51 protein-coding genes and 2 riboswitches (1 of these 53 only partly in view) are annotated in these 56,610 nt (G+C 71.6%); of the genes, 25 read left to right on the forward strand and 26 right to left on the reverse strand.

Annotated features, from left to right (window positions below):
* On the reverse strand, nt 1–1,375 hold a 1,375-nt coding region (locus AB0K37_RS00745), incomplete at its 3' end, for an SseB family protein (protein WP_363972659.1).
* Between the two features lie 111 nt (nt 1,376–1,486).
* A complete protein-coding gene (locus tag AB0K37_RS00750; protein WP_363972662.1) occupies nt 1,487–2,746 on the reverse strand; it encodes an aminotransferase class V-fold PLP-dependent enzyme in 1,260 nt (419 codons plus the stop codon).
* Nucleotides 2,747–2,788: 42 nt separating this feature from the next.
* Nucleotides 2,789–2,904, reverse strand: a riboswitch (SAM riboswitch).
* Between the two features lie 49 nt (nt 2,905–2,953).
* Between AB0K37_RS00750 and AB0K37_RS00755 the strand changes: the two genes are divergently transcribed.
* Nucleotides 2,954–3,328: a hypothetical protein gene (locus tag AB0K37_RS00755; protein WP_363972665.1), complete on the forward strand. Its 375-nt coding sequence runs from the start codon at nt 2,954–2,956 to the stop codon at nt 3,326–3,328.
* A 13-nt stretch (nt 3,329–3,341) separates the two neighbouring features.
* On the opposite strand, the gene AB0K37_RS00760 is transcribed toward AB0K37_RS00755, so the two are convergent.
* From AB0K37_RS00760 to AB0K37_RS00770, 3 genes are all read right to left on the reverse strand, one after another.
* Entirely contained in the window at nt 3,342–6,227 is a 2,886-nt protein-coding gene (locus AB0K37_RS00760; protein ID WP_363972668.1) for a transglycosylase domain-containing protein, read from the reverse strand.
* Nucleotides 6,228–6,442: 215 nt separating this feature from the next.
* Nucleotides 6,443–7,591 (reverse strand): FKBP-type peptidyl-prolyl cis-trans isomerase, encoded by a 1,149-nt coding sequence (locus AB0K37_RS00765; protein ID WP_363972671.1) that lies wholly within the window; start codon nt 7,589–7,591, stop codon nt 6,443–6,445.
* 220 nt (nt 7,592–7,811) lie between these two features.
* Entirely contained in the window at nt 7,812–8,417 is a 606-nt protein-coding gene (locus AB0K37_RS00770) for a hypothetical protein (RefSeq protein WP_363972673.1), read from the reverse strand.
* Nucleotides 8,418–8,732: 315 nt separating this feature from the next.
* On the opposite strand from AB0K37_RS00770, the gene AB0K37_RS00775 reads away from it, so the two are divergent.
* The 3 genes from AB0K37_RS00775 to AB0K37_RS00785 all read left to right on the forward strand — a co-directional run bounded on the left by AB0K37_RS00775 (nt 8,733) and on the right by AB0K37_RS00785 (nt 10,636).
* Complete coding sequence (locus AB0K37_RS00775) at nt 8,733–9,092, forward strand: hypothetical protein (protein ID WP_363972676.1); 360 nt, start codon at nt 8,733–8,735, stop codon at nt 9,090–9,092.
* A 68-nt stretch (nt 9,093–9,160) separates the two neighbouring features.
* Nucleotides 9,161–9,694 (forward strand): hypothetical protein, encoded by a 534-nt coding sequence (locus AB0K37_RS00780; protein ID WP_363972679.1) that lies wholly within the window; start codon nt 9,161–9,163, stop codon nt 9,692–9,694.
* 108 nt (nt 9,695–9,802) lie between these two features.
* Entirely contained in the window at nt 9,803–10,636 is an 834-nt protein-coding gene (locus AB0K37_RS00785) for an exodeoxyribonuclease III (RefSeq protein WP_363972682.1), read from the forward strand.
* A gap of 204 nt (nt 10,637–10,840) precedes the next feature.
* Here the strand turns inward: AB0K37_RS00785 and AB0K37_RS00790 are convergent, their stop codons facing one another.
* From AB0K37_RS00790 to AB0K37_RS00825, 8 genes are all read right to left on the reverse strand, one after another.
* Nucleotides 10,841–11,422, reverse strand: coding sequence for a class I SAM-dependent methyltransferase (locus tag AB0K37_RS00790; protein WP_363972685.1), 582 nt, complete (start codon nt 11,420–11,422; stop codon nt 10,841–10,843).
* 9 nt (nt 11,423–11,431) lie between these two features.
* Nucleotides 11,432–12,193, reverse strand: a complete 762-nt coding sequence (locus AB0K37_RS00795; RefSeq protein ID WP_363972688.1) for a class I SAM-dependent methyltransferase — start codon at nt 12,191–12,193, stop codon at nt 11,432–11,434.
* A 26-nt stretch (nt 12,194–12,219) separates the two neighbouring features.
* Nucleotides 12,220–13,206 (reverse strand): hypothetical protein, encoded by a 987-nt coding sequence (locus tag AB0K37_RS00800; protein ID WP_363972691.1) that lies wholly within the window; start codon nt 13,204–13,206, stop codon nt 12,220–12,222.
* 172 nt (nt 13,207–13,378) lie between these two features.
* Complete coding sequence (locus AB0K37_RS00805) at nt 13,379–14,215, reverse strand: SAM-dependent methyltransferase (RefSeq protein WP_363972694.1); 837 nt, start codon at nt 14,213–14,215, stop codon at nt 13,379–13,381.
* Nucleotides 14,200–14,724 (reverse strand): ATP-binding protein, encoded by a 525-nt coding sequence (locus AB0K37_RS00810; RefSeq protein ID WP_363972697.1) that lies wholly within the window; start codon nt 14,722–14,724, stop codon nt 14,200–14,202. Before AB0K37_RS00810 ends, AB0K37_RS00805 begins: the two co-directional genes overlap by 16 nt.
* 204 nt (nt 14,725–14,928) lie before the next feature.
* Nucleotides 14,929–15,732, reverse strand: coding sequence for a methyltransferase domain-containing protein (locus AB0K37_RS00815; protein WP_363972700.1), 804 nt, complete (start codon nt 15,730–15,732; stop codon nt 14,929–14,931).
* 37 nt (nt 15,733–15,769) lie between these two features.
* Nucleotides 15,770–16,807, reverse strand: coding sequence for a restriction endonuclease subunit S (locus AB0K37_RS00820; protein WP_363972703.1), 1,038 nt, complete (start codon nt 16,805–16,807; stop codon nt 15,770–15,772).
* Nucleotides 16,804–18,279, reverse strand: coding sequence for a class I SAM-dependent DNA methyltransferase (locus AB0K37_RS00825; RefSeq protein WP_363972706.1), 1,476 nt, complete (start codon nt 18,277–18,279; stop codon nt 16,804–16,806). The genes AB0K37_RS00820 and AB0K37_RS00825 overlap by 4 nt, the downstream gene beginning before the upstream one ends.
* Nucleotides 18,280–18,326: 47 nt before the next feature.
* On the opposite strand from AB0K37_RS00825, the gene AB0K37_RS00830 reads away from it, so the two are divergent.
* From AB0K37_RS00830 to AB0K37_RS00840, 3 genes are all read left to right on the forward strand, one after another.
* On the forward strand, nt 18,327–19,589 hold the full coding sequence (locus tag AB0K37_RS00830) for a glycosyltransferase (RefSeq protein ID WP_363972708.1): 1,263 nt from the start codon (nt 18,327–18,329) through the stop codon (nt 19,587–19,589).
* A gap of 84 nt (nt 19,590–19,673) precedes the next feature.
* A complete protein-coding gene (locus AB0K37_RS00835; protein WP_363972710.1) occupies nt 19,674–20,927 on the forward strand; it encodes a lipase family protein in 1,254 nt (417 codons plus the stop codon).
* Between the two features lie 73 nt (nt 20,928–21,000).
* The gene (locus AB0K37_RS00840; protein ID WP_363972713.1) at nt 21,001–21,384 is read left to right on the forward strand and encodes a DUF6221 family protein; all 384 of its coding nucleotides are present in this window, start codon (nt 21,001–21,003) and stop codon (nt 21,382–21,384) included.
* Here AB0K37_RS00840 and AB0K37_RS00845 read toward each other — a convergent pair.
* Nucleotides 21,381–22,010, reverse strand: coding sequence for a uridine kinase (locus AB0K37_RS00845; protein ID WP_363972716.1), 630 nt, complete (start codon nt 22,008–22,010; stop codon nt 21,381–21,383). The two genes, AB0K37_RS00840 and AB0K37_RS00845, sit on opposite strands and share 4 nt — an antisense overlap.
* A gap of 67 nt (nt 22,011–22,077) precedes the next feature.
* Nucleotides 22,078–22,158: riboswitch (S-adenosyl-L-homocysteine riboswitch) on the forward strand.
* Between the two features lie 23 nt (nt 22,159–22,181).
* Between AB0K37_RS00845 and metH the strand changes: the two genes are divergently transcribed.
* From metH to AB0K37_RS00890, 9 genes are all read left to right on the forward strand, one after another.
* Complete coding sequence (metH, locus tag AB0K37_RS00850; RefSeq protein ID WP_363972719.1) at nt 22,182–25,787, forward strand: methionine synthase; 3,606 nt, start codon at nt 22,182–22,184, stop codon at nt 25,785–25,787.
* Nucleotides 25,788–25,860: 73 nt separating this feature from the next.
* Nucleotides 25,861–27,177, forward strand: a complete 1,317-nt coding sequence (locus tag AB0K37_RS00855) for a HEAT repeat domain-containing protein (protein WP_363972722.1) — start codon at nt 25,861–25,863, stop codon at nt 27,175–27,177.
* A 30-nt stretch (nt 27,178–27,207) separates the two neighbouring features.
* A complete protein-coding gene (locus AB0K37_RS00860) occupies nt 27,208–27,870 on the forward strand; it encodes a formylglycine-generating enzyme family protein (RefSeq protein ID WP_363972725.1) in 663 nt (220 codons plus the stop codon).
* A 162-nt stretch (nt 27,871–28,032) separates the two neighbouring features.
* Nucleotides 28,033–29,091, forward strand: coding sequence for an SRPBCC family protein (locus tag AB0K37_RS00865; RefSeq protein WP_363972728.1), 1,059 nt, complete (start codon nt 28,033–28,035; stop codon nt 29,089–29,091).
* A gap of 75 nt (nt 29,092–29,166) precedes the next feature.
* Nucleotides 29,167–30,699, forward strand: a complete 1,533-nt coding sequence (locus tag AB0K37_RS00870; RefSeq protein WP_363972731.1) for a hypothetical protein — start codon at nt 29,167–29,169, stop codon at nt 30,697–30,699.
* Complete coding sequence (locus tag AB0K37_RS00875) at nt 30,696–30,950, forward strand: hypothetical protein (RefSeq protein WP_363972734.1); 255 nt, start codon at nt 30,696–30,698, stop codon at nt 30,948–30,950. The genes AB0K37_RS00870 and AB0K37_RS00875 overlap by 4 nt, the downstream gene beginning before the upstream one ends.
* A 205-nt stretch (nt 30,951–31,155) precedes the next feature.
* Nucleotides 31,156–32,091 (forward strand): class A beta-lactamase, encoded by a 936-nt coding sequence (gene bla / locus AB0K37_RS00880; RefSeq protein ID WP_363972737.1) that lies wholly within the window; start codon nt 31,156–31,158, stop codon nt 32,089–32,091.
* Nucleotides 32,092–32,119: 28 nt separating this feature from the next.
* Nucleotides 32,120–33,487, forward strand: coding sequence for an MFS transporter (locus AB0K37_RS00885; protein ID WP_363972740.1), 1,368 nt, complete (start codon nt 32,120–32,122; stop codon nt 33,485–33,487).
* Between the two features lie 74 nt (nt 33,488–33,561).
* A complete protein-coding gene (locus tag AB0K37_RS00890; RefSeq protein ID WP_363972743.1) occupies nt 33,562–34,362 on the forward strand; it encodes an NUDIX domain-containing protein in 801 nt (266 codons plus the stop codon).
* 1 nt (nt 34,363) lies between these two features.
* Here the strand turns inward: AB0K37_RS00890 and AB0K37_RS00895 are convergent, their stop codons facing one another.
* Both AB0K37_RS00895 and AB0K37_RS00900 read right to left on the reverse strand, forming a co-directional pair.
* Nucleotides 34,364–35,092 carry a hypothetical protein gene (locus AB0K37_RS00895; protein WP_363972746.1) on the reverse strand — a complete coding sequence of 243 codons (729 nt, stop codon included), beginning with the start codon at nt 35,090–35,092 and terminating at the stop codon, nt 34,364–34,366.
* A 642-nt stretch (nt 35,093–35,734) separates the two neighbouring features.
* Nucleotides 35,735–36,313, reverse strand: a complete 579-nt coding sequence (locus AB0K37_RS00900) for a hypothetical protein (protein WP_363972749.1) — start codon at nt 36,311–36,313, stop codon at nt 35,735–35,737.
* 255 nt (nt 36,314–36,568) lie between these two features.
* Here AB0K37_RS00900 and AB0K37_RS00905 point away from each other — a divergent pair, with 255 nt between their 5' ends.
* Entirely contained in the window at nt 36,569–37,567 is a 999-nt protein-coding gene (locus tag AB0K37_RS00905; RefSeq protein ID WP_363972752.1) for an RNA polymerase subunit sigma-70, read from the forward strand.
* Nucleotides 37,568–37,572: 5 nt separating this feature from the next.
* Nucleotides 37,573–38,307 carry a DUF6069 family protein gene (locus tag AB0K37_RS00910; protein WP_363972755.1) on the forward strand — a complete coding sequence of 245 codons (735 nt, stop codon included), beginning with the start codon at nt 37,573–37,575 and terminating at the stop codon, nt 38,305–38,307.
* A 130-nt stretch (nt 38,308–38,437) separates the two neighbouring features.
* Here the strand turns inward: AB0K37_RS00910 and AB0K37_RS00915 are convergent, their stop codons facing one another.
* Together AB0K37_RS00915 and AB0K37_RS00920 are read right to left on the reverse strand one after the other, a co-directional pair.
* The gene (locus AB0K37_RS00915; protein WP_363972758.1) at nt 38,438–38,944 is read right to left on the reverse strand and encodes a hypothetical protein; all 507 of its coding nucleotides are present in this window, start codon (nt 38,942–38,944) and stop codon (nt 38,438–38,440) included.
* Between the two features lie 233 nt (nt 38,945–39,177).
* Entirely contained in the window at nt 39,178–39,606 is a 429-nt protein-coding gene (locus AB0K37_RS00920; RefSeq protein WP_363972954.1) for an ATP-binding protein, read from the reverse strand.
* A gap of 99 nt (nt 39,607–39,705) precedes the next feature.
* Between AB0K37_RS00920 and AB0K37_RS00925 the strand changes: the two genes are divergently transcribed.
* Both AB0K37_RS00925 and AB0K37_RS00930 read left to right on the forward strand, forming a co-directional pair.
* On the forward strand, nt 39,706–40,521 hold the full coding sequence (locus tag AB0K37_RS00925; RefSeq protein WP_363972761.1) for a helix-turn-helix transcriptional regulator: 816 nt from the start codon (nt 39,706–39,708) through the stop codon (nt 40,519–40,521).
* Nucleotides 40,518–40,712 (forward strand): DUF397 domain-containing protein, encoded by a 195-nt coding sequence (locus AB0K37_RS00930; RefSeq protein ID WP_363972764.1) that lies wholly within the window; start codon nt 40,518–40,520, stop codon nt 40,710–40,712. Before AB0K37_RS00925 ends, AB0K37_RS00930 begins: the two co-directional genes overlap by 4 nt.
* Nucleotides 40,713–40,854: 142 nt before the next feature.
* On the opposite strand, the gene AB0K37_RS00935 is transcribed toward AB0K37_RS00930, so the two are convergent.
* The 4 genes from AB0K37_RS00935 to AB0K37_RS00950 form a co-directional block, all read right to left on the reverse strand.
* Nucleotides 40,855–41,328: a hypothetical protein gene (locus AB0K37_RS00935; protein WP_363972767.1), complete on the reverse strand. Its 474-nt coding sequence runs from the start codon at nt 41,326–41,328 to the stop codon at nt 40,855–40,857.
* Between the two features lie 160 nt (nt 41,329–41,488).
* On the reverse strand, nt 41,489–41,863 hold the full coding sequence (locus AB0K37_RS00940) for a hypothetical protein (RefSeq protein WP_363972770.1): 375 nt from the start codon (nt 41,861–41,863) through the stop codon (nt 41,489–41,491).
* Between the two features lie 266 nt (nt 41,864–42,129).
* A complete protein-coding gene (locus AB0K37_RS00945) occupies nt 42,130–45,702 on the reverse strand; it encodes an NACHT domain-containing protein (protein ID WP_363972773.1) in 3,573 nt (1,190 codons plus the stop codon).
* 177 nt (nt 45,703–45,879) lie between these two features.
* Nucleotides 45,880–46,260 (reverse strand): nuclear transport factor 2 family protein, encoded by a 381-nt coding sequence (locus AB0K37_RS00950; protein ID WP_363972776.1) that lies wholly within the window; start codon nt 46,258–46,260, stop codon nt 45,880–45,882.
* A 166-nt stretch (nt 46,261–46,426) separates the two neighbouring features.
* Between AB0K37_RS00950 and AB0K37_RS00955 the strand changes: the two genes are divergently transcribed.
* Both AB0K37_RS00955 and AB0K37_RS00960 read left to right on the forward strand, forming a co-directional pair.
* Nucleotides 46,427–46,789, forward strand: coding sequence for a metalloregulator ArsR/SmtB family transcription factor (locus AB0K37_RS00955; RefSeq protein WP_363972779.1), 363 nt, complete (start codon nt 46,427–46,429; stop codon nt 46,787–46,789).
* On the forward strand, nt 46,786–47,295 hold the full coding sequence (locus AB0K37_RS00960) for an SRPBCC family protein (protein ID WP_363972782.1): 510 nt from the start codon (nt 46,786–46,788) through the stop codon (nt 47,293–47,295). Before AB0K37_RS00955 ends, AB0K37_RS00960 begins: the two co-directional genes overlap by 4 nt.
* A 111-nt stretch (nt 47,296–47,406) precedes the next feature.
* Here AB0K37_RS00960 and AB0K37_RS00965 read toward each other — a convergent pair whose 3' ends face one another.
* Nucleotides 47,407–47,910, reverse strand: coding sequence for a hypothetical protein (locus AB0K37_RS00965; RefSeq protein ID WP_363972785.1), 504 nt, complete (start codon nt 47,908–47,910; stop codon nt 47,407–47,409).
* Between the two features lie 212 nt (nt 47,911–48,122).
* Between AB0K37_RS00965 and AB0K37_RS00970 the strand changes: the two genes are divergently transcribed.
* Together AB0K37_RS00970 and AB0K37_RS00975 are read left to right on the forward strand one after the other, a co-directional pair.
* Nucleotides 48,123–48,773 (forward strand): helix-turn-helix domain-containing protein, encoded by a 651-nt coding sequence (locus AB0K37_RS00970; protein ID WP_363972788.1) that lies wholly within the window; start codon nt 48,123–48,125, stop codon nt 48,771–48,773.
* Nucleotides 48,774–49,396: 623 nt separating this feature from the next.
* Entirely contained in the window at nt 49,397–50,365 is a 969-nt protein-coding gene (locus AB0K37_RS00975; RefSeq protein WP_363972791.1) for a suppressor of fused domain protein, read from the forward strand.
* Here the strand turns inward: AB0K37_RS00975 and AB0K37_RS00980 are convergent.
* On the reverse strand, nt 50,362–52,314 hold the full coding sequence (locus tag AB0K37_RS00980) for a SpoIIE family protein phosphatase (protein ID WP_363972794.1): 1,953 nt from the start codon (nt 52,312–52,314) through the stop codon (nt 50,362–50,364). The two genes, AB0K37_RS00975 and AB0K37_RS00980, sit on opposite strands and share 4 nt — an antisense overlap.
* 273 nt (nt 52,315–52,587) lie before the next feature.
* Here AB0K37_RS00980 and AB0K37_RS00985 point away from each other — a divergent pair, with 273 nt between their 5' ends.
* Nucleotides 52,588–54,012 (forward strand): MFS transporter, encoded by a 1,425-nt coding sequence (locus AB0K37_RS00985; protein ID WP_363972796.1) that lies wholly within the window; start codon nt 52,588–52,590, stop codon nt 54,010–54,012.
* Between the two features lie 196 nt (nt 54,013–54,208).
* Here AB0K37_RS00985 and AB0K37_RS00990 read toward each other — a convergent pair whose 3' ends face one another.
* Nucleotides 54,209–56,365, reverse strand: coding sequence for a TerD family protein (locus AB0K37_RS00990; protein ID WP_363972799.1), 2,157 nt, complete (start codon nt 56,363–56,365; stop codon nt 54,209–54,211).
* A 53-nt stretch (nt 56,366–56,418) separates the two neighbouring features.
* Nucleotides 56,419–56,610, reverse strand: partial view of an acyltransferase gene (locus tag AB0K37_RS00995; RefSeq protein ID WP_363972801.1) — the final stretch only. 1,080 nt of this gene lie beyond the right edge of the window; only the last 192 of its 1,272 coding nucleotides appear in the window; its start codon lies off the right edge, out of view; it ends in the stop codon at nt 56,419–56,421.

Raw genomic sequence — 56,610 nt, forward strand, 5'->3', positions numbered from 1 at the left:
CGGCCGGGACGGCGGGGGCGACCGGCACCGAGGGCGCGGCCGGAGGCGGCGGCGTCGCGGCGGACGGGGGAGCGGGCGGACCGCTGAGGGTGCGGACCTGCTCGCCCGGCATGGACGCGTCGATGGGCGTGCCCGGGTTGAGGACGAGCGTCCACGAGGCGTCCGGCCAGGCGGTGACCATCTCCAGCAGGCTCGGCATGATGAAGCGCGACGTGCCGATCGCCTCGTTCATCCACTTCAGCGACGTGAAGATCTGGATCGACGTGCGGCCGTGGACGCGGACGGGGCGCCACGGGAATTCGGGGTCGCCGGGAACGATGCCCCACGGGGTTTCGGCGTCCACGGGGACCAGCACCTGGGCGCCGAGAATGATCTTGAAGAAGGCCTCGGTGTCGCGGCGGCGGGCGGCGTCGAAGAGGCGCTGCTCGATGTCGTTCTGGGGCTCGAAGCGGTCCGTCATCCGCTGGGCGGCGCGCTGGTCGGCCCAGGTGGCGAGGCCGGGGAGCTGCTGCGCGAGGACGGTGCCGCCCGCGGGCGAGCCGGAGTTGATGGCGAGGAGCCAGTCGGCGTCCGGCCAGTAGCGCAGCACGACGGTGAACGGCAGCGCGATGTGCTCGGTGCCGGGCCCGGACGCCTCGGCCAGCCGCTCCGGCGAGGTGAAGACCGGGACGACGGTGGAGCCGTCGACCTCGCGGGTCTGCCACGGGAAGCCGGGGCGGCCCGGACGCAGCGAGAAGTCCATGTCGTCCGGGACGGGCAGCAGAACGTCGGTGGCCGCCAGCGTCTGCAGGAACAGGTCGTGGTCGTTGTTCGCGGCGGCCCGCAGCAGCTCGCGCTCGACGTCGTTGGCCGGCTGGAACTCCGGGCGCGGCGCCTCGCGGGGCAGGTCGCGGTGCTGGTCGCGCAGCTCCTCCCACGGCGGGGACGCGCGGCCGACCTGCGGGGGGCGGCCGTCGCCGTCGGCGACCTGCCGGACGAACCAGGCCGGCAGCCGCGCCTCGATCGGCAGCGCGGCGGGGACGCCGCGCGCGGGAACGTCGACGGCGAGCCACCAGCGGTCGTCCGGCCAGCCCTCGGCGATGTCGCCGAACCGCACGGTCATGAAGTGCTGGTACGACGGCCCGAGGCACGCCCGCATCGCCGCCGCCGACGTGTAGGCCAGGACGTGGACCCGGCCGTCCTCCTCCTGGGTGGGCCACGACGGCTGCGCCTCCCCCGCGAGGACGCCGTCCACCAGGTCGGGCGGGACGGGAACGACGAGGTCGGCGTCCCCGAGGAGGCGGAAGTAGCTCTCCTGGTCGCCGGCCCGTACGGTCTCCTGCAGTCGGTGCTCCAGTTCCGACGTGGGTCGCCACGCGTCGGCCACGGTCGCCACCCCCTGTTTCTAGCGTGCTCGTCCCCGCGCGACTGCCTACGCTACATGGGCGAACAGGACCAAAGAGCATAATCATCTGACTGCGCGCGAGAGATCGCAGGTCAGAGGCTGTCAGCGTGCAGTCAACGCGGCGAGGGCGGCGAGGAGCCGGTCGATGTGCTCCTCCTCCGTCCCGATGCCGATGCTCGCACGGACGGCGCTCCGGTCCTCGCCCAGCAGGTGCCGGACGAAGGGGTGGGCGCAGAACTTCCCGTCGCGGACGCCGATGCCATGCTCGTCGGACAGCGTAAGCGCCACGTCCCGCGCGTTCCAGCCGTCCACGGTGAACGACACGATCCCGACGCGCGGCGCCCGCTCCCCCCACAGCGTCAGCTCCCTGACGTGGGGGAGCGCCGCGAGTCCCGACCGCAGCCGTTCCACCAGCGCCTCTTCCCGGACGGCCAGGTCGTCCCAGGCCGGGGACAGCGTCTCGCACGCGGCGGCCAGCGCGAGGGCGCCGAGGACGTTCGGGGAGCCCGCCTCGTGCCGCTGCTCGGCGGAGGCCGCCCACCGGGTCGTCTCCCCGACCGAGGCGCTGGCGCCGCCGCCCTTGAGGTAGGGCTCGGCGGCGCGCAGCCAGTCGGCGCGTCCGGCGAGCACGCCCGCACCGAACGGCGCGTACAGCTTGTGCCCTGAGAACGCGACGTAGTCGAGGCCGAGCGCGGTCATGTCCAGAGGGCGGTGCGGGACGAGCTGCGCCGCGTCGACCGCGATGCGGGCGCCGTTGCGGTGCGCGACGTGCGCGAGCTCCTCGATCGGCCACAGCTCGCCGGTGACGTTGGACGCGGCGGTGACGACGAGCAGCCGCGACCCGATCGGGCACGAGCGCAGCGCGCGGTCGGCGGCCGACAGCGCCTCGGCCGGGGTGGCGGGCGCCGGGAGGCGCACGGCGCGCTTCCACGGCAGCAGCGACGCGTGGTGCTCGCTCTCGAAGACGACGACGCTCGTCCCGGCCGGGACGGCGTGCGCGAGCAGGTTCATCGAGTCGGTGGTGTTGCGCGTGAACACCACGGCCGAGCGCCGCCACGCGCCGAGGAACGACCGCACGGTCTCCCGCGCGTCCTCGTAGGCGGACGTCGTGACCTGCGACGCGTATCCCGCGCCGCGATGGACGCTGCTGTAGTACGGCAGCGCGCGGGTGACGGCCTCGTGCACCGCCTCCAGACAGGGCGCGCTGGCCGCGTAGTCGAAGTTGGCGTAGGGGACGCGGCGGCCGTCCCGCACAGGGACCGGGACGTCCGCTCCGATGACGCGGGGAATCGGGCGAACCCGGACCCCCTCCGTGCGCGTCACAGCAGGCGTGATGGGGGAGCGGGCGAGCAGCGTGGGCATGCCTGGACCTTCCGGGGTCAGGGACCCCGGGATGCCGGCCGGGATCCGCGCTTGCCGGAACGCGGTGCGCGTCCGGCCAGGTCCTCACCCGGGGCACCCCATCGCGGACGAAGGGTTGCCGGCCAGCAAGCCGGGGCTTTGCGCTGGCGCTCATGACCTCATGCGGAAGTATATGCGGAGCCGATCGGGGATCAAGGGGAGGGTGCGATGCGGTACCGGGTGGTTCGGACGCTGGCCGGCGGCGCGCTGGTGCTCGGCGCCCTCAGCGGGTGCGGAGCGCTGGGCGGCGGCAACTCCGCCCAGGTGTGCACCGACACGAAGAAGGCGTTCCAGCAGTACGTCACCCAGGTGCGGAGCGTTCCGGCGGCCGAGCCCGCGCAGTGGCGGCAGGCCACCGAGCAGCTCGCCGGACGCGTCGACGGCCTCGCGAAGCAGGCCGACGACGCCGACCTGGGCAAGGCGCTGAAGGCGGAGGCGAGCAGGCTCCGCGACGCCGCGCCCGGGGTCGGCGACGGCGACGTCTCCCGGCTCGACAGCGTGATCAGGGAGACGCCGGCCGTCATCGGCAAGGCCTGCGACTGAGGGGCCGCCGGGGCTACCCGCCGGTTCCGCCCAGCGGTCCGCCACCGGTTCCGCCACCGGGGTCGCCCCCCGTTCCGCCTCCCGGATCGCCGCCCGTTCCGCCACCGGGGTCGCCACCACCGGGCTCCTGCGGCGGGATGATGGTCGGCAGGTCGGTAGGGGGCGCCGGGATGTCGGGCTGCTCCGTGGACGGCGGCGGCTCGACCGGCCCGCGGGTTTCCGGCGGCTGCGGGCCGCTCGGGGGAGTGTCCTGCGTCGGGCCGCCGAAGCCGCTGCCGGGCGTCATCGACGGCTCCCCGAAGGAGTCGGGCTCGTAGCCCTTGATGTTCACCGCGTCCGACATGTACGAGCGCCAGATCTGGGCGGGCAGCTGCCCGCCGTACGCGCCGTACCCGGGGATGTTCAGCGGCTTGCCGTCGCTGCGGAACATCGCGACCGTCGTCGCCATCTGCGGGATGAACCCGTTGAACCAGATCGCGCGGCCCTTGTCGGTGGTGCCCGTCTTGCCGGCGACGTCGCGTCCGTCGGGCAGCTGCGCGCCGGTGCCGGTGCCGCCCTGCACGACCTTCTGCATGGCGTAGGTGGCGTCACGGGCGACCTGCTGGCTGAACGCCCGCTCGCCCTTCTCGGTGAACGTGCGCTTGTGGTTCTCGTTGTCGGTGACCGACTTCACCACGAACGGCGTCCGGTGCACGCCCTCGGAGGCGAACGTCGAGTACACGCTGGCCTGCTCGACGGGGTGCAGCGACACGATGCCGAGCGGGAACGTGGCGGCGCTCCGCTGGTCGGCGTTCATCCGCGCCGCGGGGATGCCCATCTTCTCGGCCATCGCGGCGATCTTCTTGTTGCCGATGTCCTGGCCGAGGTTGACGTAGGCCGTGTTGATCGAGTGCTCGGTGGCGGTGACGAGGTTGACCGTCCCGAAGTTCTCGTTGCTGTCGTTGCGGATGGGCGCGCCGTGGAAGTACTGCGGGGAGCTGCCGTCGTAACTGGTGGACAGCGTCTTCCCGTCGTCCAGCGCGGCCGCCAGCGCGATCGGCTTGAACCCCGACCCGGCCTGCGCCCAGTCGCCGAAGGCGCTGCTCAGCGCCTCCTCCAGGTAGCCGCGGCCGCCGTAGAAGGCGACCACCTGCCCGGTCTTCGGGTCGACCGACACCGCGCCGGTGCGGATCTTCTTGCTCATCCCGTTCGGGGCGTTGTTCGCGACGGCCTGCTTCATCGCGTCCATCAGCCGCTTGTCGAACGTCGTGGTGATCTTCAGCCCGCTGCGGTTGATCTCGTCCTCGCTGTAGCCGCGGCGCTCGGTGAGCTCCTTCTTGGCCACGTTCACCATGTAGCCGCGCTGGCCCTTGAGGACGTCGGTGATCTTCTCCTTGCCGGGGGCCGGGAAGGTCAGCGAGGCCGCCTCGGACGAGGTGAGCGCCCCGTCCCGGACCATGTTGCCGAGGATCGCGCGCCAGCGCTGCTCGGAGTAGGCGCGGCGGGGGCCGGTCGGGTCGGCGAAGTTGCTCGGCTGCTGGATCGCGGCGGCGAGGTAGGCGCCCTCCGCGGGCGTCAGCTTCGAGACGTCCTTGTCGTAGTAGGCGTGCGCGGCGGCCTGCACGCCGTAGGCGTCGCGGCCGAAGTAGATGGTGTTGAGGTACTGCTCGAGGATCCAGTCCTTGTCCTTCTCCCGGCCCACCTTCAGGGAGACCATGATCTCCTTGAGCTTGCGGGTGACCGAGCGGTCCTTGCCGATGCCGCCGTAGTAGTTGCGGACCATCTGCTGCGTGATCGTCGAGCCGCCCTGCAGCTGCTTGCCGGTGGCGGTGGACCACAGCGCCCGCGCCGTGCCCTGGACCGACACCCCGGGGTCGTCGTAGAAGCTGCGGTTCTCCGCGGCGATCACCGCGGCCCGGGTGCTCTCGGGGATCCTGTCGAGCTTGACCGCGTCCCGGTTCATCCCGGTCTTGGCGATCTGCGTCTTGCCGTCGGAGTAGTAGAACGTCGGCCCCTGCGCGATCGCCTGCTCCTGCGCCGACGGCACCGGCGTGAACAGGTAGGCGACGCCGAACGCGGCGATGCAGAATCCGATGAAGCCGAGGATCAGGAACAGCGCCCGGCGCAGGAACCGGGACCCGCGGCTGCGCGGCTTGCCGGGCCCCTTGCCCCCGCCGCCCTTGCCGCGCCCGGGCCCGGACCCGGGCGGCGGGCCCCCGGCCTGGGAGCCGCGCGGGGTCGAGTCGCGCTTCGAGGCGGCGGACATGCTCTTTGTATCTCCGGTGACGGCCCCGTCGACACCATCAACCGCGGTGGCATCACCAGACGCGGCGACACCGTCGGTCACAACCGCCTCATCGGACGCGACGGCCTCAACGGAGGCGGTCACCTCGTGAGACGCGGTCACCTCGCCGGACGCGGTCACCTCGTGGGATGCGGTGACGTCGCCGGGCGCGGTGGCGTCGTCGGGCGCCGCGACCCCGTCGGACGCGCCGCCGTCTACGGGCGCGCTCACCTCGTGGGACGCGGTCACGTCATCGGGCGCGGTGGCCTGGTCGGGACCGGCGTCGTCGTCGGGGGCGGCCTCCGCGGGGCCGGTCGGCGCCTCGGTGGCGGGTTCGGCAGCGCCGGGAGCGGAATCGGCGGAGGCCGTGGCGTTATCGGCGGGAGGGGAATCGGGTCCCTCGCTCGCGCCGGCGGCCTCTTCGGGCTCCTTATCGCCGTTTCGAGATATGTCGCCCTCGCCGACGAATTCGGCGTCACCGGCGGTTTCTCCGGTGGCGGCTTCGGTGTCCGCGGTCAGCGTGGCGGTCGCGGGACCGTCCGCGCCGGCCGGTGCCCCGGCCTCGCTTTCGTGCCGGTCCGCCTGGCCCGTCCCGGAGCGTTCCTCGCGCTCCGGGATCTTCTCGCTGTCGCTCACAAGCCCCCCGTGTTTAATGCGTTACAGACGATACCTGAGGGAATCCGTGCGTCGGCCGCCAATGCGCATCCGCGCTCTCCCAAAGGAGGACGGGCAATCCGCCTCGCCGGTTGTCGTGACGGATGTCGCAGCGTGCGGCCTTTCGCGAAAAGCCGAGCGGCGGGGACCCGACCGGGTGCCCCGCCGCTCCCGCGCACGGCCGCGCCTCGGTCAGCTCACTTGTAGACCTTCGCGAGGATGTCGACCACGAAGACCAGGGTGTCGTCTCCCTTGATCTTGGGCGGGCTGCCCTTCTTGCCGTAGCCCTCGTCCGGAGGCAGGACGAGCAGCACGCGGCTGCCGACCTTCGCGCCGGTGAGCCCCTTGTCGAAGCCGGGGATGGTCTGCCCCATGCCGATCGGGAACGTCGCGGGCTGCTTGTTGTCCCAGCTGGAGTCGAACTTGTCGCCGGACTTCCAGATCTTGCCGGTGTAGTTGACGACCGCCTCGTCGCCCTTGGCCAGGGCGGGCCCGTTGCCCGCGACGAGGGTCTTGGCCTGGAGCTTCTTGGGCGCGTCCGCGTCCGGGACCGTCACCTTGGGCTCCTTGCCGGCGCCCTTGTCCTCGACCTTGGGCAGCGACTTGTCGTCCAGCTTCTGCGCGGTGCCCTGCGGCTGCTGGCTCTTCGGGACGACCGCCTGGACGTCCATGATGAACAGGATCGCGTCCTTGTCGGTGATCTGCTGCGGGCTCAGCTGGGTGAGCTCCTTGGACGGCGGGAGCTGCATGACGAGCCGGCTGCCGGCGGACTTGCCGACGAGGCTCTTGTCGATGTCCTTGAGCCCGCTCTTGCCGATGACGAGGTGCATCGGGCCGCCGCCGCCCTGCTGCTGGCCCTCCTCGTAGGACGAGCGGACCTTCTCGCTGGTGCTCTTCACCCGCGAGTTCTCCTCGTCCTTGTCCTTCGCCCACTTGTAGGTCGCGAACTGGACGTAGACGGTGTCGCCCTCGGCGGCGACGGGGCCACTGCCCTTGATCGGCGTGCTCACCTTGAGCGTCTTGGTCGGCTCCAGCTTCGTCGGGATCTCGACCTTGGGCTCGGCGGCGAACTTGCCGGTCACCTCGACCTTCGGGCCGGGGCGGCTGACCCACCAGTACACCCCGCCGGAGACCGCGAGCGCGACGACCACGATCCCGGCGATCATCATCAGCCGGCGCTTCTTCGCCTCCTTGGCGGTCAGCGCGGACGGCCGGTTCAGCCCGCTGCCGCGGCCCGCGCTGATGCCGTGCGGGGTGAACTCGGGGCTGCGGATGCTCTGGGCGTTCGGGATCTTCGCCTTCGCCTTGACCGCCGGCTTGCCCCGGGGCTTGTCATCCTCGGACATGTTTCCTCACTTGCTCCGGGTTCGACGACACCACAACCGTGACCACCCTTCCAGGGCCGGGCTAAGCACAGCGTGAAAACCGGGTAAAGGAGGCCGACCCGCAATCTACCGGTCACACAAGGAGCGGTGTCATCTGGCAGGGGACAGGGGAAGGCGTCAGGATATCCCCGCCGGAGGGGTGACACACGCCTCCACACCGCCGGGAACGGCGGACGGACGTTCAAATCCACCCGCGGCGCTGAGCGATGATCGCGGCTTGGAAACGGCTCGTGGCGCCGAGAAGGGTGAGCAGTTCGCTGACCCGGCGGGCGTAGGTGCGCGCCGACAGGCCAAGACGTGCGGCGGCGGCGTGGTCGGGCAGGCCGTCCCGCATGGTGACCAAGACCGGGACCAGGTGGGCCGGCGGCTGGTCCGGGTCGCGGTCGATGGCGAGGTCGTCGCCGGACATCCAGGAGCTGTGGTGCATCCGGGTCAACGCCGTGACCACCGCGGGGTCGCGGATGATGAGCATGCCGTTGTAGAAGACGTCCAAATCGAGCGGGACGACGGCCGTCGTGCGGTCGAACACGGCCAGGCGGAAGGGGACCTGCTCGACGAGGCGTGCCTTGCCGCCGTTGCGCCACTGGATGGTCTCCAAAGCGGTGTCGTGGGCCAGCCCCTGCGGAGAGGTGATCTGGCGGAGGGTGGGGACCTGGGCGGCAGCGCGGCGGACGCACTGGGCCGCGTGCCGGAGCATGCGCTCGGGCACGCCCTGCCTGACGCAGCCCGAGGGGTCGTCGAAGGTCAGCAGCTCCCGCTCGGTGGCGTCGGCGAGGCGCGCGACCACGGCGCCCACCTTGGGCGGATCTACGCGCTGGGTCGGAGGCCGCAGGCCTCGGGCCGCGTAGAAACCGGCCTCCTCCAAGGCCTGGCCCACGGCCTCACGCGCTTCGGCGGGACGCTGGGGCCGTTTCCCCCCGTCGCCTGACCGTGTCACCTGGCGGCTCCCCATTCCGGCATCGCGTGGAGGGCGGCCTGCCGCCCCCGGCCATTGACGGTTCAACCGCTGGCATCTTCACGCCATGAGATTGCCCATTCACTCTAAGTAGTCGCAATGTGGAGGGCAAGAGAATTCCATCGGCACTCCAGGTGAGGGCGAACCATGTTGAAGACCGTCAGCGCACTGGCCGTCGCGATCACCGTGATTCCGGTGACGCCCGCCATGGCCTCCCCGGCGCCCGCCGCTCCGGCCGCCCGGCACGCCGCTCCAGCACGTGTCACCGACCGCACCGGTGACTTCACCGTCCCCGGTGTCAGGATCCGCGCGACCCCCCGGCTCAACGGACGCGTCCGCGGACTCGGCAACCCCGGCGACGGCTACACCTGGAACGGCGGCCAGAGCTTCGCCGACCCGGTGACCTGCCCGAACGGCGACGTCAAGGACCACTGGACCTATGTGATCAACAACAGGACGAGGGTCGAGGGCTACGTCTCGGACTGCTTCATCCAGGAGCGGCCGTGACGCCGCCACGCCGTCCCGTTGTGCCACCCCGCGCGACCGCCTCCCATCACGAGCCGCAAGGAGCGCCCGTGCGCCCGTCCAAGAAGATCGTTCTTGCTTTTCCCGCAGTCGTCACCGCCGTGGCGAGCGCGGCTCTCACGGGCCCCGTCCCCGCGGCCGTGGCGTCGGCCGGACGGGAGCACCGGCCGACCCCGGCCGCCCTCGGCGGATGGGCCGGCACCGGATCGAGGACCGCTCCCTGGTGGGCGCTGCGCACGGTCCGGCAGGAGGACGCCGTCGGCACGCTCTGGTACCACCCCGGCGAAAGATCCTGGCACGCCGACATCCGCGACGCCCCGGTCGGCTCCGAGGTGTCGGGTCAAGAGGAGCACGGCACCCGGGGAGAGCGCGCCACCGTGCCCATGGGGGCGTCGTCGGTCAACACCCCGGACTGGTTCGGGGGCGGCTCGTTCCGGGTCTGCGTCCAACTGCCGGCCCGGCCCCGGGCGTGCTCGACCTACGCCAACCCCGAAGGCCGGGCGCGGACCGTGGCCCGGGCCAGAAGTTCGACGCGATCCGCGGCAGCGGCCCCTGGGACTACTACTCCTGCGACAACGGGGTGACCAGCAACTTCTGGATCTACGGGCGGAACGTGGCCACCGGCGTCGTCGGCTGGGTTCCCGACTGCAACCTGACCCCGTCCTAGGCCCGCCGGATGGCAGGCTTGGGGGATGCGCCTCGCGACGTGGAACGTCAATTCCGTCAAGGCACGCCTTCCGCGCCTTCTCACCTGGCTGGACGAGACGAAGCCGGACGTGGTCTGCCTCCAGGAGACCAAGTGCCGCGCGGATCTCTTTCCGGCCGCGGAGGTCGAGGAACTCGGGTACGCCACCGCCGCGCACGGCGACGGCCGGTGGAACGGCGTGGCCGTCCTCTCGCGGGTCGGCATCGAGGACGTCTCGAACGGTTTCCCGGGCGAGCCCGCCTACGCGGGTGAGGCGGGGACCGAAGGCGAGGACGAGCAGATGGCGTTGAACGAGCCCGTCCTGCTGGCGCCCGAGGCCCGCGCGATCGGCGCCACGTGCGGCGGCGTGCGGGTCTGGTCGCTGTACGCGCCGAACGGCCGCACTCCGGAGTCGGCCCACTACGCCTACAAGCTCGCGTGGTTCGCGGCCCTCCGCGACGCCCTCGCGGAGGAACTGGCCGCGGGGGCGCCGCTGGTCGCCTGCGGCGACTACAACGTCGCCCCCACCGACGAGGACGTCTGGGACCCGGCCGTCTTCGTCGGCTCCACGCACGTCACGCCCCCCGAGCGGCAGGCGCTCGCAGACCTGAAGGCCCTCGGCCTGCGCGACGTCGTCCCGACGATCGAGAAGGGGCCCCACCCCTACACGTACTGGGATTACCGGGCGGGCGCGTTCCACAAGAACATGGGCATGCGCATCGACCTGTTCTACGCGAACGAGGACGTCGCCGGACGGGTCTCCTCCGCGTACGTGGACCGCGAGGCCCGCAAGGGCAAGGGCCCGTCCGACCACGCCCCGATCGTCGTCGACCTCGACTGACAGCCCCGCGCCTTGCGGAGCGCGCCGAAGGCCGGCGGACTTGGTGGTCGAGGCCTACAGAAAGGCCGGGGAGATCGACCCCCAGGGCTGACGCCTGACGGGCTGACGTCTCGCGGCCAGTGAGTCAGTGCTCCGGCGGGTGGGGCGGCTCCGTGCCGCGCCCGCTCGCCGGAGCATGTTCGTTCCGGCACCCGGTCGGGGGCGCTAGTCGCCGCGGCGGGCGAGGAAGCGGCGCTTGCCGCCGTCGTCGTACTGGTCGAGGACGGTGTAGCCGTCCGGCAGCAGTGAGGCGGGTTCACCGGGTCTGAGGCACCAATCGGCGGGGAGCCGCGGCCGGTCGCGGCGGGCGGCCTCGGTGAACGCCTCCCAGGCCAGCAGGCCGCCGGGCAGGACGGCCCCGGCCGCGCGCTCGAACACGGCGCGATCCCAGAACCCCGTGCACAGGACGAGGGCGTACCTGTCCGGGCCGGGCCGCCAGGCGCCCAGGTCGGCCTGGACGAGCGTGACCAGCGGGCCGAGCCCGCGCCGCCGGGCCTCCGCGCCGAGGCGCGAGAGGGCGATCTCGGAGATGTCGACGGCCGTCACGCGGCGTCCCGTCCAGGCGGCCAGCAGGGCGCTGCCGGACGGCCCGGACGCCAGGTCGAGCACCCCGCCGTCGGGCATGCCGAGCGACAGCGCGCGCTCCGCGAGCGGGTGGGCCTGCGACGGTCCGGACGACTCCGCGTACTTCTCGTTCCATCGGAGCCTGTCCGGATGCCCCGCTAATTCCGCCGGCACGTCCTCCATGGGACGACTCTAACGGCGCTCCGCGATCAGGAGCATGAACATGGCCGTGGGGAAGCCCTTGCGCCACCACGGGTCGTCCCGCAGCTGCTCCTCCGTAGGATGCGGTTCGCGCAGGTCCGCGATGACGAATCCGGCGTCTCGGAGCGTTCCAGCGTAGTACTCCAGCGGCCGGAGCCAGCTTGTGATCATCGAAGGGGATTCCAGGCCGTCCACCATGAACCGCTGGTCGATGCCGCGCGGGGTGAAGTACTGCGCCGCCGGAACGCTGCTCGCCGCGCCCTGCTCGGCGTTCTCCACGTAGAAGCAGGGGTGCAGCGTCAGCAGGATCAGCCGTCCGCCGCTGCGCAGGACGCGCGAGAACTCGCGGATGGCGCGGGTCGGGTCCTGCAGGTGGCTGAACAGGTGGTTGCACAGGACGAGGTCGAACCGGTCGTCCTCCAGCGGCAGGTCCTCGACGCTGGCGCGGGTGAACGTGGCCTTGCCCTCCTGCGCCGGGTGAGACGAGGCCGCGTCGATCAGGCCCTGCGCCGCGTCCACGCCCGTGACCTCGGCGCCCATGGAGGCGAGCCTGCGCGCCAGGTATCCCTCGCCGCATCCGGCGTCCAGGACGCGGAGGCCGGCGCAGTCGCCGACGGCGTCCAGGACGGCGGCGTCGGTCAGTTCCGTCCGGTACCGGTCGCGGCGCTCCCGGATGATCTTGACCCAGTACTGCGCGTTCGCCTCCCATCGCGCCCGCGTCAGTTTCGCGATGGCTTGCGCCGTGTCCTCCACCGGCTCCCCATTCTCCAAAGCCTGGTTCAGGCGATGCCCTTGAGCCGCCGCACCAGCGTGTTGCAGGTCTGTCTGATCCTTCTGTCCCGGCAGTCGGCCACGCGCAGCTCCAGCGCCTGGATCAACTCGGGGAGCCTCCCGCCGAACGCCGGGTCGCGTCTGAGCGCCAGCGGAATGTAGGTCGACGCCAGGTAGTAGAGGTAGGCGTCGTTGTAGACCGCGATCTCGCGGAGCACCTCGGCGGCCGTGTTGCGCAGCGACAGGGAGCTCGGGAGGGTGAAGTCGCTGCTGATGCGGCCGTCTCGCGTGTAGGTGGGGAACGACCATTCCTCCAGCGCCGCGTAGACGGGCGTCGCGTCGAGCTCCTGGCGGTAGCGCTCGGCCAGGTCGAAGTCGTTCGAGCTGATCAGCGAGCCCATCACCACGCCGCGCATCATGAAGGCGGTCTGCCGGCCGGGCACCTCGAAGCCGAGGTCGGCCTCCAGCGCCCCGGTCACCTTGCTGACCTGGTGCGTGAGGATGTTGAGCGCGAGGATCGAGTGGAACGAGTAGGTCTTGCGGTTCAGCCGCGGGGCCAGGTCGATGGACGAGTCGTAGAGCTTCTGGGGGTCCTGCAGGAGGCCCTGGCCGGCCTCGGTGGAGTAGAGCGCCTCCAGCGCCGTGTCCTGCTCGCGGCCCCAGAAGCGGGCGATGAACGAGGACGTCTTCTGCGTCGCCTGGCCGCGCATGATGTGCAGCCCGGCCTCCAGCGCGTTCAGCAGGTGCTGCTGCGCGACGGCCGAGTTCTGCAGGGCGTCCAGATCGACGGTGAGCCCTTCGCGGTGGAGGTCGGCGACGAGCCCGTCGCGCCTCTTCCGGACGGCGTGCGCCATCGAGTACTCGGCGATCCCCGGCACGGACGACATGAGGCTCTGCAGCGACCGCCCGCTGACCCGGTCGAGCCATTCCACGTTGTCCCACAACCGGAAGACCGTGCTCTCGTCGAGCCCGGAGAAGGCCGCAACGTCGGACATGTTGAGTCCCATGTCCTTGGTGATGTCGGAGAGAGACCGGGGCTCGCCGTCCGCTGTCATCACACGCCCTAGATGTGGCAGTTGCTGGCGCTTCGATCGTAGCGAAGCGCCCCGCGCACGGGACGGGCGATCGGCAGAAGTCCTGGGGAGCACCGCGGGGGTCATGCCGGCGTCACCCCGGGACGCGCCCGACGCAGCCGATGAGCGGCAGCGGGCGCGGGTCGGGCAGGGGGGCGGGCCCCGGCAGCCGGGCGGGGTAGGGGTCGAGCGTCCGCAGGCTCGCGCAGATGCGGGCGATCTCGTCCTCGCTCCGCGGCCGGAACGGGGTGTCGACGCCCTCGCACGGCCCGGAGACCGGGTCCAGCTCCGGCGACCGCACCGCGTGGCTGATCACCACGTGGCTGCCGGGGGCGAGGCCCGCGGCGAGCGCGGCGACGATCCCGGCCGGGTCGTCCTCGTCGGCGACGAAGTCCAGGACGCCGAGCAGGAACACCGCGACGGGCTCGGAGAAGTCGACCAGCCTCCGCAGGCCGGGGTCGCCGAGCAGCGCGGCCGGGGCGCGGACGTCCCCGGCGAAGGCGCCCATCCCGGCGTCGACGGCGAGCAGCGCCCGCGCGTGCGTGAGCACCATGGGGTCGTTGTCGACGTAGGCGACGCGGCAGGCCGGGTCGGCCCGCCGGACGAGGTCGCCGAGGTTCTCGGCCGCGGGCAGCCCGCAGCCGACGTCGACGAACTGCCGCAGGCCGGCCTCCCCGGCGAGCAGTGCGGCGGCGTGGTCCAGGAAGCCCCTGTTCGCCTGGACGAGCCGCGGCACCACCGGGCAGCTGCGCAGCGCACGCTCGGCGGACTCGCGGTCCGCGGCGTAGTTGTCCTTGCCGCCTAGGAGGTAGTTGCACATGCGGGCGACGCTGGCCGGGGCGGCGCCGAGCGCGGTCCCGCCCCCCGGAGGGGACGGTTCGGCCCGGCGGGCCGGGCTCAGCGCCGCCCCGGAGGTCACGGCAGTCGCCATCCGTCCCGGACGCCGACGCCGAACCAGAAGGTGGAGGTGCCGCTCCTGCCCCGGCAGGTGCCGTAGTCGGTGGCGAGCGCCTTCATCAGGGCGAGCCCGCGCCCGCCGGTCGGCAGCGCCTCGTCCGCCGGCCGCGGCTGCCCCTGGGCGGCGCCGCCGTCGGTGATCTCGACGCGCACGTACCGGTCGACGTGCAGCACGGACAGCGTGATCGTCCCGTCCCGGCGCGGCCGCGCGTGCAGCACCGAGTTGGTCATGGCCTCGCTGGTCAGCAGTTCCAGGTCGCCGAGCTCGGACCGGTCGGCGCCGAAGTGCTGCCCGACGAGCTCGCGGACGTAGGAGCGGCCGAGCCGCACGGCGGGCGGCGTGGCGGCGAGGTCGATCTCGCCGATGAGGCGCCCGGACGACTTGCCGTTGTGGTTCCAGGCGGACGGGATCCCGATCTCCAGCGAGGGAGCGGGTGCGGGCACCAGAACGGGCGCCCCGGACCATGTGTCTGATGCGTTCATGGCGTTGTCGGCTTCACGTCTCCGTGTCGGGCTGTAAGCGAACATGTGCTTCTCGGCCAAGTCGATGTCGGACGTGGAAGTGAAACAACACACACTCTTACGCAGCGGCCTCGGGCCGGTCACCAACGCTTGCGCGCATGCAAGGGCCTTGCCGCACCCTGCGGGACGTCACACGCCGTCCAAGATCCGCCACATGGCGGCGCCTTACCGGCCCCCGCCGGGTCTGCGTCCCCGGACGGAGATCAGCGGGGCGAGGGTGAGGTCGAGGCGCCCCGCGGCGATGGCGGCCAGCAGGTGGCGGATCTCCTCGGCGGTGGCGTGCCCGCCCTCGATGAGCCGCTCGCGCACCTGGAGGATGGACGCGGTCTCCAGGACGCCGCAGGCCGGGGCCGAGAGGGGGAAGAACGCGTCGGCGCGCACGTCGTCCAGTCCGGCGTCGCGCAGGAGCCGGGGGAGCCTGCGGCCGTAGGCGAGGTCGGCGCCGCGCTCGGCGAGCAGCGCGCGGAAGCCGCGCCGGACGGCGTTGGCGAGGCGTTCGTCCGGACCGTGCTCGTCGGGGCAGGCCAGCGGCTGGAGCCCCGGGTCGGCGTCCTCGATCAGCAGCACGCCGCCGGGCCGCAGGGAGTCGATCATCGTCCGGAGGGCCCGGTCGCGGTCGGCGAGGTGGACCAGCACGAGCCGGGCGTGGACGAGGTCGAACGGCCCCTCGGGCGGGGCGTCGCGCACCAGGTCGTGGCGCCGGACCTCGACCGGGGCTCCGGCGAGCTCCGGCGCGTCCGCGAGCCAGGACACGTCGATGTCGGTCGCCAGCACGCGGCCGGCCGCCCCGACGCGACCCGCGATCCAGGACGTCACGGACGGCCCGCCGGCGCCGACCTCCCAGACCCGCCATCCGGGACGCAGGCCCGCGTCGTCCAGGTGGCGGAACGTCCACGGGTCGAAGAGCTCGGAGATCGCCTTGAAGCGGACGCCCGCCTCGGCCTGCCGGTTGTCCAGAAGGTAGTCCACCCGTCCGATGATGCCTTCCCGGTGGCGCGGGCGCGCGTCAGGGGATCAGTTCCGGCAGGAGGGTGTCGCGGAGTTCCGCGAGGGCCGCGGTCTCCGCCGTGGCGGCCTCCACCCGCCGCGCCAGCGCGGCGGCGAAACCGCCGAACGAGCGGGCGGCGCCGTCGCCGGGCCAGGGGACCGTGAAGGCGGCGATGTCCTGCCATCTGACGCGCGGCATCTTCGTGCCGTCGCCGACGGCGCAGGCGTGCGCCACGACCTCGTCGCTCGCCAGGGCGGCGAGGAGCCAGCCCCGGCGGGCGGCGTCCTTCGGGCGGACGACGAGGACGTCGGTCGAGGCGACGCCGTCCACGAAGGCGAGGCCCGCCTTGTGGAAGGCGGGGCGGAGCTTGCCGAACAGGACGTCGCCGGCCGCGAAGCGCAGTTTCGCGCTGGTGACGCCGGACGCGTCGGTCCAGGTCGAGAGCCACATGTGCCTCTTCGGCATGTGCTCCAGGGCGATGTAGTTCTCGTCCCGCCCGATCCGCTGCGGCGGGACGTTGCCGCGCACCAGCTCCCCGAGGTCGCCGATCGGGACGGCGGACGCGGCCGCGGCCGCCGCCTCGTCGTAGCGGGCGCGGACCAGCGCGTCGCCGCAGGCGGCGATGCGCCCGTTCACCTCGATCTTGTCGTCGAGCGCCCCCAGGACGGACGCCGCCGCGTCCTGCTCCGCCCGGTTCGGGCGCCGGACGGCGAGGCCGTTCAGGATCGCGTGGGTGAGGAGCGGCTGCCCGGAGCCCATGCGGTACCGGTTCAGGCCGAGCCGCTTGAGCAGGTAGTGGACGTAGCGCGGGTTCACGCCGTCCCTGGCCGTGGCGATGATGGCGTTGTCGGTGACCCAGCAGCGGTCGGGGCTGTAGTGGACGGCCCCGCAGTAGCTCCCGACGCGGCCCACGATGGTGGAGCCCGGCCCGGCGTTGAACCCGCCGGACGTCCCGATGACCCCGTTGGCGCCGAACGTCCGGTAGCGGGTGCCCGGGACGGGGCGCGACCGGCCGTTCGAGAACGTGACGAGGTCGCCCAGCGCCACGCCGGTCATCGAGCCGCCCCGGCTCGGCCGCCGAACCGGCCCAGCTCGTCCCGGACGACCTGGTCGAGCCGCGCCGACTCCTCCAGGTGCGTGAGGAGCTCCTTGGTGAGCCGCTCCACCCGGTCGGCCGCGGGCTCGTCGCCGCGGTCCGCCTCGGCGGCGCCGACGTAGCGTCCCGGCGTGAGGACGTGGCCGTGCGACCTGATCTCATCCGGCCCCGCCGCGTGGCAGAAGCCGGGGACGTCGGAATGGCCGCCGTCGCGCCATGCCCGGTACGCGCCGGCGATCCGGGCGATGTCGTCGTCGGTGAGGATCCGCTCGGTGCGGTCGACCATCGTCCCCATCTCGCGGGCGTCGACGAAGAGCACCTCGCCCGGGACGCTCTTGCGCTTGTCGAGGAACCAGAGGCAGGCGGGGATCGGGGTGGTGCGGAAGAGCCGGTCCGGCAGCGCGACGACGCACGAGACGAGGTCGGCCTCCACCAGCGCCGCGCGGATCCCGGCCTCGCCCGACTGCCGGGACGACATCGATCCGTTCGCCATCACCACGCCCGCGCGGCCGCGCGGCCCGAGCTTGGCCACGATGTGCTGGATCCAGGCGAAGTTGGCGTTCCCCGCGGGCGGGACGCCGTACCGCCAGCGCGCGTCGCCGGGATCGCGGTACCAGTCCGACATGTTGAACGGCGGGTTGGCGAGCACGTGGTCGGCGGCGAGGCCGGGATGGGCGTCCTCGTAGAAGGCGTCGGCGCGGCGGACGTCACCCGCGATCCCGTGGACGGCGAGGTTCATCCTGGCCAGCCGCCACGTCCGCTCGTTGGCCTCCTGCCCGTACACCGCGATGTCGTCCGGCCGCCCCCGGTGGCTGAGGACGAACCTCTCCGCCTGCACGAACATGCCGCCGGAGCCGCAGCACGGGTCGTACACCCGCCCCCGGAACGGCTCCAGGACCTCCACCAGCAGCCTGACCACGCCGGCGGGGGTGTAGAACTCGCCGCCGCGCTTGCCCTCGGCCCGCGCGAACTTCTCCAGGAAGTACTCGTAGACCTCGCCGAGCACGTCCCGTGCGGGCCGCGTCCCGGAATCCGCCCCGAACCGCACCCGGCCGATCAGTTCGACCAGTTCGCCGAGGCGCCGCTGGTCGACCCGGGTGAAGATCTGGGGGAGGGCGCCGTCCAGCGACGGGTTGGCGCGCATGACGGCGCCCATCGCCGCGTCGATCCGCTCACCGATGTCCCCGGCGGCGGGGGAGAGGTCCGCCCACCGCGCCCCGTCCGGTACCCGGAAGGCCCCGTCCCCGGACGAGTCGGACACGTACTTGAGGAACACGAGCCCGAGGACGAAATCTCTGTACTGCGCCGCGTCGACGGATCCGCGCAGCTTGTCGGCGGCCTTCCAGAGGACGTCGCCGTTCCAGAGGACATCGCCTTTCTTAAGGACATCGCCTTTCTTAAGGACATCGCCTTTCTTGAGGACACCGTCCATCCGCGTGACTTTAGCGCTCGGCCCGCCACGCCGGCGGGACGCCGTCGATGGACGGAGAGCCGGTGCGGTGCGAGGCTGCGGACGTGATGGTCGTGGGCGTCCTGGCGGTGGCGGCGCTGGCCGGATGGCTGTACCTGGCGTTCGCGCACGGCGGCTTCTGGCGGACGGGACCAGGACTGCCCGACGCGCCGGAACCGGACGAGTGGCCCGAGGTCGTGGCCGTCGTCCCCGCCCGCGACGAGGCTGCCGTCCTCCCGGAGACGCTTCCGACCCTGCTCGCCCAGCGGTACCCGGGCGCCTTCCGCGTGGTCCTGGTCGACGACGCGAGCAGCGACGGCACCGCCCGGACGGCCGCCGCCCTGGCGGACGGCGACCCGGCCCTGACGATCGTGCCCGCGAGGGAGCGGCCGGAGGGATGGGCGGGCAAGGTCTGGGCGATGTCGGAGGGCGTCCGGGCGGCGGGCGAACCCGGCTTCCTGCTCTTCACCGACGCCGACATCGCCTACGCCCCCGGCACCGTGGACGGGCTCGTGCGCGCCGCGGTGGCCGGACGCCGCGACCTGCTGTCGCAGATGGCGACGCTCAGCACCCGCACGGGCTGGGAACGCGTCGTCGTTCCCGCCTTCGTCTACTTCTTCGCCCAGCTCTACCCGTTCCGCCGCGTCGGCCGCGACGGGGCGCGCACGGCCGCGGCCGCGGGCGGCTGCATGCTCGTGCGCCGCGCCGCCCTCACCAGGGCGGGGGGCCTCGACCGGATCCGCGGCGCGCTGATCGACGACGTGGCGCTGGGACGGCTGCTCAAGCGCGCGGGCGGGCGGTGCCGCCTCGATCTCAGCCGCGACGTCGTCAGCCGCCGCCCCTACCCGCGCCTCGCCGACCTCTGGGCGATGATCGCCCGCAGCGCCTACCACCAGCTGCGCTACTCGCCCGTCCTGCTCGCCGCGACCGTCGCCGGCCTGCTGCTCCTCTACGCGGTCCCGCCCGCCGCGACGGTCGCGGGCCTGGTCGCGGGCCCGCCCGGCGCCGGCGCGCCCGCCCTCGCGGCGGGCGGGCTCGCCTGGGCGCTCATGGCGGCCACCTATGCGCCGATGCTGCGCTTCTACGGCCTGTCGCCGCTGCGCGCCCCGGCCCTGCCGCTCGTGGCCCTGCTGTACGCGGCGATGACGCTCGACTCCGCCCGCAGGCACCGCGCCGGGCGGGGCGGCGCCTGGAAGGGGCGGACCGTGCCGGAGGGGGCTCCGCCGGGGCGGACTTTGTCAGGACGGCACAAATCCGGTGCCGCCGATGCGTCCCGCGCGACATTGGAGTAAGTGTCCAATTACGTTACTGTCGGGTGGCCGTCACGCCGGCGGCAGCGGCGAAGACTCCGCCGCCACGTCGAAGGGTTACCCGCCATGTCCCTCACCGTTCGCCGGGTCGTGCGCGCCGCGCTGGCGTCGTGCCTCGGCCTCGCCATGACGGCGGCGGCCCTGCAGGGCACCGCCGCCGCGGCGCCGCAGGACGCCAAGCCCCCGGCCGAGGACCCGTTCTACCAGCCGCCCTCTCCGCTCCCGGCGGGCGCGCCCGGTGACGTCATCCGGTCGCGGCCCGCGGTGTTCACCGTCGACCCGGTCGGCCACTCGCCGTACGCGGGCGTCAGGTCCTGGCAGGTGCTGTACCGGTCGGAGACGGTGCAGGGGCAGCCGACCGCCGTCTCGGGCATGGTCCTCGTCCCCACCAAGGAGTGGACGGGCGAGGGCGAGAGGCCGCTCGTCTCCTACGCCGTCGGGACGCGTGGACTCGGCGACGCCTGCGCCCCGTCCTACACCCTCACCCAGGGCATGGACTACGAGGAGCTGTTCATCGCCGACGCGCTCAGCCGCGGCTGGGCCGTCGCCGTCACCGACATGGAAGGGCTCGGCACCCCGGGCCGGCACACCTACGAGGTCGGCGGCTCCCAGGGCCGGGCCCTGCTGAACGTCGCCCGCGCCGCGCAGCGCCTCCCGGACGCCGGGCTCGGCGGCTCGCCGGTCGGCCTCTGGGGCTACTCGCAGGGCGGCACCACCGCGGGCTGGGCGGCGGAGCTGGCGAACACCTACGCCCCCGAACTGGAGATCAAGGGCGTGTTCGCGGGCGGCGTCCCGGCGGACCTGCAGGCCGTCGCCAAGAGCCTGGACGGCTCCCCGTTCGTCGCGCTCATGTTCATGGCCGCCGTCGGCTACGACGCCGCCTACCCCGAGCTCGACCTGGCCAAGTACCTCAACGACAGCGGCCGCGAGCTGCTGGCGAAGGCCCAGGACATGTGCCTGGTCAGCTTCGACGGGCCCCTCACGGTCGTGCAGACCGCGTTCAAGCACATCAGCGACTACACGACCAGCGACCCGCTGGCCACCCCCGAGTGGCAGCGGCGCCTGGACGCCAACAAGCTCGGATCCACCGCCCCGAGCGCCCCGGTGCTCCAGACGCAGGCCGTCTACGACGAGATCATCCCCGCCGGTCAGGCCGACACCCTCCACAAGGCGTGGTGCGCGAAGGGCGCCAACGTCACCTGGAAGACCTACACCTTCGCCGAGCACGCCACCGGCATGCTCTGGAGCGAGCCCGACGCGATGGCGTTCCTCGGCGACCGCTTCGCGGGCAAGCCGGTCACCGGCAACTGCGCCGCCTGATCCCTTGCCTGCAGGGCGATCCCGCGCCCACGGCCAGAGGGCCATCCCGCTCCGCAGGGGGCAGGATGGCCCTATGGATCTGGTGGAGTTCCTCCGCGCACGGCTGGACAGGGACGAGCAGACGGCCCGCGCCTGCTCCGGCGCCCCCTGGAAGGCGGCACCCTCCGGCACGGTCAGCACCGGCGATCCCGGCACGGACGATCCCGCCTTCGTCGCGACGGCGGAGAACGGCGCGTACGCCGAGCACATCGCCCGCCACGACCCGGCCCGCGCGCTCGCCGAAGTGTCCGCCAAGCGCCAGATCGTCGACGACTACGAGAAGCAGTCCTGGATCCTCGGCCAGGGCCACCGCACCCCCGAGCTCGACGCGGCGCAGGCCGTCCGCGAGACGGTCCTGCGCCTCCTCGCCCTGCCCTACGCCCACCACCCCGCCTACCGGGAGGAATGGCGGCCCTAGGCGTCGGTGATCAGCGCGGGGTGGCCCGGGTCGTCCACCTTCAGGACGACGTCGGCGGTCCGCACCGGCTCGACCTCGGAGTCGTAGCGCGCGTAGGCGGGAAGAGTCCATGCCTCGTCGCGCGCCGTGCGGCGCGCCAGCGCCCCGCGCGACAGGGACAGGTGGACGGTGAGCTCGAACGGCAGCCCCCGTCCGAGCAGCAGCGAGCCGTCCAGCAGCAGGACCCCGCCGGGCCGGACGCTCACGTAGTCGGCCCTCGTCGCCCTGTCGAGCGCCGCGTCCCACAGGCTGGGCAGGACCCTCCCCGTGCCCGACGGCTCCAGCGGCCCCAGCGCCTCCCGGACGAGCCCACTCACGTCGAGCCACTCGTCGTAGAAGAGGTCGGGGTCGTCCCGCCCGTGCTCGTAGCGCAGGGACGCCGGCCGCAGGAAGTCGCGCGCGGACGCCCTCACGACGTCCCGTCCCAGAGCGCGCAGGGGAGAGACGAGGGCGTCGGCCAGGTCCGAAGGCGCCGCGGGCGGCGCCCCGTCGATCGCCACCCGCGACCAGGAGCCGGTCCCGGACGCCGTGATCCGGTCGGCCAGCTCCTCGACCACCAGAGACGGCGAGATCGGTCGTGCGCGCATCACCTCATCCTGCCCGCAACCCCGGGCGCGCCTGACACACCGGCCCCTCGGAATGTAACCTCGGTACCGGGCCGAGAGGCGCTGCAACGGGCGAGAGCCCGCCACGCTCGGCCCGAGACACCTGATTCCGCAAGGGCGCCTCCCAGATGCCATGGGAGGTGCTCGAAAAAAATGACCCAGACTCCATTGCGCGAACTTCTTGAGCAGCGGATCGCAGTGCTGGACGGCGCGTGGGGCACGATGCTCCAGGGCGCGGGCCTGGCCCCCGCCGACTACCGCGGCGACCTCGTGGGCGACGACCACCCCAAGGACGTCACCGGCGACCCCGACCTGCTGAACCTCACCCGCCCCGACGTGATCCTGGACGTCCACCGGCAGTACCTGCGGGCCGGCGCCGACATCACGACGACCAACACCTTCACCGCGACCAGCATCGGGCAGGCCGACTACGGCCTTGAGGGCCTGGTCCGGGAGATGAACGTGCAGGGCGCCCGGCTGGCCCGGCAGGCCGCCGACGAGTTCGGCGGCCGCTACGTCGCCGGCTCCATCGGCCCGCTGAACGTCACGCTCTCGCTGTCCCCGCGGGTCGACGACCCGGCCTACCGCGCCGTCACGTTCGACCAGGTCAAGGACGCCTACGCCGAGCAGATCGGCGCGCTCGCCGAGGGCGGCGTCGACCTGCTGCTGATCGAGACGATCTTCGACACGCTGAACGCGAAGGCCGCGATCGCCGCCGCCCGCGAGGTCGCCCCGCACCTGCCGCTGTGGATCTCGGTGACCATCGTCGACCTGTCCGGCCGGACGCTCTCCGGGCAGACCGTCGAGGCGTTCTGGCGGTCGATCGAGCACGCCGAGCCGCTGGTCGTGGGCGTGAACTGCTCGCTCGGCGCCGACGAGATGCGCCCCCACGTGGAGGAGCTCGCGCGCCTGGCCGGCACCTACACCGCCTGCCACCCGAACGCGGGCCTGCCGAACGCCTTCGGCGGCTACGACGAGACCCCGGAGGAGACGGCCCGCAAGGTCGGCGAGTTCGCCGCGTCCGGCATGGTCAACGTCGTCGGCGGCTGCTGCGGGACGGGCCCCGAGCACATCGCCAGGATCGCCGAGGCGGTGCGGGGCGTCGGCTCCCGCGAGGTCGTCCGGCCCGGCGCGGCGAGCCGGTTCAGCGGCCTGGAGCCGTTCGCGATCGGCGCCGACACCGGCTTCGTGATGATCGGCGAGCGCACCAACGTCACCGGCTCCAAGAAGTTCCGCAAGCTCATCGAGGCGGGCGACCACCAGGCCGCCGTGGACGTGGCGCTCGACCAGGTGCGCGGCGGCGCGAACCTGCTCGACGTCAACATGGACGCCGACCTGCTCGACAGCGAGCGGGAGATGACGACGTTCCTCAACCTCATCGCCACCGAGCCCGAGGTCGCCCGCATCCCGATCATGGTCGACAGCTCGCGGTGGAGCGTGCTGGAGGCGGGGCTGAAGACCGTCCAGGGCAAGGGCGTCGTCAACTCCATCAGCCTCAAGGAGGGCGAGGGCCCGTTCCTGGAGCAGGCCCGCCGCATCCGCGACTTCGGCGCCGGCGTCGTCGTCATGGCCTTCGACGAGACGGGCCAGGCCGACACCACCGAGCGCAAGGTGGCGATCTGCGCCCGCGCCTACGACCTGCTCACCCGGGAGGTCGGGTTCCCGGCCGAGGACATCATCTTCGACCCGAACGTCCTCGCCGTCGCGACCGGCATCTCCGAGCACAACGGCTACGCCAAGGCGTTCATCGACGCGCTGCCCCTCATCAAGGAGCGCTGCCCGGGCGCCCGCACCAGCGGCGGCATCTCCAACCTGTCGTTCTCGTTCCGGGGCAACGACGTCGTCCGCGAGGCGATGCACTCGGCGTTCCTGTTCCACGCCGTCCGGGCCGGCCTCGACATGGGCATCGTCAACGCCGGGCAGCTCGCCGTCTACGAGGACATCCCCGCCGACCTGCTCGAACTGGTCGAGGACGTGCTGTTCGACCGCCGTCCCGACGCCACCGACCGGCTCGTGTCGTTCGCCGAGAACGTCAAGGGCGAGCGGACCAGGCGCGAGGTCGACCTGTCCTGGCGCGACGCCCCGGTCGCCGCCCGCCTCTCCCACGCCCTCGTGCACGGCATCATCGACTTCATCGAGGAGGACACCGAGGAGGCCCGCCAGGAGGCCGAACGCCCCCTCGACGTCATCGAGGGCCCGCTGATGGACGGCATGAAGGTCGTCGGCGACCTGTTCGGCTCCGGCAAGATGTTCCTCCCCCAGGTCGTCAAGAGCGCCCGCGTGATGAAGCGGTCGGTCGCCTACCTGGAGCCCTTCATGGAGAAGGAGAAGCAGGAGGCGCTCGCCGCCGGCCGCGTCCAGAGCGACCGCGGCCAGGGCAAGATCGTCCTCGCGACGGTCAAGGGCGACGTGCACGACATCGGCAAGAACATCGTCGGCGTCGTCCTCGGCTGCAACAACTACGACGTCATCGACCTCGGCGTCATGGTCCCCGCCGCCAAGATCCTGGAGACCGCCGTCCAGGAGGGCGCCGACGCCATCGGGCTGTCCGGGCTGATCACCCCGTCCCTGGACGAGATGGTCTCCGTGGCCGCCGAGATGGAGCGCCGCGGCATGCGGCTGCCGCTGCTGATCGGCGGCGCCACCACGTCCCGTCAGCACACCGCCGTGAAGATCGCGCCCGCCTACGACGCGACGACCGTGCACGTCCTGGACGCCTCCCGCGTCGTCGGCGTCGTCTCCGACCTGCTCGACGACAAGCGCGCCGCGGCGCTGGACGCCGCCAACCGCGAGGAGCAGGCCCGGCTGCGCGAGCAGCACGAGAACAAGCAGCGCCGCCCCCTGCTCACCATCGAGCAGGCCCGGGAGAACCGGGAGCGGGTCGACTTCGGCGACCTGCCGGCGCCTGACTTCACCGGCGTGCGGATCGTCCGCCCGGAGATCTCCGCGATCCGCGAGATGATCGACTGGCAGTTCTTCTTCCTGGCCTGGGAGCTGAAGGGCAAGTACCCGGCGATCCTCGACCAGCCCGTCGCGCGCGAGCTGTTCGACGAGGGCAACGAGCTGCTCGACCAGATCATCGCCGACGGCGCGTTCGAGGCCCACGGCGCCTACGGCTTCTGGCCCGCGCACTCCGACGGTGACGACATCATCCTGCCCGGCGCCGCGCGCTTCCCGATGCTGCGCCAGCAGACGTCCAAGCCCGCGGGGCGCCCCAACCGCTGCCTCGCCGACTACATCGCCCCGTCCGGCGACCACCTCGGCGGCTTCGCCGTGACGATCCTCGGCGCCGAGGACCTCGCCGCCAAGTACGAGCACGACAACGACGACTACAAGTCGATCATGGTGAAGGCCCTCGCGGACCGCCTCGCCGAGGCGTTCGCCGAGTACGTCCACCTGGAGGCCCGCCGCGCCTGGTTCGAGCCGGACGCCGACCCCGCCCTGGAGGACCTCCACGCCGAGCGGTTCCGCGGCATCCGCCCCGCCCTCGGCTACCCGGCGAGCCCCGACCACAGCCTCAAGCAGACCCTGTTCGACCTGCTGGACGCGGGCCGCCTCGGCATGAAGCTCACCGAGTCGTACGCGATGGCCCCGGCCGCCAGCGTCAGCGGCCTGATCTTCGCCCACCCGGCGTCGCGCTACTTCACGGTCGGGCGCGTCGGCAGGGACCAGATCGAGGACTACGCCCGCCGCTGCGAGCTCCCGGTCGCGGAGGTCGAGCGCTGGCTCGCCCCCAACCTCGCCTACGACCCGTCCTGACGGTTCGGACCGGCCATTGCCCGGTGACGTCCACGGGACCGCGGATGTCACCGGGCAGTGGGATCATGCTCGCGTGGAGATACAGGCACTGATCGACCAGTTGGCCGGGCCCGACGGCAAGGCGGCGGCCGACGCCCTCGCGGCCGCCGGCGAGCCCGCCGTCCGACCCGTCCTGGCCGTCCTGTGCGACGAGGACTCCCCGGTCGACTGGGCCACCAGCGCCACCGTCCTGCGGCGCATCGGTCTTCCCGCACTCGCCCCCCTGGTCGAGGCCATGGCGGCCGCGCCCACCGACGAGGTCTCCCGCCGCTGCGGCTGGGCCCACTGCGGCCTGAAGATCGAAGATCTGGCGGCCTTCCTTCCCGGCCTGAGCCACCCGAGCCCCAAGGTCCGCGCGAACACCGCCTACGTCCTGCAACTCAAGGGAGAGGCGGCCCTCCCGCACGCCCCCTCCCTCCTCGCCCTCCTGGACGACCCCGACCCCGACGTCCGGCAACGCGTCGCCTGGGCCCTTGGGGAGATCGGCCCGGGCGTCGTCCCGCACCTGCGCCGGATCCGCCGCTCCCGGGGTGCCGTCCGCCGCCGCGCCCTGGAGGTCCTCGCCGCGGTCGGCGGCCCGTCCGCGCTCGACGAACTCGACCGGGCCCTCGTCCGGCGGCTGATCCGTTCCAAGCTCGCCACCGAGACGCCCGAACCCATGCACCTGTGCGGCACCTGGTACGCCGTCCCCACCGGCGACCGGGACGCCGTCCTCGACGCCTTCGGCCTCTCCGATCCCGAGCCGGTCACGATGCGGCTCGGCGCGTCCGCCTGGAACCACGACCACCACGCCTGGAGCGGTGACCACCGCTCCTGCCGCCGCGTCTACGTCACCCCGCGCCTGGACGGCTGGACCCTCGTCTTCGGCGACCCCTTCCCCGACCACGAGGACGACATCGACGCCGCCGCGGTCCAGGACCGCTGCCGCGACCTGAGCCGCCGGTTCGGGGCGGCCCACTGGTACGGCGCGAGCTGCGGCGACGAGTGGACGGCCTGGTGCGTCGCCGAGGACGGCGGCCTCGTCCGCTACTACGACGTCTTCGAGCCGGACGACCAGATCGGCTCCCACCCCGCCGAGGACGGCTACGTCCTCCCGCACGACGACGCCTTCCCCGACGACGCCTTCGACGGCGTCGAGCTCAACGACAGCGCCGCCTTCCAGGCCCGCTACTTCCAGGTCAAGAAGGACCTCGGCATCCCCGACGAGTGCCACGCCACCAGCTTCGCGGCCCGCGCCTCGGTCGACCCGTCCGCGCTGGGCCCGCAGACGTCCGTCCAGGGGCACGGCGTCCTGGCCTTGACCTCCTGCGGCCTCCGCCACGGTCACCCCCCGGGCGCCCTGGAGATCTGACCCGGCGGGCGTCGGTAGGATCACCTGCCGATGGGAATCGAGATGGTCGCGGTCCCTCCGGGGACGGTGACGCTGTCGGACCGGCGGACGCGGAGCAGCTGGCCGGTCGACCTCGCGCCGTACCGGCTGGCGGCGTTCCCGGTCACCCAGGCGCAGTACGCGCGGGTCGTCGGTCAACGGCCGAGCACCGCACGGGGCGACCGGCTGCCCGTCGAATGCGTCTCGTGGTCGGACGCGGTGAGGTTCTGCAACGCCCTGTCCCGGCGTGAGGGGTTGGCGCCCGCGTACCGGCTCGACGCCGACGGCGAGGGCGCCGAGTGGGACGCCTCCGCCGACGGGTACCGGCTGCCGACCGAGGCCGAATGGGAGCACGCCTGCCGCGCCGGCACGAGCGGCCCGCGGTACGGCCCGCTCGACGAGATCGCCTGGTACCGCGGCAACGCCGGGGAGCACGTCCACGACGTGGGCGGCAAGCGGCCCAACGCGTGGGGCCTGTACGACATGCTGGGCAATGTCTGGGAGTGGTGCTGGGACCTCTACGACGCCGAGGTCTACGGGGCCTACCGGGTGCTCCGAGGCGGCGGTTGGTCCGACGAGCACTGGAGCTGCCGGGCGTCGGTGCGGCGCCGCAGCCACCCGACGTTCCGGATCGACGACGTGGGCCTGCGCGTGGCGCGGTCCGCCGTCCGCTGACGGCGGGCGAGGGGCCGGAGGAAAGGGCCGCCCGCGCGCGTGCATACGGCGGGTAGATCATTCGTTTTTGCAGGCCAGTGGGCGCTTTTGTCGTTTTAGTCCCGATTCCTCAGGCTATGCCGTCAGGGTCAGGGGAAAACGGCAAGGAAGCGAAGGCTGATCATGACCGAAGCGGGCAACGGGGACGGCAGCAAGGCGCAGGAACTCCCCGTCGAGCAGCTCAAGGACGCCGGCCGCGCCCTGGCCCAGGCCCTCATGGTGCGGGCGCTGGAGAAGGCGAGCGGCCAGATCGAGGGCCTGACCGAGCGGCTGGACGCCGGGAACGGCGGGGGAGTCGCCGGGAAGGCGGCGGTCAAGGGCGCGCAGAAGCTCGCTGAGGGCGAGTCGCCGCTCAAGGCCGCCCTCGGCGCGGGCGCCACCGGGGCGAAGGAGATGGTGAAGGGCAAGGTGAAGGACGCCTTCGGCGGCGGAGGAGGCAAGGACGGCAAGGGCGGCGGCCAGGGCAAGATGAAGGTCACCAACATCATCGAGGAGTTCGACGTGGGGCTGCCCCGCCGCGTCGCCTACGACCAGTGGACGCAGTTCGCCGACTACCCGAGCTTCACCAAGAAGGTCGAGAGCGTCGAGCAGGAGTCCGACGAGAAGATCAACTGGCGGGCGCAGGTCTTCCTGTCCCACCGCACCTGGGAATCGACGATCATCGAGCAGGTCCCCGACGAGCGGATCGTCTGGAAGTCCAAGGGCCCCAAGGGCTACGTCGACGGCGCGGTGACGTTCCACGAGCTGGCGCCGTCCATGACGCGGGTCCTGCTGGTGGCCGAGTACCACCCGGACGGGTTCTTCGAGAAGACCGCGAACATGTGGCGCGCCCAGGGCCGCCGCCTCCGCCTGGACTTCAAGCACATCAAGCGCCACATGATGACCAAGACGCTGCTGGAGCAGGAAGAGGTCGAGGGCTGGCGCGGCGAGATCCGCGACGGCGAGGTGGTCAAGACCCACGAGGACGCCCTCAAGGAGGAGCAGGAGGCCAAGGACCGCGAAGAGGGAGAGGAGGAGCCGACGGCGAAGCAGGACGAGGAGAAGGAGAAGCAGGAAGGCGAGAAGGAGCCGGAGGCGAAGCAGGAGGACGAGAAGGAAGAGCCCGAGGCAAAGCAAGAGGACGAGAAGGAAGAGGCCGGGGCAAAGCAAGAGGAGAAAGAGCCAGAAAGCGCCCGTGCCTAACGTCTTCGCTGGTGGAAGGCGGCGCTGAGGGGGGCATGACGTCCCCGGGACCAGGAGCGAGCATCGGGGGGAACGATGAGCGACGGCGCGTCCGGCAAGGCTGACCGCGAGCGGAACGAGTCCCGCGATGACTCGGAGGGCCTGACCGGAAGGACCATCCAGCCGGACAGGCGGGCGCAGCCCGCGGAGGGCCCTGACGTCCATCTCGACGTCCCGCAGCTCAAGGTGGAGGAGATCTCGCTGGAGGTCGAGAACCTGGAGGCGCACGTCTCGCTCGTCGCCGAGGTCCTCGACCTGCTCAAGCTGAACGTCGGCGCGGACGTGTTCCTCGGCAGGGTCAAACTGGAGATCAAGGGCGTCGAGGCGGAGGCCGAGCTCCAGGTCCGGCTGGACAACGTCGCCATCATCGTCGACCGCGTCCTGACCACCCTCGACCGCAACCCGGAGATCCTCCAGCACATCGGACGCGGCCTCGAGTCGGCCGTGAGCGACATCGGCGGCGGCACCGGCAGCGCCGTGGGCGAGGTCGGCAAGGGCGCCAGGGGCGCCGTGGAGGACGTCGGCCGCGGAGCCGGCGGCGCCGTCGAGAGCGTCGGCGAGGGCGCGGGCGGCGCGGTGAAGGACGTCGGCGAAGGTGCGGGCGGCGCGGTCAAGGAAGTCGGCAAGGGCGCGGGCGAAGGCGTCAGCGAGGTCGGCCGAGGCGCGGGCGAGGGCGTCAGCCAGGTCGGCAAGGGCACCGGACGAGCGGCCGAGCACGTGGGCGCAGGCGCAGGCGAAGGCGTAGGTGAGGCGGGCAAGGGCGCGGGCCGCGCCGCCGAACAAGTGGGCCAAGGCGCGGGCGAGGGCGTAGGCGAAGCAGGCAGGGGCGCAGGCCGGGCCGCCGGACAGGTAGGCGAGGGCGTCGGCGAGGCGGGCAAGGGCGCGGGCCGTGCCGCCGAAGGTGCGGGCGAAGGCGTCCGGGACGCCGGCAAGGGCGCCGGACAAGCCGCCGAAGCCACGGGCAAGGGCGTCGAGGCCACAGCGAGCCAAACGGCCGAAACCGCAAAAGGCGCCACCGACACGGCGACGTCCGACGACTCCGCCGGAGAAGGCAAGGAGCAGGCAGAGCCCGAAGCCTCGTCAGAGCAGGACACAGCAGGCACGGAGCCAAAGAACCCTCCCGGCCAAGACAAGGAGGCAGCGGACACCGAGAACTCCTCCAACCAGAACGAGGAACGAGCGGAGTCAGAGGACGCCTCCACCGGGGACGAGGAGGGAGCGGAATCAGGGAACTCCTCCGACCGAGACGAGGAGGGAGCGGAGTCAGAGGACTCCTCCGCGCGCGACGAGAAGAAGGCGGAGTCAGAGAACAGCTCCGACCGGGACCAGGAGAAGGCGGAGTCGGAGGATTCCCCTACCCCGAACAAGGAGGGAGCGAAGTCGGACGCCTCCTCCAGCGACGAGGACGAGCCAGAGGGCGAGAAGAACACGGACAGCGGAGCGGGCACGTCCGACGGAGAGCAGGAGATCACGGCGCTCCAAGGCGCCCTGCGCGAGACCGAGGATTCCGTTCGCGAACTCGGCAAGGCCCTCCTGCGGATGCTCTCCCAGCAAGGCACGCGCTCATGAGCCCCGGCGACCTCCCCGACGCTGAGCTCCAGCGCACGGCGGACATCCTCTTCACCGCCAAAGTGAAGGCCGACGAACTCCGCTTCGAGGTGGTCCCCGACGTCTCGGTGACGTTCACCGAGGGCTCGTCCGACGAGTCCACCTCCGGAAGCGCCCGCACCAACCTCCCAGACCAGGTCAAAAAGGAAACCACCTACCGCGACATCCAGATCGACTACGCCATAGCCGCCAGACTCCCCGACCTCGACTAGCTTCCGACTCGCTCTGCGCGGCCTGACGCTCCAGAATCGGACAGAGGCCCTTTTGTTCCTTTATGGCAGTCAAAGAGGGGCAACTCACTCATAATATCTTCGATATCTGTTTGAATATGGGTGGATAATAGATATCGATATTGGACATTCCTGCCGAGTTCCTGATCTTCTTCTCGGCATGACACGACACCTCCGATGGCGACTGGTGGTCGCGACTCTGACCGCGCCCGTGCTGCTGGGCGGCCTTGCCCATGCGGCCGAGACGGGCGCCCCGGACGGGCCGAAGACTGCCGGCGTCGCCGCCTTGGCGGGGAGCCGCGCCTCCCTCGACCTGGTCAAGACGCTGGGGGAGCTTGAGACGTCCTACGAAGGCCGTATCGGCGCGGTAGGGATCGACTTGGAGACCGGAAGAACAGTCGGCTACCGTGCCGGCGAGCGCTTCCCGTTCAACTCCATGTTCAAGGTGTTCGCGTGCGCGGCGGTGCTGCGCAAGGCGCGCACCACCGAACCGGGGCTGATGGACAAGGTGGTCCACTGGAAGCCGGCGGACATGGCCGAACTGACCACGAATTCCCCGGAGACCACCGAATACACCGACACCGGCATGACGCCGGCTCAGCTCTGCCGCGCCGGAATCACCAAGTCGGACGGTTTCGCGGGCAACACGCTCCTGAAGCAGATCGGCGGCCCGCGCGGGCTGACCAGGTTCTTCCGCTCCACAGGCGATGGGACGAGCCGCCTGGACCGTCCGGAACCCCACCTGACCGAGTGGAAGCCCGGCGAGGTGCGCGACACCACCACCCCCGCGGCGGCCGCCCGCACCTTCACCAAGCTCACCACCGGCACGACCCTCCACCCCCGCGACCGGGCGCGGCTGGTCGGCTGGCTGAAGGCCAGCCTCACCGGCACCAACCGGATCCGGGCGGGGCTTCCCAAGGACTGGACAGTCGGCGACAAGACGGGCACCGGCGGCGCGCAGAACTACGGGACCGCCGACGACATCGCGATCGCGTGGCCTCCGGGCTCGGACGCGCCGCTCGTCCTGTCCGTCTTCACCAACCGCGACCGCCCGATGGCGCACGACGACAAGGTGATCGCCTCCACCGCGACCGCGCTCGCCAAGGCACTCGACAGGCTGTGATCCGGCACCGGGATGTGACGAGGTGGGCATGATCAGAGGGACCGGGGCGCCGAGCGCCGGCGTCGCGGACGCGGGTTCGCGCGCGCCGTCCGGCTGGGCGCCCCTGGTGGTCCTGTTCCTCGTGGGGCTCGTGGACCGGATCGAGCACAACCTCCTCGCCGGCGTGCTCCCGGCCGTCCAGCGGGAATGGGGGTTCGGCGACACCGCCGCAGGCACGATCCCCACGGCGGCCGCGCTGGCCGCGGCGGTGGTGTGCCTGCCCGCCGGCTATCTGGCGGACCGGTTCAGCCGCACCCGGATCATCGCGGTGGTCGTCTTCGCCTGGGCGATCGCCACGCTGGGCTCCGGGCTGGCGACCGGGTTCGGCATGTTCTACGTGACGCGAGTGCTTCTCGCGGCGGCCGAGAACATCGACAACCCCGCCTCGGGGAGCCTCCTCGCCGACTACTATCCGCCGGTCAGCAGGGCCAGGGCGTACGGGCTCACGCGCGTCACCGCCCATCTCGGGGGGCTCGGCACGCTGCTGGGCGGGGTCCTGGCGGAGGCGTTCTCCTGGCGGACGGCGTTCCTCGTCATGACCGTGCCGGGCGTTCTCACGGCCCTGGCGGTCTTGCTGCTGCGCGAGCCGCGCCGCGGGGAACTGGACCGCCTGGTCGCCGAGGACCGCACGGCCCGGGCCCCGGCCCCGGCCACGCCCGCACCGCTGATGGACGACCCGCCGTTCTGGCGACGCCTCCGGCAGGTCCTCACCATCCCCACCCTGGGGTTCGTCTGTGCCGGGCTCTCCTTCCTCACCCTCGGCCTGGCCGGGATCTTCTACTGGCTGCCGACGCTCATGGTGCGCACCCTCGGCGTCGGCACGGGTACCGCGGGAGCGCTCAGCGGCCTGATCCCGGTCGCGGGCACGCTGACCGGCACTCTGATCGGCTCCTGGCTCGGCAGGAGATGGCACCGCACCCGCAAGGGTGGCCGGCTTCTGGCGGGCGGCGCCGGCATCACGGCGGGTTCACTGGTTCTGGCCGTCGCGCTGCCGATGGACTCGCTCGTGGCGCTCGTCGCTCTGTTCTTGCTCTCCTGCTCGCTCATGGGCATTGCGATCCCGAACCTGACGGCATGCGTGGCGGACGTGGTCCCGGCCGCCTCCCGCGGCCTCGGATTCGCTGTCCTGCAACTGCTCATCACGGGCGGTGGCGCTTTCGGCTCCCTGGTGGTCGGCGTCGCCTCGGACCGGTTCGGGTCGCTGCTCTCCGGGATGTACGTCCTGCTGGTCCCGACGGTCGCCGGCGGGCTCCTCACGCTGCGGGCGAGGACGTCGTTCGAACGCGACGCCCGCGAGGTCCTGGACCAGGCCGCCGCGGGCGGCCCTGCGGCACGTCCCAGGAGATCGTCCCGGTGACGGCCGGGACGATTACTCGACCAGATGTTCGAGAATCGGGGATGCGGTGCCGCCCCGGGGTCTAGGGTCGCGGCGTGGCGAACGTCGAAGGTACTGAGCCCTGCGGTGGGTTCTGGGCTGATACCGCCCGGATCCTGGACGGTTATCTGGCCGAGGTGCCGACGCATGCGCTGGTGATGAAGGTCGCCGAGGAGGTCGGCGAGGTCGTCGAGGCCTATCTCGGGATGACCGGCGGCAATCCTCGCAAGGGCGTCCACAAGACCGTTGCGGACGTCCTGGACGAGTTGGCCGACGTGATCCTGTCCGCCGCCGTGCCCATGGTCGACCTGGCCGGTGGCCCTGAACAGGCCGGACGGCACCTGGCCAGGCGGCTCGGTGTCGTGTCCGCCCGCGAAGTCGCCGGGGGAGCTGCGAACGGCTGGCATGGCTCGTTCATCGCGCCGCACGTCTTGCTGCGGCGCGAGGACGGAGCGGTGCTGATGCTGCGCCGCTTCAACACCGGCTACCGCGACGGCTGGCTGTGCCCGCCCGCCGGGCGCATCGAGCCCGGCGAAGACGTCCTGGCGGCGGCGATCCGCGAGGCCCGGGAAGAGACCGGCGTGACGCTGCGTCGCGACGATGCCGAGTTCTGCCACGTCATGCACCGCACCGCCGCGTCATTGCCCGGCCCCTGCCACGCGGTCAGCGACTACTGGTTCACCTTTCAGCATTGGGCGGGCGAACCGCACGCGGCCGAACCCGACAAGGCTTCGGAAGCGCTGTGGATCGATCCGGCGGCTCCACCGCCCGACCTGATCCCTCACTGCGCGCAGGCCCTCGCAGCCATCGGCCGCGGGGAAACGTTCAGCGTCCACGGGTGGAAGGAATCCCGCTGAGTCAGCGCAGCAGTGTGTTGCGCAATGTGATGCCGTGCAGAAGGCGCAGCCTGCGCAACTCGTAGTGGGCGAGGGCGGACACCGTCACCGGCGCTCCCAGTATCAGCACGAAGGCCAAGAGGGGCGGAACTCCCTTGAAGGAGTCATCGAACACGTTGACCACGGCCATCACCCAGGCCGCCGACACGCTCACCAGGGGCGGCACCACCTCGTGGATGTCGGCCGTCCGGAACACGTTGGTCAGGGAGAGGACGATGCCGTAGAGGGTGAAGGGGAGCATCCAGAGGAAGAGGACCACGCCCGCGGGGATCATGACCACCGGCCCGGCCGCGTCACGCACACCCTCCAGATCGGGGACGGCCGCGAGCACGAACGTGAACATGGAGCCGAACATCGCGCCGACCGCGATCAGGGGGTAGCGGAGCCGGCGCGCGAACGCGCCGCGGTTCGGCGGCCGGGCGGCCACCACGAAGCCCCCGACGACCAAGGGCAGGACGCACGTGAGGATCAGGACGTTGATCCAGGCGTCGCCGAACCGCTCGCTCGCCAGTTCCTTGGGGGCGGTGACCCTGTAGACGGCGGCCACGGCGAGCGTCACCACGATGCCCGCCCAGGCGCGGGCGACCTGCAACTTCCGGACGCGCGCGTCGACGATCAGGTCCGGCCGCGAGGGCCGGAACACCTTCTGCGCGACGCGGAACGGGTTCACCTTCCGGATGCCCCGTCCCATCCGCGACGGCGGAGGCGGCGGGGGCGGCTGGAATCCCGGGGGCGGTTGGTATCCCGGGGGCGGATACGGCGGGTGCGGGGGCGGAGGCTGCGGCGGGTAGGGACGCTGCGGGTAAGGCGGGTAAGGCTGATAGTGGGGCGGCGGTGCCCCGTATCCGGGGTGAGGCGGCTGACTCTGCGGCGGAATCGGGGGCGGCCTGTGCCCACCGGGTCCCCATGACGGACCACCGGGACCTGTCACCAAGGGCTCCTCAGGGGTGTCGCTGTGGACGTCCGATACACCGGCCCGGCACGGGCCCGGGTCCATGGTGCATGAGCTGGCCGAATCCGTGTAGGGGAGTCGACCCGAACGTTAGATGCGGCCGGGGCGCCGTCTGTTCAGGCGCCGTCGCGTTCGTCCGTGAGCGCGGCGTGCCGCCGTCATGACCCCTCCCCAGGGCGGCGGCACGCCGCGTACTCGATGTTCGGGGGGAAGGACACGGGCGGATGCGCCACCAGACCCACTTTCCGCAGGCCGGGCCACAAGTGACGCCGCTTGGTGACGAGTGGGGGGACGACGAGAAGCGCGGAAGGACGTGGGGGGCCTGGCATGGCCAGGCCCCCGGGGTGCGGGACCCGGCCGGTGCCGAGCCCCGCGAGTGGATCAGTCGTCTGCCGCGGCCTTGGCCAGGGCCAGAGCCTCGGTCACGGCCGTGTCCTCGGCCCTGGCCTCGGCCATGACGTCGAGGATGCCGACGGCCATGCCCGCGACGATGCCGCAGAAGACGGGCAGGTAGTGCCAGACGAAGAGGTTCCCGCTGGCGATGTCGAGGCCGGCGAGGCTGGAGCCGGCCATGGCGAGGCTCGCGGCGACTCCGACGACGGCGGCGGTGACGGCGGTCCGGAAGGCCCGCCGCTGCCGGCCGGCCGTGACGGGGGCGCAGGCGCCCAGCAGGACGCCGCAACCGCCGCAGATGGTGCCGTAGAAGGCGCCGAAGACGGCACCGGAGACGAGGTAGTCGAGGTCGGTGGAGTCGGCGGCCCCCATCCAGCTCGGGCCCATGGCGATGCCCTCGACGACGGCGCCGAGGACGGCGCCCATGACGATCGAGATCATTCGGATCTTCTTCGTCGTGACCCGCCGGTACAGGTCCGTCGAACCCTGCCGAACCTTCTTCCAGACCCGCTGGCACAGGTCCGGCGCACCCGACAGCGTCTTCCGGAGCAGCTGAAGCTTCTTCATGGTTTTCCCCTCTTTGGGTCAGGGTGCGCGTGCCTCGCACGCGCAACCGGGTTGTTTGTCGAGCGCTCGTGGATTCACCACGGCGCTTGGGTCATACCGTGCCGAGCGTCGCCCTCCTCGCAATCGATCAGGTGCTCTTCGGACGGGTACATCCCTCGGGGGGCGGGCGCCGCACCGGCCGGCCCTGGTGATGAGTTGACGCGTCCGAAGCCGTCACACATATGACGGGACACGACGAGCCGGAAGGATGACGTGATGGGTGCGGACATGCGGTCGGAGGAGCCGGGCGTGAGCGGGCTGGGCGAGGTCGACGAGCCGGCGTTCACGGGGCTGGCGGAGCGGCATCGGCGAGAACTGCACGTGCACTGCTACCGGATGCTCGGGTCGTTCGAAGACGCCGAGGACACCGTGCAGGAGACGTTCCTGCGGGCCTGGCGGCGGCGGGAGACCTTCGAGGGACGGTCGACGTTCCGGGCCTGGCTGTACCGGATCGCCACCAACGCCTGCCTGGACCTGCTCGCCAAGCGCCGCCCGGAGCCCGCGACCGGCGGCGAGGCGCCGTGGCTGCAGCCCTACCCCGACCGGCTGCTCGACGAGCTGCCCGCGGCCGACGCGGACGAGCCGGAGGCCGTCGCCGTCGCGCGGGAGACGATCGAGCTGGCGTACCTGGTCGCGGTGCAGCACCTGGCGCCGCGCCCGCGGGCCGTGCTGATCCTGCGGGACGTTCTCGGCTGGCCGGCGAAGGACGTCGCGGAGCTCCTCGGGAACTCCGTCAACTCCGTGAACAGCATGCTGCAGCGGGCCCGCGCCGGCATGCGGGAGCACCTGCCCGCCGAGCGGCAGCACTGGACCGGCGGCGAGGACGACGCCGGGACGCGCGAGCTGGTGCGCCGCTTCACCGAGGCCAGTGTGGCCACGGACGTCGACGGGCTCGCCGCGCTGCTGCGGGACGACGTCCGCTGCTCGATGCCGCCCACGCCGGGCCTGCACGTCGGCCGCGACGCGGTGGTGAAGGACTGGGTCGATGACGGCTTCGAGCGCCTGACGGGCCTGCGCGCCGTCCAGACCTCCGTGAACCGGCAGCCCGCCGTCGCCTTCTACCTCTGGCGGGAGCGGGAAGGCGCGTACCTGCCGCTGACGATCGACGTCCTGCGCGTCACCGGCGGGGCGGTCACCGAGATCGTCATCTTCCACGACGACCGGTTCCCGAGTCTCGGGCTGCCGGAGCGCCTGCCGGCGGACGGCACGGAGTAGTCCCGGTGCGAACGCTCGCGCTGCGCGGCGGCGGGCGGGTCGCAGTGATCGCGGCGGAGTGGCACGACGCGTTCCTCGTCGTCACCCACGGGCGGGTGCAGCTGGAACTGCGCGACGGCGAGCCAGGACCGGTCCTCGGACACGACGCCGGGTTCTGGCTCCGCGGCACCGGTGTCCGTGCCCTGCGCAACCCCGGCCGGCGCACGGCGAGGGTGCGCGTCGTCACCCCGAAGCCAGCACCGTCACAGGCCGGTCACCACACCCCGTACGCCAGTTATCGAACGCGGAGAAACGACATGAACATGAATGACACCGGGGTCGCCGCAGGCCGGGCCTCGGGCCGAACCGGCCGCATCCGCCGACTCGCCGTCACCGGCCTCGTCGCCACGCTCGCGGCGATGGCGGCCACCACCCTCGCCGCCGCGCTTGCCCAGGCCGCCGGCGTCGACTTCGAGATCCCCGATGGCGGCGAATCGATTCCGTTGCCAGGATTCGCCGTGGTGACCGGCTTCTTCTCGATCGTGGGCACCGTCATCGCCGTCGCTCTTCTTCGCTGGAGCGCGCGCCCCGCCGAGCGATTCGTGTGGACGGCATTGTCGCTGACCGCGATCTCGCTGGTCCCGCCCTTCCTCGCCGGGGCCGGCACCGCCACGACCACGACCCTCCTCGGGCTGCACCTCGTCCCCGCGACGGTGATGATCCCCACCCTGGCGAGGAGCCTCCGCACCCGAACCGACTGACGTTCCGGCAACGGAACAACGTGCGGCTTCACGACCCTTTTCTGCAGTCGAGGGAAGAAGCGAACGGGGGGCCTGGCGATGCCAGGCCCCCCGTGAGCTCGGCCGGGCGGGGTGCCAGGCCGTGAGTGGGTCAGTCGTCGACGTCGCCGTCGTCGGCGTCGTCGGCGTCGTCGGTGTCGGTGTCGTCGGCGTCGACGGCGGCGACGGCGGCGACGAGGATCCCCGCAGCGTAACTGCCGAGGCCGCAGAAGACGGCGCCGACGGTGACGTCACCGAAGGGATCGGGGACGCCGGCGACGGACAGGCCGAAGGCGGCCATGGCGACGCATGCGACGCAGGCGGCGACCCCGATGAAGAGGACGCCACCGGCGATGTAGATGGTGAGCTTCCGCTCGCCGTCCCAGTCGTAGCGGCTGAAGGCTCTGAAGCAGGCGCCGACGAGGCCGCAGATGGCGCCGATGACGATGCCGGTGATGACCTTGGCGCCGAGGTAGCCGAAGTCTCCGAACTCCATGGGGTCGAGCCCGTCGTGCCACAGGTCCGCGAGGACGACGGCGTAGTCCAGGCCCTGGATGACGGCTCCGGTGATGGCGCCGTAACCGGCACCCACAGCGAGCGAGCTCCGACGCGTGTTCATGGTGTTACCCCCTGTTTGGGTCAGGGTGCGCGTGCCTCGCACGCGCACCGGGTTGTTTGTTGGGGCCCTCGTGCTTCACCACGGCCCTTGGGCTTCTACCGTGCCGAGCAAAATCCTCCCGGCAACGCCCGGCGCGATCTGTACCGCGTCTCGCGATCGGTCGGTGACCGGGGCGAGCCGGTGCATGGCTTCACGGGGGCGGCGCGCCGCGTACTCGGCATCGCCTGGACAGGTCACGGGTGGATGCGCGACCAGATCCACTTGCCGCCGGCCGGGTCTCCCGTGACGCCGCACTGGCTCGACAGCGCCTGGACGATGTGAAGGCCCCAGCCGCCGTTGTCGTCGAACGCCTCCTCGGAGAGGTCGAGGTCTTCGAGGGTGAGTTCCTTCATCGGCTTGGCCTGGGGGAGGGCGAAGTCGGCGTCCCAGACGGCGATGACGATGCCGTGCGCGTCCCGGCTGAGCTGGAGGCGGATCTCCTTGTGCGGCGTCTGCCGGGCCGCGTTCGTGACGAGCTCCGAGACCACGAGAAGCGCATTGTCGAGAATGTGAGAATAGCTCCAATTGCGGATTCTCGCGTCCACGAGCGTACGTGCCAGCCCCACTGCGGACGGTGTGCCCATAAGGGGCATAAGTAGATCTCTGGCGGCCGCCGTCATCATCGCCCCGGTCTCGCTTGGGATTTCGGATTCATGTGGCAAGGGTCGCTGGCTCAATCTACGGTTTCCTTGTTATCGGGAGAACTGAAAACAGGAGGAACGATGCCGATCGTCCGCGACCCTCTCGACCCCAAGATCTCCATGTGGCACTTCCTGGCCTTCTGCATGCGCTTCTTCAGAGAAAAGATGGGGCTGTCGCTGACCCAGTGTGGCGAGATCATCGGCGTCGCTCGCTCGACTGTTTCCAATCTGGAAGCGGGACGGCGGCGTCCACAGGACGATCAAATGCGTCTGCTTGACAATGCATACGGAACTGGGGTGCTTTTCCAGGTTCTACTTTGGTTTGCCCGAATGGCGCATGATCCGGACTGGGCTCGTCAGATCGACAAGTACGAGGAGGAAGCTGTCTCGATCAAGACCTACCACGGTCAGGTCGTCCCGCTTGCGCTACAGACAGACGACTACACCTGGGCTTACGTCAAGGCGAGCAAGTTCAAGGACCTGGACGCGATCATGGCGATCCGCACCGCGAAGAAGAGGGCGTACTGGCAGAAGGGTGACTCGCTTCTCACGTGGACGGTGATCGATGAGGCTGTCCTGGCCCGCCCGGTTGGTGGGGTGGAGGTCATGACGAGGCAGCTGGAACACCTGTTGAAGTTGGCCGAACTGCCGCACGTGAGCTTGCGAGTCATTCCTTTCTCGTCAGGGGAGCACATGGGCGTCGATGGGTCCATGCAGATCATCGGCCTGGAGGACCGAGACGTCGCTTACTCTGCAGCTCAGAACGGAGGACGGTTGATCGAATCACCTCGCGAGGTTCGTGAGCTGTCCGTTATGTTCGATCGCATCGGCGTGAAGGCTGCTCCAGAGGAAGCCTCCCGACAGATCATCAAGCGGTACTTGGAGAGCTACGCATGATCGTGAGATGGCGCAAGAGTTCCTATACCGGTGGGGCGAACGACAATCAGTGTGTTGAGCTGGGACGACTTGCGCCGGGGGCTGGGATCGGGGTGCGGGACAGCAAGGACCCGGGCGGGGGCCACCTCACGCTCTCCAGCGTCCAGTTCGCCCGTCTGATCGACCAGATCAAGCAGGACTCGGCCCGCTGACCAGCCTCGCGTGACTCGCGTAAGTGGCGGCGACAGGGCAGCCCGTCCGACCCGGATAGGGGAAGAGACGAGAACGGGGAGCCTGGCAGTGCCAGGCTCCCCGTCGAACGAGGCCCGAGAGGTACCGGGCTTCGCAGGGGGGTCAGTCGTCGGCGCGGACGGCGCGGACGGCGCCGACCACGACTCCCGCGGCCATGCCGCTGATGGTGGTGAGAACGATCCCGAGGTTGCTGGACAGTGCGCCCGCTCCAAGGGACCCGGTGATGGGGACGGCGGCGCCGCCGGAAGCGGCAACGACGACGCACACGAGGCAGCCCGCGACCGCCGCGATGACGATGCCGCCGGCGATGCGGATGGCGAGCTTCCGCCCGCGCGGGGTCTCAGGGCCGTCGTAGGTGCTGAGGAAGACGCCGCCGACGGCGCCGATGACGCCGGCGATGGCGCCGAGGCCGGCCTTGAGGGCGAGGTAGCCGAAGTCGCCGGACTCGAAGGGGTCGGCCCCGGTGCGGTGGTGGTCGGCGAGGAAGACGGCGAAGTTCAGCCCCTCGATGACGCCTCCCAGGATCGCTCCGGCGAGGGCACCCACTGCGTTCGAGACCAACTGAGGCTTGATCATGGTGATCCCCTGTTTGGGTCGGGGTGCGCGTGCTTGGCACGTGCACCAGGGTTGTTTGTCGAGCGTTCGTGGCTTGGCCACGGTTCTGGGACCTACCGTACCGAGCACGGCCCCGATCGCCGATCGAGCCGCGGCTCTGGCGGTGCGGACCGATCGCGGATCAGACGAACACCGCGCGGATGTCGCCGCCGAAATAGCCGCTGCCCGCGTACGCCCATGAGATCGCGGGAGCGTTCACGATGGGTCCGCCGATGGTGGTGCAGTGTCCCGGGCCGCAAGCCGTGCCGACGACGTAGTAGCGGCCCGCGTCGCAACCGACGCCGATGCGCTTGCCGTCCTGCGACCGGTACGTCGAGCAGACGATCCGCTTCCCGGCCTGCCCGGTGGCCTGGACGGCCGGGGCGGCGTGGGCGGGAAGAGCGGTCAGCCCCGCGGTGGAGGCCGCCGCGGCCGCGAGTACAGCCGCGGCGAGGCGTGTGTTCGCGACCGCACCGGCGGTCGTCGCGGTGATCTTGCCGAGGATGATGCGGCCCATTCCGATCCTCCCAGGAGTTCTACTCTCAGTCCTTCATTGATTACATAGTGTAATCAGAGCTGGGTAGGGCGGACATCCGGGTAACCACGTACAAGGCGTGGGTGCCCACCCGTCTCCGAGCGGCCCGCCCACGTGTCCGCAACTCCGGCGAACCGACCAGCGGCGCCGATACCACCGTCGCAGCGGCCACCTCCCTGAAGCGCCGTGGCATTCAGCCCGCCAGCAGGGGGAGTGGGGCCGCTGACCGCAAGGCCTGTCGATCGCGGTCAGGCTCGCGCCAGGACCAGCAGCTTGCCTGAGGGCGGCTCGTCGAACGCAGGGATGTGCGAGTCCGGCGTCAGGGCGATGAGGCTGTTCAGGGCCCATGTGAGGTGCCTGGCGAGTTCCTGGTCCAATCTCTCTCTTTCGGTCAAATGGAGTGCGCCCAGAAGCGAGGTGACCGCCAGCACCATGCTGCTCCTCTTTCTGGGGCGGCTTCGTTCCCACAGGGGTGCGGCCAGTCGGATCGCGTTGTCGATCAGGACCGTTGCTTCTTTGAATTTGATCGTGTCAGCGCGTTGCAGGGCGGCCTTCAGGTCCACTTCCGGGTCACGGGCGGGCGAGTTGGCGGAGAAGTGGCGCAGCTCGTCGCGGATGAACGAGGCCATCGTCGTCGCTCTGCTCCCGCGCCTCGGAGACCCTCCAGTACGCCTTGGCCTGGTTGCAACGAACGAGTTCCGCAGTGAAAGGCACGCCCGAACTGTGCTCACGACGACGTCCATGCCCTTCGTTCCGAGTTCGCCGGCGAAGATGAGACGCGCCAGAATCAGGTCCTGTACGAGGCCGGTCGCAGAAAAGTCAGGCGCATAGAGACCAGGGTCGCCGTTTTTGTACTCGGCTAGGCAAAAGGCGTGGTCGCGGACGCGAATCAGGGCTTGGCGGAGCTCGTCAGCGAGGTGCCAGGCCAGCGCGCTATCGGTGTCGGAAGAACGAATGGATGCCGCCGACCGGGTGAGTGGGTGAACAGCGCGGACGATGCGGAGAACGTGATCGATGCTCGTGTTCCGTGAGGCATTGCCGCCGACCATGGTGGAGTTCCCGATGGGGACGAGGGGGCCGCCACCAGCGGGACCCTCGATGCGGAGCCGGTCGATACTTCCGATGATCTCCACTGCGATGCCATGGGCGCGGCTGCTGGCAGGGCTTCGGATGAGGGCGTCCGCAAGCTCGCGCGCCTCGTTCATCGCGCGGTCGAGATCGTTCATCAGGGTTTGGTCGGGGCGGCCGAGTGCGAGGGCGGGGTCGAATTCATGGATGGAGCGGCCGCCGAGGGGCAGAAGGCCCGCGAGTGGATGGTCCCGGACGAAGTCGCGAGAGCGCTGGTGAATGGCCTCGAAGAGAGCGCCGACAAGAGCCGCGGAAACGGTCCCGTTGTCGTAGGACAGCCATCGGCGACCGGAAGCGAGATCGCGGCCGAGTTCCTGGCCGAGGGCGGTGGCGTGGACGATGGCGCGGTCGCGGAGGCCGGCGATGGCACGCTGATCGGCGTGGTCGGGAAGAGCGTCGAAGCCGAGGTCGACGGCGCGCTCGCTGAGGCGGCCGTGTGCGGCGTCGATGACGCGCTCACTGGCGAAGCTGAGATCGAAGGCCAGGTCGAGCGCCTCCAGCAACCGGTCTTCGGCGCGGTTGGGGTCGCGGGGTTGCGCGAAGGCCAGCAAATGGGGAAAGACGGCCGGCGTCGCGGGCGTGAGAAGGCGGAAGAGGACGTGGGTCTGCTCGATGATGAGGGCCGGATAGGCGTCGATCTGCTGCGGGGTGGGCCAGTGCGGAGCTCTGTCCGGCGTGTAGGGGATGAGGCGCGTTTGGCCGTGGGTGTGGGTCCAGTCCTGGTCCGCGGCGTAAAGGACCGTTTCGGCTCCGCCTGTCGTCGCGGGGTACAGGTCGCGGTCGAGGGCTTGGCGCGCCTCGGCCGGCGTGGGCAGGCGGTAACCGGTGCCGTCGCCGAACAGGCCGTTGAGCCAGGCGAGAAAGGCCTTGATGTCCTTCGTCCATAGATCGCCGGACGCGTTGTCCGGCGCGTGACGGTCCTCGGTGTGGACGACGAAGCGTCTCCAGAGGTCGTCCGGGACGGGGTGGGCGCAGATGCGGGTGCCGTCCTCCAGAACATGAGTGTCCTGGAGGACCCGAGCCGCGGCGACTCCGTCCAGCAGCCGGATCTCCTCGGGCTCGCGGCTCTCCGACCGCAGAAGCCGGTCGAGCCGCGTGCGGAGGGCGGGGTCGAGTTCACGGGCCTCCTCTGCGCACGCATACGCGAGGTTGAGCGCTGGGACCGTCCGATCGGCCAGGCACGCCTCGACGAGGGGACTGGCGTCGGCACGGGCGGCCCAGAGGAGCGTGACCTCCCGCCACCAGGGATTGCTGACGTTGTCCATGAGCAGTTCGCGCCGGGAGGCGTGCGCGGGCACGCGCATGGAGGCGAGGTACTCCTGCAAGGTGAGGTGCGCGAAACCGTAGCGGCCGTGCTGGTGCTCCAGCAGCAGGCCGCTGCGTTTGACATGGAGCAGGAAGGCCGCGGGGGTGACGTTCGGCGCGGTCCGCGCCATCACGGCGTGGACGGCGCGCTCGGCCTCTTCGGCCGGGATGTCGCGCAGCTCGCGCCGCATCATGTACCAGGCCAGTTCCTGGACGATGCGCTCCTTCTTGTCGCCGCTCAGCCCGTCCACCTCGCCGTCGGCGAGCCTCTTGGCCTCTTGGCGGCGGTGGAGGAGTACCTGGCACACCTCCTCGTAGAGCGCGACGCGGCTGCCGGGCAGGCTGCCGCGGTACCGGTGCACGTTCGCGATCATCGTGAGCAGCAGCGGGTTGGCGGCCAGGTCGGCGAGCACGGGACGGCCGCTGATCCGCCGGAACAGATCATCGGCCGCTTGCGCGGCGATTCGATCGATCTCCTCCGGATCGCCGCGCCGCGCGCGCCGCTCGATGGCCCGGTACCAGGCGTGCAGGAAGTCGCGGATCTGCTGGTTGGTGAACCGCTGCACCTGGAGGACGTCGGCGCGCGACAGCCGATTGGCGTCGTACCCGAGCGGACGGGACGTGACCACGAAGGCGTTGGCCGGGTAACGGCTGATCTGGTCTTCCACCCACCGCACCACGCGGCTGCGGTCCCCGGATTCGGCCACCTCGTCCAGGCCGTCCAGCAGGACCACGCACCGGCCCCGCCGCAGACGCTCGTCCAGCCACTCGGCCGAGACGGCGCCGTCCAGCCAGGGCGCGGTCGCCGCGACCTGTGCGAGGCCCTCGGGCTCTCCGCCCGCGATGGCTTCGGCATGGTCGCGCAGATAGAGCAGTACCGGGAGCGGCCCGTGGCGCCGGCGTCCCGGCTCCCGCCGCTCCGCCATCTCCAAGGCCGTGTACCGGGCCAATGTCGTCTTCCCGGACCCCGCGGCGCCCAGGACGGCGAGCACCCGCCCCGGCGTCAGGAAGGACGCCAGCGAGGCGCGCCGCCCGGCCTCCGTGGAGGAGACGGAGCCGATGCCGGTGTCCGTGACCGTGTCGGTCACCGGCCTCGGTCGCAGCATCACGTCGACGTAGACCTGGCGGGTCCGCAGCACGTACGCCGCCTGGGTGACCAGCCCGATCGTCTCCATCTGTTCGACCGCCGAACGCATCCGGCGCAGATACCTTCGTCGTGACCCCTTTCTCCGCCCTCTCGCTGGGGGAGGAGAAGAGACCGTTTCCTGGGAGGGCGCGACGGGTGGCGGGGCGGCCTGTACCAGCGCGCCTAAGAGCGTGAACACCAGCGCCAGGTATCCCCAGCTCCAGCTCAGCTTGCCGTTGTTGTAGACCTGGTTGACCGCCACGCCCGCCGCGACCGCCAATGACGCCCCGAGCAGAACGCCCCCCGCGTATCTCAGCCTGCGCACAGCGGTCAGCCCCCAGCCGCTCGACGTCAATCCCCGGAAGACCACTCAACCGTGCTGTACCGCATCTCGGTGGAAGAGTCGCGGAACCGGCCGCTGTCGGTCGCCGTCACCGCATCAGGTGAGCAGGTCTTCGGGGCTGGTCGTGGTCGGGAAGCCGGTGCTGGCGCCCCACATCTCGGCGAAGCGGCCGTTCTCGAAGCGGAAGATCTCGAACAGTTCGGGTTGCGCGTCGCCGTCGGGAAGGGCGAGGCCCTCGACGGTCGACCGGACGGCGGCCCTGTCGCCGTCGACCAGGATGTCCCGGGCGACGACCTTGATGCCGGGGAAGCGGGCGACGAGCACGCGCCAGGCCGCCGTGCCCGCCTCGATCCCGGCGCCGAGGGGGTGGCTGTAGAAGTCGGGCGTGTGCAGAGCGGCGGCCTCGTCGAACCGTCGGCTGTTGAAGCATTCCTGCATCCGTCGCACCAGGTCGCTGGCGTCCTCGCGTGTGGTCATCGGCGCGGTCTCCTCATGGCCGGTACGTGACGAGCGGCGCGAACCTAACCGGTGCGCCGCCCCGGTTAGGGACCACGGTATCCGGTGCGGCGCCCCGGTTGTGCTTCGCCGCGATGAGGGGGCCGTTGGTGCAGTGAAAGCGTAACTCGTAAGTTACGCTTTCACCGTGGACGACGTGGTGAGAGCGATCGCGGACCCGGTGCGCCGGGAGATCCTGGTCATGCTGCGCGGCGGTCGGCTCACGGCGGGGCAGATCGCCGGGCACTTCGAGATCAGCAGGCCGGCGGTAAGCCGCCACCTGCGCGTGCTCCGGGAAAGCGGACTGGTGCGGGACGAACTCGTCGGCAGGGAACGGCTCTATGAGATCGATCCGGGGCAGCTGACCCACCTCGCCGCGTGGCTCGCGCAGTTCGTCCAACCCCTCGGCTGGACACACCGCTTCGACGCGCTGGAGACGGAGGTCCATCGGACCCGCCGCGAACGCCGTGTCTCCGGCACCTCCGATGAGAAGAAGGAGAACTCCGCATGAACCCCCGACCCACCGGCAGGCTGGTTCGTACCGCCACTGGAAGTGATCTCGTCCTGACCCGGTCGTTCCGGGCGTCCATCGAGGACGTCTGGGCCAGCGTCACCGAGCCCGAGCGCACGGCTCGCTGGTTCGGTCCGTGGAAGGGCGACGCCGCACCCGGCCGGACGATCCAGGTGCAGATGGCGTTCGAAGACCAGGCGCCGTGGTGCGACATGCGCATCGAGGCATGCGAGCCTCCCCGGCGGCTGGCCCTCTCGGCGACGGACGAGTTCGGTACCTGGCGCATCGAGCTGCTGCTGTCCGAAGCGCACGGCTCGACCCAACTGCGGTTCGTGGAGCATCTCGACAACGAGGAGCAGATCGGGGAGAACGGTCCGGGCTGGGAGTACTACCTGGACATGCTCGTGGCCGCGCGCGACGGCTCCCCGGAGCCGGACTTCGGCGCCTACTTCCCCGCCATGAAGCCGTACTTCATCGACCAGATCAAGCAGGACCCGGCCCGCTGACCGGCGGTGCCCCCGAGCGTTCAGCTGAGGTGAAACAAGACGGTACGGGGGGCCTGGCTGGGCCGGGCCCCCCGTGAGCATGACCTGGTGGGTGCCAGGCCCGCGAGTGAGTCAGTCGTCGGTGCGGGCGACACCGGCGACGAGCCCCGCAGCGTAGCTGCAAAGGCCGATGAGAAAGTCGCCGGGCGTGACGGCGCCCTGAGGGCCGACCGGGCCGCGGACGGCGATGCCGTTGGCCGCCAGGACGACGAACGCGACGCCGGCGACGACTCCGACGATGACGGCGACACCGGCGGTCCAGAGGACGATCTTCCGCACGGCGGGGCCGGTGAGGGCGCCGAGGACGACGCCGAGGGTGCCGATGACGCCGATGACGGCGCCGAGGACGGCTCCCTCGATGACGCGGTTGCGAAGGAAGTCGAGGTAGTGGAACGCGAAGGCGTCGATCTCGTGTCGGTGGTGGAGGTCGGCGATGAAGGCGGCGTAGTCCAGGCCCCCGATGAGGCCGCCGACGACCGCGCCGGTGACGACGCCCACGGCGAGCGAGATCAGCAGACGCGCTTTCTTCGAGGTCCGCCGGAGCGTGTCCGGCGAGATCAGCTGAAACCTGTCCATGTCGGATTCCCTCTTTGGGTCGAGGCGCGCGTGCCTGGCACGTGCACCGGGGTTGTTTGTCGAGGGCTCGTGGTTCTCCACGGCCGTGGGTCTTACCGTGCCGAGCGCGGCCTTCCCGGCAAACGACGGGTGCGCTCTTTTGCCTCCCCTGAGCCGCGGTCCGGCGAATCGCGGAGGATCCGGTGCGGCGCCCCGGTTAGGCTGGGGCCGACATGTCCAGACGGCCCCCTGATTCCGAGCCCTCGACGGTTCCGCGGCGCGACCGGGAGCTGCGGGCCGACGCGCGCCGCAATCGCGAGCGGGTCCTGCGGACGGCCCGGCGGCTGTTCGCGACGGAGGGGCTGGGGGTCTCGCTCGACGAGATCGCCCGCCGGGCCGGCGTCGGCCCCGGCACCGTCCACCGGCACTTCCCGGCCAAGGAGGAGCTGTATCTGGCCGTCGCGATCGACATGCTGGAGGGGCTGATAGCCGAGGCGGAGGCGCTCGCCGCCGTCGGCGATCCCGAGGCCGTCTTCGCGCTGCTGGCCCGGATGGTGGCCACGGGGGCCGAGAACGCGGCCGTGAAGAGCGCGCTCGCGGCCGCCGAGTTCGACCTGCGCACCGCCGCCCCGGACGTCGCGGCCGACCTCACCCGCCATGTCGCGGATCTGCTCGCCCGCGCGCACGCGGCGGGAACAGTGCGCGACGACGTCACCGCCGACGAGGTGATGGCTCTGGTCGCCGGCGCCTTCGCCGCGATCCGCCACGTCGGCGCGGAAACCAGCCCCGAACGCTCTGCCCGCATAGCCCGACTCATCCTTGACGGCCTGCGCCCCCGGCATACGGCGTCGGCGCCCGAGCACCGGGCATCCGCGCCCGGTTGACGGCACGACTGCCCGCGGACGGGCACCCCGCAGACGGGTGGGCCCGCGCTCGCTCGCTGGGAGACTCTCACTAACGAAGGCCAGGGGAGGCAGCGCCTCCCCTGGCCTCAGCTCTTACCTACCGGGCGGCTTGAGCCCGGCTGCCACCCTGACGGGCGGTCAGAACGGCTTGTTTCCGCACCGGTCGCAGCGCCAGGTGTTACCGCTCGGGTCAGCGGGGTCCACGACGTAGGTTCCGCCGCAGGGGCACCGTCCCAGCGCGGTCGGTCCGATGGGAGCGCGCAGCGTGCACCGCGCTCCACCAGTGCGCGGACGCCGCTTGGAGCGGCATACGCGCGACGCCCGTGGCGTCTCGGTTATGGTCATGGTTCAACCTTTTTCTCTGAAGGAAACTCGGAGGACGATCCTCCAATGGTGATCTTCTCTAGAAGATCGCATTGGTGCAAGCGCATGCTTGGTTCGCCAAAATCCGTCTTGCCTCCCCTTCGATTCCGGTCGTGGCAGAAGTAGGCACTCCTATGCATGCCGCGAATGTCGATGGCCGGTCAGGGGCGGGCCGGAATGAACCGTGATCGCTTTGGGAGCGTCGGTACGGGGGACGCCGGGTCGACGGAGGGAACGGGATGCTCAATCTGGACGGGTGGAACGCGATCGACGGGGTGCTCAAGGCGCGGTACGGGGACGCGGCGCGGCTGGAGTGGGACGCTCCCATGCCGTACCGGCCCGCGGGACCGGTGCCGATGGGGCGGTTCGTCACCAACACGATCGCGATCTACCCGCGGGACGAGCCCGTTCCGCACTGGCATCTCATCGGGTACGCGCTGACGGCGCCGTACGAGGAGCGCGGGTACGAGTTCACGTTGCGGGTGCCGCGGCGGCCGGAGGAGACGGAGGCGCCGAACTGGGCGCTGGCGCAGCTGGAGCACCTGGCGTCGTACGTGGTGAGGAGCGGCAACGACTTCCAGGTGGGGCACTACATCGAGTTCCCCGACCCGCTCGACCCCGAGCGCCCGGACTCCGACGTCCGGGCCGGGGGGCTGGTGCTGGACCCCGAGCTCGGGCGGGCGCGGACGGAGCTGGGGGAGATCACCTTCCTGCAGTTCGTCGGCCTCACCACCGACGAGTTGCACGCGGCGCAGTCGTGGCACGTGGACGGGCTCGTGGAGGCGATGGCCCCGCACCTGCCGATGCTGATCACCGACCTCGGCCGGATGTCGCTGGCGGACCTGCCCGATGTGGCGTGGGCGGTCCGCGAGGGCTCGGCGCGGGAGGGCGCCGGGACGGGGTTCCTGTTCTTCCAGCGGCTGGCCGCCGACACCTCGGACGGGGTCACGCTGGAGCTCGGCGTCCAGCACGTCTCGCAGTTCACCAAGGTGCTTCCGGCGCGGTTGCCGCACGGGAACCCGCTGATCCTGCGCGGTCCGGGGGAGCCCGTCGTGCTGCTCCCGGGGCGGGAGTTCCGCCACTCCCGCACCGGCGAGGCACTGGAGATCACCCTGCCGGACGGGGTGGCCCGCGCCGTCGCCGAGGCCGTCCGGCCGCGGGCCGGGACGTACCGGGTCGGCCCCCTGACGGTGAACGTGGTCGCCTAGCCGGGTTCGGCCGTCGTGTGGGGGAGGGCGACCATCGCCATGACGTGCTGCGCCGGGCTGCCCGGAGGAGCGTAGAGGAGGAACGGGCGGCCCGGGGAGTCGGTGCGGATCTCGGCCTCGTAGAGGACGGCGACGCCCGCGCTCGACAGGTGCGTGACGCCGGTCAGGTCGACGGTGAGGGGCATGGTGCCGCCGCGGGTGCGCACGACCAGCTCCTCGCGCAGCTGCTCGGCGGTGGCGGCGTCGACCGGGCCGTCCAGGCGGATCCGCGGGTTCCCCTCCGAGGGCTGGTCCAGGATCAGCAGCAGGTTCGGCAGGTCCGACAGGTCCGGCGCCGGGGTGACCTCGCCGGGGGTGAGCAGCCGCGCGGGACGGGTCAGCCGGTGCCGGACGGTCGCGGTCGTGCCGCGCGGGCCGGTCTCGACGTGCAGGTCGTCGGCGAAGTCGCTCGCCATGGCCAGGCCGCGGCCGCGGTCCTCGGTGGGCTGCCACGGCTCGCGCCAGTGGCCGTCGTCGGCGACCTCGATCTCGACGCCGCCGCGCCCGGTGCACCCGGCCCGGATCCGGACGGCGCCGGGCGCGCCGTCGTAGGCGTGCTCGACCGCGTTGGTGACGAGTTCGCCGATCGCGTGCCGCAGGAGGATGACGTCCTCGGCGCGGGCCCCGAGGTCGTACAGCCATTCGTCCAGGGCCTTGCGGGCGGCGGGGATCGCCTCCGACTCGGCCGGCAGGTCCAGCAGCAGCGGCGCGTGCGGCGCGGTCCGCTGCGCGGCCAGCAGCGCGATGTCGTCGTCGTGCCCGGACGTCCTGACCAGCAGTTCCAGCGTCTGCGTGGTGAGGCGGTCGACGGCGGCGAGCCAGTCCTCGCGCAGCGCCCGCCCGGCGGCGACGTCCGCGGCGACCTCCGCCAGCTCGACGGTTCCGGCCGCGACCTCCTGGCCCGGCCGCCGCACGATGCCGTCGCTGTAGAGCAGGATCTGGTCGCCGACGGCGAGGCGGTCCTCGGCGAGCGGGAAGCCGGTCCCGGTGCCGAGCGGCCCGCCGCCGGACGAGCGCAGGTAGCGGGCGGGGCCGGCGGACGGGATCAGCAGCGGCGGCGGATGCCCGGCCGTGCAGTACGTGAGCCGCCCGTCCGCAGGGTCCACGGCGGCGACGCACAGGGTCGCCGCCCGCGCGGCCGGGAGGCGTTCCGCCAGCCGGTCGACGGCGGCGAGCGCCTCGGCGATGTCGCCGGTGTGGTCGAGCCGGTCCTCGAGGACTGCGCGGATCCGCCCCATCGCCGCCGACGCCTCGACGCCGTGCCCGGCCACGTCCCCGACCACGAGGGCCGTCCGGCCGTCCGGGAGGGGGACGGCGTCGAACCAGTCGCCGCCCGCGGTGGAGCCGCCGCCCGCGGGCAGGTAGCTGCCGCCGATCTGCAGGCCCGGCAGGATCGGCAGGCCCGCGGGCAGCAACTGCCGCTGCAGCACTCCGACGACGTCGGCGGGCTCGGCCGGGCCCTCCTCGGCGGCCCGGCGCGCCGCCTGCCGCTCCCGCACCCGCTCCGTGACGTCCTGCGCGAACGCCACGAGCCGGACGACCTCCCCGGTCGCGGACTTCTGCGGGACGATCGTGCAGTCGATGTAGACGTCCTCGTCGGGGCCGGTCTCGCGGGGGAGCTGGATCCGCCACTCGCGCGCCGTGACCGTCTCCCCGGTGCGGAACGGACGGTCGAACAGGTCGAACAGCTGCTGGGCGACGAGCTCGGGGAACAGCTCGGAGGCGGAGCGGCCGAGCACCTCGTCCCGCTCCACCAGCGCGCGGTACGCGGCGTTGACCGCGACCAGGCGGAACTCGCCGGGGCTCTCGACCCCGGCGACGGCGGCCGGGATCGCCTCGAACACCTGCCGGACGGTCCGGGCGTCGCCGGTGAGCCTGTCCATGTCCTCGTCGCGTGCGGACTCTCGCATCAACCCTCCGGATGGTCACCTCCGTGCGTCCCTTTGTTTCCGACTCATCCGGGTTAACACCTTGTGACGCACTCGTTGCGCAAGCATCCGGTACCCGCTTGCGTCGAGGAGATTCATCTCATACCCGGGGCGTTCCGCGCCAGGCCCGGCGCGTCGGCCGGGACGCGCCGGGACGCCGCCGGCCCGCGCCGCCTGGTCCTAGGCCGAACGGACCTCACCGGCCGGGACCGCGGACCGACGCGGCCGACCGGCCGCGGCGACCAGCATGGACGCATGACCGCAGACCTCACCGCCGAGGCGGCGGCGCGACCGGCCGGGGCGAGGACCCCGGGCTGGGCCGCGCTGCTCGCCGCGTCGATCGGCCAGTTCCTCGTCGTCCTCGACATCTCCGTCGTCAACGTCGCCCTGCCGCACATCCGCGAAGGCCTCGGCCTCGGCGCGACGGGCCTGCAATGGGTGGTCAACGCCTACTCGCTGACCTTCGCCGGGTTCCTCCTCCTCGGCGGGCGCGCCGCCGACCTGTTCGGCCGCAAGCGCGTCTTCATCACCGGGCTCGGCCTGTTCACCGCCGCCAGCCTCGCCGGCGGGTTCGCGCAGGACGGCGCCATGCTGATCGGCGCGCGCGCGTTCCAGGGCCTCGGGGCGGCGATCCTCGCGCCCGTCACGCTGTCGCTCGTCACCGGGACGTTCCCCGAGGGCCCGGCCCGGACGAAGGCGATCGCCATGTGGACGGCCGTCGGCACCGCGGGCGGCGCGACCGGCGGCCTCGTCGGCGGGCTGCTGACGGACTACCTGAGCTGGCGCTGGGTGCTGCTGATCAACGTGCCGGTCGGCGCGGTGGTCGCCGCCATCGCCGCCCGCTGGCTGCGCGGCGAGGGCGACGCGGCCGGGCGGCGCCGCCTCGACCTTCCCGGCGCCGTCCTCGTCACGGCGGGCGTGGGCCTGCTGGCGTTCGGCATCGGCGAGACCGGGGACCACGGCTGGAGGGGCGTGATCCCGGTCGCGGCCGGAATCGTCCTGCTCGCCGCGTTCGTCGCCGTGGAGGCGCGCACCCCCGAGCCGCTCGTGCAGTTGCGGCTGTTCCGGCTGCGCAGCGTCGCGGTCGGCAATCTCGCGACCCTCGTCGGGACGATGGCGGGCTTCGCGCTGTGGTACTTCCTGTCGCTCTACATGCAGAACGTCCTGCACTACAGCGCGGTCCGGACGGGCCTGTCGTTCCTGCCGCACACGGCGGGGATCATCATCGGCTCGCGGCTCGCGCCGCCCCTGATGGCCCGGATGGGCGCCCGGCGCCTCGCCGGCATCGGCGGGGTCATGGCCGCGGCGGGCTTCGCCTGGCAGAGCCTCGTGCTGGACTCCGACGGGACGTTCCTCACCGCGATCCTCGGTCCGGGCGCGACGATGGCCCTCGGCTTCGGCCTCCTGATGACCCCGCTGGTGGAGGCGTCGACCAGCGGCGCGGGCTCGTCCGAGGCGGGCGCGGTCGCGGGCGTCGTCAACACCTCCCGCACGATCGGCGGCGCGATCGGCCTGACCGTGCTCGGCACCGCCGCGGCGCACACCGGACCGGATCCGGTGGACGGCTACGCGGCCGCCTTCCTCGTCGCGGCCGCGATCACCATCGCGGGCACGGCCATCGTCCCGTTCCTGCCGCGGCCGCAGCGGGCGCCTCAGGCCGAGGAGGCCGCGATCGCGTGACGCACGGCCCCGCCCGATGCTCGCTCACGGATCCACTATGGCCGCGTCGCGGGGGCCGGACCAGTCGGCCGATAACAGAACGGGCGCGCCGGAAGGCGCGCCCGTCTCTGTCAGAAGCGAGGAAAGCGAAAGGGCTGGTTTCATCTGAAGTATGAGAAGGAAGCCCTTTCATGGCCTCGCACGGCGACTTTAGCAGTCAGGCCGGGATCAGGTCACTCAGATTTTCCGGCGTGTAGACCGTGGAACCCTCGGGCAGGCCGTCCGGGCGTTCCAGGCCGATGAACGTGACCGGCTCGCCGGGCGCCGTGCCGTCCCAGACGGACGTCCTCCCGGCGTCGAGCAGGTCCACCAGGTGGCGGACGGTCAGGTAGCGGCGTTCCACGATGCCGCGCAGCAGCGTCGACGTCGTCACGCGGTTGTCCTCCACCCGGTTGAAGTTCGCCGCGCCCGCCAGGTGCAGGTGCAGCCACTTGGCGCGCCACCGGCCGTCGTCGCCGCGCAGGAACACCAGCGGCAGCGCGACCCGGCCCGGCCCGCGCAGGTCCGACTTCATCCGGACGGTCCGCGCCTCGAACGGGCGCCCCTTCTGCTCCGCGTCGCGCAGCATGAACCCGAAGAACGACTCCTCGACCTCCCCGAACCCCTCCCCGGAGAAGATGTTCACCTGAGGGACGACGAACCGGGCCTCGACCTTCGCCAGGGTCAGGTTGATGAACTCCGAGGCGCCTTCGGGGGCGTCGGTGATGTCGCCGGAATGCTCTCCCGCCACGGTCGTGAGATTCGTGTAGGACAGCCATTCGGGGCTGCCGTATTCCTGGTCGAGCATGAGCGCGGAAAGGTCGAAGTCCGTCCTGCGCTCGTGCTGCCGCCAGTAGACGAAGAACCGCAGCAGCTCGCCGTCGACGGGCGTCACCGACCCGCGCGGCAGGACGCCGAGCCCCTTCCCGGCGGCCTTCCCGCTGAGCGGCAGCGCGACGTCGAGCACGTCGGGATCGACGACCAGGCGGCCGACGGCCGGGAGGCGGCTCCGCACCTCGTCCTCCAGCATCGCCGAGAGCCGCTCCGCCGCGTCCGGGTCGAGGGGCGGGCGGGTGTCGGGCACGGTGGCGCCGCGGCCGAGCCGGTTGGCGAACAGCCGCGTCCGCCCGGGCTCGGCGGCGCGGTTGAGCAGGTGCTCCCGCACCGACAGCAGCACCCGTCCCGAAACCCGGTCGATTACCGACTCGGCCGTGTCGAGCACCGCGTCCCGGGAGTCCGGCGCGAGGCGCAGCAGCCGGTCAAGGGACCGGAACAGCGTTCCCGGCGCGCCCGCCGCCACGCGCGCGGCGCCCGCGACGTCCCCGTCCGCCAGCCGCGCCTCGAAGCGCGCCGCGAACGACGGCGCCTTCTTCTCGCCGCGCGCGACCGCGAACACGTCCGCCGCCCCCGCCCACTTCGGGTACTCGTGCGGGTGGAGCCGCTCGCCGAGCCGCTTCCACGGCTCGCGCCAGGCGGCGACGTCGCCGAGCTTGCCGGGGTCGTCGCGGACGACGCCGTCGAGCGCGGCGAGCAGCGACCGGCGCGTGGGGCGCGGCATCGACACGAACCGCGTGGGCTCCTGGAGGGTCACGTCGCCGTCCGACAACGCGCACGCCAGGCGCAGCACGTCGGTGACCGTGTCGACGAGCAGGTTGGCGCCCAGCGCCAGGCGGACCCGGTTGATCACGGCGCGGTTCTCCCGGACGGGGATGCGCTCGGGGTGGGGGCCGGCGGTGTGGTGCGCGGCCAGCTTCTCCAGGGTCTCCAGGTCCTCCTCGCCGAGCGGCGTGGTGCTCCCGGCGAGCCGCAGGTACAGCTCCGCGGCCTCCTCGGCGAGGGCCCGCCCGAGGTGCAGGACGGTCACCCGGTCGCCCGCGGCGGCGACCAGCTCGTCCTGCGCCGCCAGCATCTCCTCGTAGGTGTGCTGGTAGCGGCCGTAGCCCTTGAGCGTGAGCAGGTCGAGGACGCCGCTCTCCCGAGCCTCGCGGACCGCCGGCGCGAGCCTCGCGTCCTGCAGCGTCTCGTGGAGGAGCCCGAGCCAGAAGTCCAGGGTGCCGGGCACGTTGCGGGGGAAGTCGCGGAAGTAGGCGTTGTGCCGGACGTGGTCGCCCGCCATCTCGCGGACGGTGGCGAGCGTGCGCACCGCGACGCTCCGGACGGTCTGCTCCGACAGCCCCGACAGCGCGCGCAGGACGTCCCCGGACAGCTTGAAGCCGACCGACATCAGGGCGGCGTCGAACTGCCGCGCCACCGCCGCCCCTTCTCCGGACGGACCGGACGGCGCGGGAATGCGATGCGTGTTCCGGACGACCAATGCCTCAAGCCAGATGTTCACCGCGCCATGGTGACAGAGCGCCATAAATCACTGCACGCTATTAAGCGCGCCGATCAGGAGGCGAGGGCGTGCTGTTCCCGGCGCGCGTCCGGAGTGCGCGAGCGGGCCAGGCGCCTTCCCAGCCTTTGCGCGGGCGCCTCGATCCAGCGCTGCGAGGCCCAGCTCGCCGCCACCAGGACGAGAAGGAACAGGGCGAGGCCGACCACGTCCTCGCGTCCGGAAACGCCGAGGAATTGCGCGGCCAC

This window comes from Actinomadura sp. NPDC049753 (assembly GCF_040674655.1).
Lineage (GTDB): Bacteria > Actinomycetota > Actinomycetes > Streptosporangiales > Streptosporangiaceae > Spirillospora > Spirillospora verrucosospora.

Coding starts and splice junctions, on each gene's coding strand:
- AB0K37_RS00935 (WP_363972767.1), bottom strand. CDS start 41,328: ATGATCAAGCCTCAGTTGGTCTCGAACGCAGTGGGTGCCCTCGCCGGA.
- AB0K37_RS00930 (WP_363972764.1), top strand. CDS start 40,518: ATGATCGTGAGATGGCGCAAGAGTTCCTATACCGGTGGGGCGAACGAC.
- AB0K37_RS00860 (WP_363972725.1), top strand. CDS start 27,208: ATGGGAATCGAGATGGTCGCGGTCCCTCCGGGGACGGTGACGCTGTCG.
- AB0K37_RS00755 (WP_363972665.1), top strand. CDS start 2,954: ATGCGGTACCGGGTGGTTCGGACGCTGGCCGGCGGCGCGCTGGTGCTC.
- AB0K37_RS00870 (WP_363972731.1), top strand. CDS start 29,167: ATGAGCGACGGCGCGTCCGGCAAGGCTGACCGCGAGCGGAACGAGTCC.
- AB0K37_RS00805 (WP_363972694.1), bottom strand. CDS start 14,215: ATGGCGACTGCCGTGACCTCCGGGGCGGCGCTGAGCCCGGCCCGCCGG.
- AB0K37_RS00800 (WP_363972691.1), bottom strand. CDS start 13,206: ATGTCCGACGTTGCGGCCTTCTCCGGGCTCGACGAGAGCACGGTCTTC.
- AB0K37_RS00810 (WP_363972697.1), bottom strand. CDS start 14,724: ATGAACGCATCAGACACATGGTCCGGGGCGCCCGTTCTGGTGCCCGCA.
- AB0K37_RS00925 (WP_363972761.1), top strand. CDS start 39,706: ATGCCGATCGTCCGCGACCCTCTCGACCCCAAGATCTCCATGTGGCAC.
- AB0K37_RS00895 (WP_363972746.1), bottom strand. CDS start 35,092: ATGGGACGGGGCATCCGGAAGGTGAACCCGTTCCGCGTCGCGCAGAAG.
- AB0K37_RS00940 (WP_363972770.1), bottom strand. CDS start 41,863: ATGGGCCGCATCATCCTCGGCAAGATCACCGCGACGACCGCCGGTGCG.
- AB0K37_RS00980 (WP_363972794.1), bottom strand. CDS start 52,314: ATGCGAGAGTCCGCACGCGACGAGGACATGGACAGGCTCACCGGCGAC.
- AB0K37_RS00960 (WP_363972782.1), top strand. CDS start 46,786: ATGAACCCCCGACCCACCGGCAGGCTGGTTCGTACCGCCACTGGAAGT.
- AB0K37_RS00820 (WP_363972703.1), bottom strand. CDS start 16,807: ATGACCGGCGTGGCGCTGGGCGACCTCGTCACGTTCTCGAACGGCCGG.
- metH (WP_363972719.1), top strand. CDS start 22,182: ATGACCCAGACTCCATTGCGCGAACTTCTTGAGCAGCGGATCGCAGTG.
- AB0K37_RS00865 (WP_363972728.1), top strand. CDS start 28,033: ATGACCGAAGCGGGCAACGGGGACGGCAGCAAGGCGCAGGAACTCCCC.
- AB0K37_RS00830 (WP_363972708.1), top strand. CDS start 18,327: ATGGACGGAGAGCCGGTGCGGTGCGAGGCTGCGGACGTGATGGTCGTG.
- AB0K37_RS00905 (WP_363972752.1), top strand. CDS start 36,569: ATGGGTGCGGACATGCGGTCGGAGGAGCCGGGCGTGAGCGGGCTGGGC.
- AB0K37_RS00950 (WP_363972776.1), bottom strand. CDS start 46,260: ATGACCACACGCGAGGACGCCAGCGACCTGGTGCGACGGATGCAGGAA.
- AB0K37_RS00875 (WP_363972734.1), top strand. CDS start 30,696: ATGAGCCCCGGCGACCTCCCCGACGCTGAGCTCCAGCGCACGGCGGAC.
- AB0K37_RS00900 (WP_363972749.1), bottom strand. CDS start 36,313: ATGAAGAAGCTTCAGCTGCTCCGGAAGACGCTGTCGGGTGCGCCGGAC.
- AB0K37_RS00965 (WP_363972785.1), bottom strand. CDS start 47,910: ATGGACAGGTTTCAGCTGATCTCGCCGGACACGCTCCGGCGGACCTCG.
- AB0K37_RS00975 (WP_363972791.1), top strand. CDS start 49,397: ATGCTCAATCTGGACGGGTGGAACGCGATCGACGGGGTGCTCAAGGCG.
- AB0K37_RS00825 (WP_363972706.1), bottom strand. CDS start 18,279: ATGGACGGTGTCCTCAAGAAAGGCGATGTCCTTAAGAAAGGCGATGTC.
- AB0K37_RS00915 (WP_363972758.1), bottom strand. CDS start 38,944: ATGAACACGCGTCGGAGCTCGCTCGCTGTGGGTGCCGGTTACGGCGCC.
- AB0K37_RS00785 (WP_363972682.1), top strand. CDS start 9,803: ATGCGCCTCGCGACGTGGAACGTCAATTCCGTCAAGGCACGCCTTCCG.
- AB0K37_RS00970 (WP_363972788.1), top strand. CDS start 48,123: ATGTCCAGACGGCCCCCTGATTCCGAGCCCTCGACGGTTCCGCGGCGC.
- AB0K37_RS00790 (WP_363972685.1), bottom strand. CDS start 11,422: ATGGAGGACGTGCCGGCGGAATTAGCGGGGCATCCGGACAGGCTCCGA.
- AB0K37_RS00775 (WP_363972676.1), top strand. CDS start 8,733: ATGTTGAAGACCGTCAGCGCACTGGCCGTCGCGATCACCGTGATTCCG.
- AB0K37_RS00840 (WP_363972713.1), top strand. CDS start 21,001: ATGGATCTGGTGGAGTTCCTCCGCGCACGGCTGGACAGGGACGAGCAG.
- AB0K37_RS00835 (WP_363972710.1), top strand. CDS start 19,674: ATGTCCCTCACCGTTCGCCGGGTCGTGCGCGCCGCGCTGGCGTCGTGC.
- AB0K37_RS00885 (WP_363972740.1), top strand. CDS start 32,120: ATGATCAGAGGGACCGGGGCGCCGAGCGCCGGCGTCGCGGACGCGGGT.
- AB0K37_RS00845 (WP_363972716.1), bottom strand. CDS start 22,010: ATGCGCGCACGACCGATCTCGCCGTCTCTGGTGGTCGAGGAGCTGGCC.
- AB0K37_RS00765 (WP_363972671.1), bottom strand. CDS start 7,591: ATGTCCGAGGATGACAAGCCCCGGGGCAAGCCGGCGGTCAAGGCGAAG.
- AB0K37_RS00985 (WP_363972796.1), top strand. CDS start 52,588: ATGACCGCAGACCTCACCGCCGAGGCGGCGGCGCGACCGGCCGGGGCG.
- AB0K37_RS00920 (WP_363972954.1), bottom strand. CDS start 39,606: ATGATGACGGCGGCCGCCAGAGATCTACTTATGCCCCTTATGGGCACA.
- AB0K37_RS00750 (WP_363972662.1), bottom strand. CDS start 2,746: ATGCCCACGCTGCTCGCCCGCTCCCCCATCACGCCTGCTGTGACGCGC.